The sequence below is a fragment of the Ralstonia sp. A12 genome (genome assembly GCF_000801955.1).
Taxonomy (GTDB): Bacteria; Pseudomonadota; Gammaproteobacteria; order Burkholderiales; family Burkholderiaceae; genus Ralstonia.
In genome coordinates this window covers 1-57,671 of record NZ_JSZO01000024.1, presented here as the reverse complement: position 1 = coordinate 57,671, position 57,671 = coordinate 1, and the positions used below count along the sequence as shown (strand labels likewise).

At 62.1% G+C, this 57,671-nt stretch carries 52 protein-coding genes; 36 read left to right on the top strand and 16 right to left on the bottom strand.

The annotated features are described in order from the left end of the window. Window positions 1–122 precede the first annotated feature (122 nt). From PI87_RS21740 to PI87_RS21715, 6 genes are all read left to right on the top strand, one after another. Window positions 123–1,247 (top strand): DUF1214 domain-containing protein, encoded by a 1,125-nt coding sequence (locus PI87_RS21740; protein ID WP_039599797.1) that lies wholly within the window; start codon window positions 123–125, stop codon window positions 1,245–1,247. Further along, the gene (locus tag PI87_RS21735; protein WP_039599796.1) at window positions 1,244–2,431 is read left to right on the top strand and encodes a sulfotransferase family protein; all 1,188 of its coding nucleotides are present in this window, start codon (window positions 1,244–1,246) and stop codon (window positions 2,429–2,431) included. Before PI87_RS21740 ends, PI87_RS21735 begins: the two co-directional genes overlap by 4 nt. 34 nt (window positions 2,432–2,465) lie before the next feature. Then, entirely contained in the window at window positions 2,466–3,257 is a 792-nt protein-coding gene (locus tag PI87_RS21730) for an SDR family oxidoreductase (RefSeq protein WP_039599795.1), read from the top strand. 22 nt (window positions 3,258–3,279) lie between these two features. Further along, window positions 3,280–4,242, top strand: coding sequence for a hypothetical protein (locus PI87_RS21725; RefSeq protein ID WP_039599794.1), 963 nt, complete (start codon window positions 3,280–3,282; stop codon window positions 4,240–4,242). A 235-nt stretch (window positions 4,243–4,477) separates the two neighbouring features. Beyond that, on the top strand, window positions 4,478–5,788 hold the full coding sequence (locus PI87_RS21720) for an alkaline phosphatase family protein (RefSeq protein WP_232314057.1): 1,311 nt from the start codon (window positions 4,478–4,480) through the stop codon (window positions 5,786–5,788). Between the two features lie 86 nt (window positions 5,789–5,874). Further along, window positions 5,875–7,002, top strand: a complete 1,128-nt coding sequence (locus tag PI87_RS21715) for a cytochrome-c peroxidase (protein ID WP_232314056.1) — start codon at window positions 5,875–5,877, stop codon at window positions 7,000–7,002. A gap of 6 nt (window positions 7,003–7,008) precedes the next feature. Here PI87_RS21715 and PI87_RS21710 read toward each other — a convergent pair whose 3' ends face one another. The 3 genes from PI87_RS21710 to PI87_RS21700 are packed head-to-tail and all read right to left on the bottom strand — an operon-like array spanning window position 7,009 to window position 9,115. After that, complete coding sequence (locus PI87_RS21710) at window positions 7,009–7,848, bottom strand: SDR family NAD(P)-dependent oxidoreductase (protein ID WP_039599793.1); 840 nt, start codon at window positions 7,846–7,848, stop codon at window positions 7,009–7,011. A 25-nt stretch (window positions 7,849–7,873) separates the two neighbouring features. Further along, window positions 7,874–8,599: an EthD domain-containing protein gene (locus tag PI87_RS21705; protein WP_039599792.1), complete on the bottom strand. Its 726-nt coding sequence runs from the start codon at window positions 8,597–8,599 to the stop codon at window positions 7,874–7,876. A 12-nt stretch (window positions 8,600–8,611) separates the two neighbouring features. Then, the gene (locus tag PI87_RS21700) at window positions 8,612–9,115 is read right to left on the bottom strand and encodes a nuclear transport factor 2 family protein (protein ID WP_039599791.1); all 504 of its coding nucleotides are present in this window, start codon (window positions 9,113–9,115) and stop codon (window positions 8,612–8,614) included. Window positions 9,116–9,340: 225 nt separating this feature from the next. Here PI87_RS21700 and PI87_RS21695 point away from each other — a divergent pair, with 225 nt between their 5' ends. Together PI87_RS21695 and PI87_RS21690 are read left to right on the top strand one after the other, a co-directional pair. After that, window positions 9,341–9,838, top strand: coding sequence for a nuclear transport factor 2 family protein (locus PI87_RS21695; protein ID WP_039599790.1), 498 nt, complete (start codon window positions 9,341–9,343; stop codon window positions 9,836–9,838). A gap of 5 nt (window positions 9,839–9,843) precedes the next feature. Further along, window positions 9,844–10,524, top strand: coding sequence for an AraC family transcriptional regulator (locus tag PI87_RS21690; RefSeq protein WP_198139601.1), 681 nt, complete (start codon window positions 9,844–9,846; stop codon window positions 10,522–10,524). Here the strand turns inward: PI87_RS21690 and PI87_RS21685 are convergent. From PI87_RS21685 to PI87_RS21665, 6 genes are all read right to left on the bottom strand, one after another. Next, window positions 10,521–10,988 (bottom strand): MarR family winged helix-turn-helix transcriptional regulator, encoded by a 468-nt coding sequence (locus PI87_RS21685; RefSeq protein WP_084210050.1) that lies wholly within the window; start codon window positions 10,986–10,988, stop codon window positions 10,521–10,523. The genes PI87_RS21690 and PI87_RS21685 overlap by 4 nt on opposite strands. A 55-nt stretch (window positions 10,989–11,043) precedes the next feature. Then, entirely contained in the window at window positions 11,044–11,229 is a 186-nt protein-coding gene (locus PI87_RS29180) for a hypothetical protein (RefSeq protein ID WP_157003197.1), read from the bottom strand. Window positions 11,230–11,242: 13 nt separating this feature from the next. Then, complete coding sequence (locus PI87_RS21680; RefSeq protein ID WP_039599789.1) at window positions 11,243–12,796, bottom strand: DHA2 family efflux MFS transporter permease subunit; 1,554 nt, start codon at window positions 12,794–12,796, stop codon at window positions 11,243–11,245. A 67-nt stretch (window positions 12,797–12,863) separates the two neighbouring features. Next, complete coding sequence (locus PI87_RS21675) at window positions 12,864–14,126, bottom strand: HlyD family secretion protein (RefSeq protein WP_052321676.1); 1,263 nt, start codon at window positions 14,124–14,126, stop codon at window positions 12,864–12,866. A gap of 44 nt (window positions 14,127–14,170) precedes the next feature. Next, a complete protein-coding gene (locus PI87_RS21670; protein ID WP_039599788.1) occupies window positions 14,171–15,634 on the bottom strand; it encodes an efflux transporter outer membrane subunit in 1,464 nt (487 codons plus the stop codon). A gap of 45 nt (window positions 15,635–15,679) precedes the next feature. Then, on the bottom strand, window positions 15,680–16,114 hold the full coding sequence (locus PI87_RS21665) for a MarR family winged helix-turn-helix transcriptional regulator (protein ID WP_039599787.1): 435 nt from the start codon (window positions 16,112–16,114) through the stop codon (window positions 15,680–15,682). A gap of 285 nt (window positions 16,115–16,399) precedes the next feature. Between PI87_RS21665 and PI87_RS21660 the strand changes: the two genes are divergently transcribed. From PI87_RS21660 to PI87_RS28200, 15 genes are all read left to right on the top strand, one after another. Continuing rightward, the gene (locus PI87_RS21660; protein WP_052321680.1) at window positions 16,400–16,813 is read left to right on the top strand and encodes a hypothetical protein; all 414 of its coding nucleotides are present in this window, start codon (window positions 16,400–16,402) and stop codon (window positions 16,811–16,813) included. A gap of 299 nt (window positions 16,814–17,112) precedes the next feature. Beyond that, window positions 17,113–19,125 (top strand): CBM96 family carbohydrate-binding protein, encoded by a 2,013-nt coding sequence (locus PI87_RS21655; RefSeq protein ID WP_157003196.1) that lies wholly within the window; start codon window positions 17,113–17,115, stop codon window positions 19,123–19,125. Window positions 19,126–19,707: 582 nt separating this feature from the next. Continuing rightward, window positions 19,708–20,838 carry a porin gene (locus PI87_RS21650; RefSeq protein WP_039599786.1) on the top strand — a complete coding sequence of 377 codons (1,131 nt, stop codon included), beginning with the start codon at window positions 19,708–19,710 and terminating at the stop codon, window positions 20,836–20,838. 198 nt (window positions 20,839–21,036) lie between these two features. Continuing rightward, complete coding sequence (locus PI87_RS21645; protein ID WP_052321675.1) at window positions 21,037–22,281, top strand: ABC transporter substrate-binding protein; 1,245 nt, start codon at window positions 21,037–21,039, stop codon at window positions 22,279–22,281. Window positions 22,282–22,343: 62 nt separating this feature from the next. Next, a complete protein-coding gene (locus PI87_RS21640; protein WP_039599785.1) occupies window positions 22,344–23,213 on the top strand; it encodes a carbohydrate ABC transporter permease in 870 nt (289 codons plus the stop codon). Beyond that, window positions 23,210–24,091, top strand: a complete 882-nt coding sequence (locus PI87_RS21635; RefSeq protein WP_039599784.1) for a carbohydrate ABC transporter permease — start codon at window positions 23,210–23,212, stop codon at window positions 24,089–24,091. The genes PI87_RS21640 and PI87_RS21635 overlap by 4 nt, the downstream gene beginning before the upstream one ends. Before the next feature lie 2 nt (window positions 24,092–24,093). Then, entirely contained in the window at window positions 24,094–24,879 is a 786-nt protein-coding gene (locus tag PI87_RS21630) for an SDR family NAD(P)-dependent oxidoreductase (protein ID WP_039599783.1), read from the top strand. Window positions 24,880–24,881: 2 nt separating this feature from the next. Beyond that, on the top strand, window positions 24,882–26,030 hold the full coding sequence (dgoD, locus tag PI87_RS21625) for a galactonate dehydratase (protein WP_039599782.1): 1,149 nt from the start codon (window positions 24,882–24,884) through the stop codon (window positions 26,028–26,030). Window positions 26,031–26,057: 27 nt separating this feature from the next. Further along, the gene (locus PI87_RS21620; RefSeq protein ID WP_039599781.1) at window positions 26,058–27,149 is read left to right on the top strand and encodes an ABC transporter ATP-binding protein; all 1,092 of its coding nucleotides are present in this window, start codon (window positions 26,058–26,060) and stop codon (window positions 27,147–27,149) included. Between the two features lie 55 nt (window positions 27,150–27,204). Further along, the gene (locus PI87_RS21615; protein WP_052321674.1) at window positions 27,205–28,110 is read left to right on the top strand and encodes an SMP-30/gluconolactonase/LRE family protein; all 906 of its coding nucleotides are present in this window, start codon (window positions 27,205–27,207) and stop codon (window positions 28,108–28,110) included. Then, window positions 28,107–29,102 (top strand): 2-dehydro-3-deoxygalactonokinase, encoded by a 996-nt coding sequence (locus tag PI87_RS21610; RefSeq protein ID WP_052321673.1) that lies wholly within the window; start codon window positions 28,107–28,109, stop codon window positions 29,100–29,102. The genes PI87_RS21615 and PI87_RS21610 overlap by 4 nt, the downstream gene beginning before the upstream one ends. Continuing rightward, a complete protein-coding gene (locus PI87_RS21605) occupies window positions 29,096–29,737 on the top strand; it encodes a 2-dehydro-3-deoxy-6-phosphogalactonate aldolase (RefSeq protein WP_052321672.1) in 642 nt (213 codons plus the stop codon). Before PI87_RS21610 ends, PI87_RS21605 begins: the two co-directional genes overlap by 7 nt. A gap of 85 nt (window positions 29,738–29,822) precedes the next feature. Then, entirely contained in the window at window positions 29,823–30,827 is a 1,005-nt protein-coding gene (locus tag PI87_RS21600) for a LacI family DNA-binding transcriptional regulator (protein WP_039599780.1), read from the top strand. 107 nt (window positions 30,828–30,934) lie between these two features. Then, window positions 30,935–31,624: a response regulator transcription factor gene (locus PI87_RS21595; RefSeq protein WP_039599779.1), complete on the top strand. Its 690-nt coding sequence runs from the start codon at window positions 30,935–30,937 to the stop codon at window positions 31,622–31,624. 596 nt (window positions 31,625–32,220) lie between these two features. After that, window positions 32,221–34,020 (top strand): hypothetical protein, encoded by a 1,800-nt coding sequence (locus tag PI87_RS28200; RefSeq protein ID WP_198139600.1) that lies wholly within the window; start codon window positions 32,221–32,223, stop codon window positions 34,018–34,020. Between the two features lie 76 nt (window positions 34,021–34,096). Here the strand turns inward: PI87_RS28200 and PI87_RS21585 are convergent, their stop codons facing one another. Together PI87_RS21585 and PI87_RS21580 are read right to left on the bottom strand one after the other, a co-directional pair. After that, a complete protein-coding gene (locus tag PI87_RS21585) occupies window positions 34,097–35,497 on the bottom strand; it encodes an MFS transporter (RefSeq protein ID WP_232314055.1) in 1,401 nt (466 codons plus the stop codon). Beyond that, the gene (locus tag PI87_RS21580; protein ID WP_039599777.1) at window positions 35,494–36,690 is read right to left on the bottom strand and encodes an alpha-hydroxy acid oxidase; all 1,197 of its coding nucleotides are present in this window, start codon (window positions 36,688–36,690) and stop codon (window positions 35,494–35,496) included. The genes PI87_RS21585 and PI87_RS21580 overlap by 4 nt, the downstream gene beginning before the upstream one ends. A gap of 111 nt (window positions 36,691–36,801) precedes the next feature. Between PI87_RS21580 and PI87_RS21575 the strand changes: the two genes are divergently transcribed. Next, a complete protein-coding gene (locus PI87_RS21575; RefSeq protein WP_039599776.1) occupies window positions 36,802–37,707 on the top strand; it encodes a LysR family transcriptional regulator in 906 nt (301 codons plus the stop codon). 32 nt (window positions 37,708–37,739) lie between these two features. Here PI87_RS21575 and PI87_RS21570 read toward each other — a convergent pair whose 3' ends face one another. Continuing rightward, window positions 37,740–38,378, bottom strand: a complete 639-nt coding sequence (locus tag PI87_RS21570) for a hydrolase (protein WP_039599818.1) — start codon at window positions 38,376–38,378, stop codon at window positions 37,740–37,742. 176 nt (window positions 38,379–38,554) lie between these two features. Between PI87_RS21570 and PI87_RS21565 the strand changes: the two genes are divergently transcribed. Beyond that, window positions 38,555–39,448, top strand: a complete 894-nt coding sequence (locus PI87_RS21565) for a LysR substrate-binding domain-containing protein (RefSeq protein WP_039599775.1) — start codon at window positions 38,555–38,557, stop codon at window positions 39,446–39,448. Between the two features lie 212 nt (window positions 39,449–39,660). Here PI87_RS21565 and PI87_RS21560 read toward each other — a convergent pair whose 3' ends face one another. Further along, window positions 39,661–40,338: a GntR family transcriptional regulator gene (locus tag PI87_RS21560; RefSeq protein WP_039599774.1), complete on the bottom strand. Its 678-nt coding sequence runs from the start codon at window positions 40,336–40,338 to the stop codon at window positions 39,661–39,663. Window positions 40,339–40,632: 294 nt separating this feature from the next. On the opposite strand from PI87_RS21560, the gene PI87_RS21555 reads away from it, so the two are divergent. The 8 genes from PI87_RS21555 (at window position 40,633) to PI87_RS21520 (ending at window position 50,478) form a co-directional block, all read left to right on the top strand. Beyond that, window positions 40,633–41,970, top strand: a complete 1,338-nt coding sequence (locus PI87_RS21555; protein ID WP_039599773.1) for an MFS transporter — start codon at window positions 40,633–40,635, stop codon at window positions 41,968–41,970. A gap of 26 nt (window positions 41,971–41,996) precedes the next feature. Beyond that, entirely contained in the window at window positions 41,997–42,740 is a 744-nt protein-coding gene (locus PI87_RS21550) for an enoyl-CoA hydratase/isomerase family protein (RefSeq protein WP_039599772.1), read from the top strand. After that, window positions 42,737–44,305: an acyl CoA:acetate/3-ketoacid CoA transferase gene (locus tag PI87_RS21545; RefSeq protein WP_039599771.1), complete on the top strand. Its 1,569-nt coding sequence runs from the start codon at window positions 42,737–42,739 to the stop codon at window positions 44,303–44,305. The genes PI87_RS21550 and PI87_RS21545 overlap by 4 nt, the downstream gene beginning before the upstream one ends. A gap of 86 nt (window positions 44,306–44,391) precedes the next feature. After that, window positions 44,392–45,735 carry an FAD-dependent oxidoreductase gene (locus tag PI87_RS21540; protein ID WP_052321670.1) on the top strand — a complete coding sequence of 448 codons (1,344 nt, stop codon included), beginning with the start codon at window positions 44,392–44,394 and terminating at the stop codon, window positions 45,733–45,735. A 213-nt stretch (window positions 45,736–45,948) separates the two neighbouring features. Continuing rightward, entirely contained in the window at window positions 45,949–46,662 is a 714-nt protein-coding gene (locus tag PI87_RS21535; protein ID WP_084210049.1) for a winged helix-turn-helix domain-containing protein, read from the top strand. 562 nt (window positions 46,663–47,224) lie between these two features. Next, window positions 47,225–48,148, top strand: coding sequence for a putative bifunctional diguanylate cyclase/phosphodiesterase (locus tag PI87_RS21530; RefSeq protein ID WP_052321668.1), 924 nt, complete (start codon window positions 47,225–47,227; stop codon window positions 48,146–48,148). 22 nt (window positions 48,149–48,170) lie between these two features. Beyond that, window positions 48,171–49,565, top strand: coding sequence for a glycosyltransferase family 9 protein (locus tag PI87_RS21525; RefSeq protein WP_039599770.1), 1,395 nt, complete (start codon window positions 48,171–48,173; stop codon window positions 49,563–49,565). A gap of 139 nt (window positions 49,566–49,704) precedes the next feature. Beyond that, window positions 49,705–50,478 (top strand): FkbM family methyltransferase, encoded by a 774-nt coding sequence (locus PI87_RS21520; protein ID WP_198139599.1) that lies wholly within the window; start codon window positions 49,705–49,707, stop codon window positions 50,476–50,478. Window positions 50,479–50,556: 78 nt separating this feature from the next. Here PI87_RS21520 and PI87_RS21515 read toward each other — a convergent pair whose 3' ends face one another. Beyond that, window positions 50,557–51,222 carry a GntR family transcriptional regulator gene (locus PI87_RS21515; RefSeq protein WP_232314054.1) on the bottom strand — a complete coding sequence of 222 codons (666 nt, stop codon included), beginning with the start codon at window positions 51,220–51,222 and terminating at the stop codon, window positions 50,557–50,559. A gap of 548 nt (window positions 51,223–51,770) precedes the next feature. On the opposite strand from PI87_RS21515, the gene PI87_RS28195 reads away from it, so the two are divergent. Further along, a complete protein-coding gene (locus PI87_RS28195) occupies window positions 51,771–52,697 on the top strand; it encodes a LysR family transcriptional regulator (RefSeq protein ID WP_198139598.1) in 927 nt (308 codons plus the stop codon). 553 nt (window positions 52,698–53,250) lie between these two features. Then, entirely contained in the window at window positions 53,251–53,976 is a 726-nt protein-coding gene (locus tag PI87_RS21505; protein WP_039599811.1) for a response regulator transcription factor, read from the top strand. Window positions 53,977–54,039: 63 nt separating this feature from the next. On the opposite strand, the gene PI87_RS21500 is transcribed toward PI87_RS21505, so the two are convergent. After that, window positions 54,040–54,291 (bottom strand): DUF7696 family protein, encoded by a 252-nt coding sequence (locus tag PI87_RS21500; RefSeq protein ID WP_039599769.1) that lies wholly within the window; start codon window positions 54,289–54,291, stop codon window positions 54,040–54,042. 39 nt (window positions 54,292–54,330) lie between these two features. Next, window positions 54,331–54,519, bottom strand: coding sequence for a hypothetical protein (locus PI87_RS29170; RefSeq protein ID WP_157003193.1), 189 nt, complete (start codon window positions 54,517–54,519; stop codon window positions 54,331–54,333). 735 nt (window positions 54,520–55,254) lie between these two features. Here PI87_RS29170 and PI87_RS29165 point away from each other — a divergent pair. Further along, window positions 55,255–57,671, top strand: a 2,417-nt coding sequence (locus PI87_RS29165; RefSeq protein ID WP_269746656.1) for an ESPR-type extended signal peptide-containing protein, incomplete at its 3' end; no start/stop codon positions are given.

The window sequence follows — 57,671 nt, the reverse complement described above, 5'->3', positions numbered from 1 at the left end:
TGCCGCGCGGTGCGTTTTCTAGTCCAGGTGGAGGAGGAAGCCGCACGGATGCGCTTGGTACCGTTGCTTCGACGCGCTGACAGGGCCTGCCTGTTGCGCATACGAACAACAGGAGCAAGCACATGGCGATTTCTGCCGAAGAGCAGTTGTTGAGCGGCCAGACCTGGGCCGAGTTCTGCGAGGTGCTCAAGCGCAGCGGGCAGCAGATCCTGCGCACGGAGGCACCGGCCGATGCACTGACGCGCGCCGAGGGCTACCGCTACCTGAGCCGGCTGCTGCGCATTGCGCTGGAGATGCACGTGGAGTTTGCCGACCCGGCGTTCCCCGGCTTCTTCTCACCGTCGCACGAGACCGCGAAGATCGGCGCGGACAACCCGGACAACCTCTATCGCTATGCGCGCCTGGACGGCAACGCGACCTACCGCATTCGCGGCCGGCGCGGCACCGTGGCCTATCTGAGCTTCGGCACGCAGAAGGGCGGCTATGAAACCGATGGCCGCATGATCCAGACCGGCTTTATCGACAGCAACAAGCTGACGGTGGCGCCGGACGGCAGCTTCGAACTCATCCTCAGCGTGCAGCCGCACGACGGCAACTGGGTGCGTATGGAAGCGGCTACCAATGCGCTGGTGGTGCGCCAGACCTTTCTCGATCGCAAGGCGGAAACGCCGGCCGAGTTGCACATCGAACGGATTGGCGCCGAGGACAAGCCGTCCCCCCTGAGTGCGGAACGCCTGCACGGCGGCCTGCTGCGCGCGGCCGGGTTTGTGGAGAACACTGCACGCATCTTTGCCGACTGGGCACAGGGCTATGGCACGCACGTCAATGACCTACCACCTGCAGACCAGGCGGTGTGCCAAGCCGCAGGCGGCGACCCGAATATCTTCTACTACCACTCGCAATGGGCATTGGAGGATGACGAAGCGCTGGTGGTGGAGGTGGACCGCGTGCCCGCGTGTGAATTCTGGAACTTCCAGATCAACAACTACTGGATGGAATCGCTCGACTACCGCTACCACGACATCTGCTTGAACAAGCACAGCGGGCAGCTGGATGCCAACGGCGGCATCACTGTCATCCTTAGCGCGCGCGACCCTGGCCTGCCGAACTGGCTGGAGACCGGCGGACACCGCAACGGCACCATGTGCTGGCGCTGGGTGGGGGCGGGGCCATTGGCGCAATCGGCGCATCCGCGCACGCGTGTGGTCAAGCTTGAGATGTTGAAGACGCTGAAGGAGGTCGTATGACCGCTGTCACGGATCACACCACGATGCTCGACGTGGACAGCCTGCTGGCGCAAGCCAGCGACCAGACAGGCGGGCTGACGGATTTCGGGCCCGGCAACTATCGCGAGGCGCTGGGCGTGCTGTTTGATTCCCTGGCGCGCGAGGCCAACCTGTCACTGCAGGGCGTGCATCTGCTGCACGGCAAGCTGCTGGCGCAACTGGTGAACAGGCTCGTCATCCAGGAATACTGCCGGTGCCACCCGGAGATCCTGCAGGAGCGCGTTGAAGACCCACTCGTGATCATCGGCTTGCCGCGCACCGGCACCACGCTGCTGCAACGCATGCTGGCCACGGACGCCCGTTTCCATTCCGCCGCATGGTGGGAAACGCGCTATCCGGCCCCGTTGCCGGGAGAAGGCGTGCGCGATGCCGGCCCGCGTATCGCCCGTGCGAAGGAAGACGTCGCGCAGATGATTCACTTCATTCCCGACATCCTGGCCATCCACCCGCTCGACGCCATGCAGGCCGACGAGGAATTCATGCTGATGGAGCACTCCTTCATGTGCGCGATGGATTCCTACGTGAATGTGCCGGCCTACACCGCCTGGCTGGAGCGCCAGGACCATACCCCGGTCTATACCTATCTCAAGACCATGCTGCAGTTCCTACAGTGGCAGAAGCGCCAGCGTGGTGAACCGGTGGCGCAGCGTTGGGTGCTGAAAACGCCGCAACACCTGCATTCGGTCGAGATCCTGTTCCGGGTCTTTCCTGGTGCACAGGTGGTGCTGACCCATCGCGACCCCACCCAGACCATTCCATCGATGGCAAGCATGGCGCATACCTTGTGGAAGCTGTACGCAGACGCACCGGACGCCGCGGCGGTCGGCCGGCAGTGGAGTGCCCAGTTGCAGCGTGCGACGGCGCATGCCATGGCCGTGCGCGACGGCATGCCTGCCGAGCGGTTCCTGGATGTCCGGTTTGAAGACACGGTGCGCGACCCGTTTGGCGTGGTGCAGGCGGTGTACCGCTTTGCCGGCATGCCGCTGACGGACGCCGCCCGCGCGGGCATGCAGGCATGGATGGACAGCAACCCTCGCAACCAGCGTGCGGCGCATGCCTATGCCCCGGCGCAGTTCGGGCTCAGCCAGGAACAGATTGAGCGCGACTTTGCAGCCTATCGCGCCCGGCATGTGAACGCAGCCTGAAACAGCGCACTGCGCTACCCAAGGAGACAACACTATGCTGTTGAAAGACAAGGTGGTCATCGTGTCGGGCATCGGCCCCGGCCTGGGCGTGAAGCTGGCGGTGGAGGCGGCTCGCGAGGGCGCGCGCGCCGTTGCCATTGCCGCCCGCACGCAGGCCAAGCTGGACGACGCGCAAGCCCGCATCGACGCATTGGGTGCGGACTGCGAAGTTCTGAAGGTGCCCACCGACATCACCGATCGCGATCAATGCCGGGCCCTGGCCACCGAGGTCATGCGCAAATGCGGCCGTATCGACGCCCTCGTCAACAGCGCCTACCAGCACGGCAATTTTCCTGAGCCTGTGGAAGCGGCCGATCTGGACGTCTGGCGCCAGGTGTTCGAGACCAACGTATTCGGCACCATGACGTTGACGCAGGAAGTGGCCGCCCTGATGAAACCGCAGGGCCACGGCGCCATCGTGATGATCAACACCCAGGCCACGCGCAAGCCGATGCCGGGCGAATCGGGCTATGCCGCATCCAAGGGCGCGCTGGCGGTGGCGGTCAAGTATCTGGCGCGCGAGCTGGGCCACCACGGTATTCGCGCCAACAGCATCTTCATGGGCTGGATGTGGGGCGCGCCGGTGCAGGGCTATGTGCAGCACGCCGCCGCAGAGCAGGGTGTGGGCGAAGACCAGATCGTCGCACCGATTGCCTCGCAGATCGCGCTGGGCCGCATGCCGACCGATGACGACTGCGCCCGTGCGGCGCTGTTCCTGGTGTCGGACTACGCACGCGCCATCACCGGGGCGTCGCTCGATGCCAACGGTGGCGATTTCATGCCCTGAGCAAACCATCGGGAGCCCAGCAATGACCCGCTACTTTGCGTTCAACGGCGATGCCGACGGCCTGTGCGCGCTGCAGCAGCTGCGCCTGGCGCAACCCTGCGACGCCACGCTCGTGACCGGCATCAAGCGCGACATCCATCTGCTGGAACGCATCAATGTGCAACCCGGTGATGTTGTGACCGCGCTGGACATTTCGCTCGACCAGAACCGCGAAGGGTTGCTGCGTCTGCTGCAGGCCGGCGCGGTTGTGGACTACTTCGACCACCACCATGCCGGCGAGCTGCCGGTTCATGCCGGGCTGCGCGCCCATATCGACGAATGCGCCACCGTCTGCACCAGCATCCTGGTTGACCGGTACCTGGGCGGCCGTTACCACCGCTGGGCGATCACGGCGGCATTTGGCGACAACCTGACCGGTGTGGCGCATGCCATGGCGGCGCAGGCGGGCTTGAGCGCGCAGGACACCGCCGCACTGGAACAACTCGGCACCTGCCTCAACTACAACGCCTACGGCGAGTGCCTGGCCGATCTGCATTTCGATCCCGCTGCGCTGGCGCAGTACATACTGCCCTTCGAGAACCCGTTGGCGTTTGCTGCGCAAAGCGTTGCGTATCGCGTCTTGCGTGCCGGCTATGAGGACGACATGACTCGCGCGCGGTCCATCGCACCCGTGCACGAGGTTCCCGGCGCAGCGCTGCTGGTGCTGCCGGATGCGCCGTGGGCGCGCCGCGCGATCGGCGTGCTGGGCAACGAACTGGCACGCACCCGCCCGGGCGATGCCATTGGCCTGCTATCGCCAAAGAGCACCGGCGGCTATGCCGTCAGTGTGCGAGTGCCGGCAGCATGCCCCACTGGGGCTGCAGATTTTTGCCGCGGCTTCGACACCGGTGGCGGGCGTCGCCTGGCCGCCGGCATCAACCACTTGCCGGATGCCGACATCGAACATTTCATCGGCAGCTTCTCTGCATGCTTCGGCAAGCCCTAGTCACGTCGACACTTCTGCCTCATGCAAACGTAGTCTGCTTGGACGATGCCGAGACATCGTCGCCCTCCTAACGTAAGAGCCGGCTTGGCAACGTGATCTCCAGCCATTGGAGCGCGGGGCGATGCGTGTCCCGCGTTCTTTTTTCGTCCGACGTTGCTGGAGGCGACAAGCCGAGGTACGGGCTGACATCCATTGCGCCCGACCGATATCTCACATCAAAAAAGGGGAGGGGTCTATGCAGGCTATGCGTCAAGGTTCACTGCGTGCGTTGCATGCGCTGTGCCGTGTTACTGGTGCGCTGGTTGCGGGTGCCGTGCTGAGCGGCATGCTGGGCGGTTGCAATATGGAGGACGATCCGCCCACCCAGCAGTCGATCAAGCACGTATTCGTGCTGACCATGGAGAACAAGAACTACAACGACACCTTTGGCACCAGCACGCAGGATCCCGATCTGCAAGCCATGGCAAAGCAGGGCGCGCTGCTGACCCAGTACTACGGCACAGGCCACGTGAGCCTGGATAACTACCTCGCGATGATGAGCGGTCAGCCGTCCACCAAGGAAACCCAGAGCGATTGCAACATGGGCTTCAACGACGTGGTGGCCGATGGCTGGGATGCCGCCAACCCCAAGGTCCTCAAGGCCAAGGGCGGCATGGGCTGCGTGTATCCGAACACGGTGAAGACCTTCGTCAACCAGCTCGATGATCTCAAGCTGACCTGGAAGGGCTACATGGGCGACATGGGCAACGACCCGACCCGTGAATCTGCCACCTGCGGGCATCCGAAGATCGGCGCGATGGACAACACGCAGTCGGCACAGGCGCCCACGGCCGATGTGCCCAAGGGCGACCAGTACGCGACCCGCCACAACCCGTTCATGTATTTCCACGCGATCATCGACGACCAGGCCTATTGCGACAGCCACGTCGTCAACCTGGATGCGAATCTGCAGAACGACCTGCAGAAGATCGAGACCACGCCCAACTTCGTGTTCATCACGCCCAACCTGTGCGATGACGGCCACGACGGCGACGGCACGGGCGCCAAGCCCTGCGTCAACGGCGACAAGGGCGGCCTGACCTCGATCAACGCCTTCCTCAAGAAGTGGATTCCGATCATCCAGGCGTCTCCGGCCTACCAGAAGGACGGTCTGATCATCATCAACTTCGATGAGTCGGCCGACATGGTGCCGGCAGGTAAAACCACCGTGAATGGCGTGACCACAGTCACCGTGAACCTGCCGGGCGATGCGTGTTGTGGCCAGCAGCCCGGCCCGAATGTGGTACGCCCGGACGATGTGATCCTGCCGGTCTCTGCAACGCTGCAATACAAGCTGCATTACGTGGGCGTGGGTGGTGACCGCACCGGTGCGGTGATGCTGTCGCGCTTCATCAAGCCCGGTACGGTCAGCAATACGGCGTACAACCACTACTCGATGCTCAAGAGCCTGGAGAACATCTTCCAGACCAACGGCTACCTGGGTTACGCCGACGACCAGAACCTGGTGCCGTTTGGCAACGACATCTTCACCAATCTGCAGTGGTGACCCAGGGGCGGCGCCAGGCACGAAGGGCTGCCGCTATCGCGGCGGTGCTTTTGTGCCTGGCAGGTTGTACGCGCCAGCCGGATGTGGTGGCCGTCAAGCCATCCAATCAGGCGCAGGCCGAGATCGGCCGGCTGGCGTTTTTCGACGCGTCATTGTCTGCGTCCGGCCGCGTGTCGTGTGCGACCTGCCATAGCCCGGACCACGCTTACGGCCCGCCGAATGGGCTGGCGGTGCAACTGGGAGGGCCCGAGCTCAAGGACTACGGCACACGCGCGGTACCGTCGCTGCGCTATCTGCGGCGTACCCCGATCTGGTTCAAGACCTTTACGTCGAATGCCCGCGAGCGCCTGACCGAGACCGACAACGTGCCGGTTGGCGGCTTCACCTGGGACGGCCGCTTCAACACCCTGGCCGATCAGGCTGCTGCGCCGCTGCTGGCCGCAAATGAAATGGCCAACCCCAGTGCCGCCGCCGTGGTGGAGCGGCTTTCCAAAAGCGCCTACGCCGCGCGCTTCCAAGACGTCTTCGGACAGGACGTCTTTGCGCACCCGGATGCGGCCTTTGCCGCCTTGGGGCAGGCATTGCAGCGCTTCCAGCTCGATGACCCGAGCTTTCAGCCCTACGACAGCAAGTTCGACCTCTACCTGGACGGCAAGGTGCAGTTGACCGCGCAGGAGCAGCGTGGCCTCAGGCTGTTCAAAGACCGGGACGGCGGCAACTGCGCGGCGTGCCATACCGTTGAGCCGGGTGCCAACGGCGCACACCCGCAGCTGACTGATTTCAGCTTCGCGGCCATCGGTGTGCCGCGCAACCCGAGCATTCCGGCCAACGCCGATCCGAACTATTACGACTTAGGCCTCTGTGGTCCGGCGCGGTCCGATCAGAAGGCCGAGCAAAGCTACTGCGGCCAGTTCAAGACACCCACGCTGCGCAACGTGGCCACGCGTGGCGCGTTCTTCCATAACGGGCGCTTCCACACGCTGGAAGAGGCGCTGCGCTTCTACGTGGAGCGCGATACCGCACCGCAGAAGTGGTATCCCCATCCCGGTGGCAAACAGCAGTTCGACGATTTGCCCGAAGCCCTGCAGGACAACGTCGACCACATCAACGCGCCGTTCACGCACCGCAAAGGCGACAAGCCCGTGTGGTCGCAAGCAGATCTCCGGGATGTGGTCGCGTTCCTCAGAACGCTGAACGACGGCTACACACCGTAGGCCGGTTCAGCGCGAGCTGATTAGCTGCGCGTTGTCGAGGCCAGAGCGGGCTGTCTCGCCGTGAAGGCGACGGGCAGCACCACCGGGTTCGGGGCGCTGGCGCAATGCACGGACACCATCGACGGCCAGGCTTTGCCCGGTCACCCGTGCCGATTCCGGGCCGGCCAGATAGCGCACCGCTGTGGCGATGTCTTCGGGGGTGTCGGGGCGGCCGAGCGGCATACGTATTGCGGACGCACCGAACGTGGGCACGGTGGTATTCGCCTGTGTCAGGTCTGCACGCACAGCATTGACGCGGATGCCTGCGGATGACAACTCTTCTGCGGCCGCACGCACCAGCCCATCGAGGCAGGCGCTGGCCGCGCAATGGGCCGAGAGCCGTTTGAAGTCTGCGCGCGCAGTATCGGATGCGATACAGACGATCGATCCGCCGCCTTGTCGGGCCATCCATGGCGCGGCAAGTCGAATGGCAGTGAACGCGCTGACGACATGCAGTTCAAGCGCGTTGCGCAAGCTTGCTTCATCGTGCGTCAGGAGCGGGCGGGTGCCGGCGCTGCTCAGGGTAGGTACAACGATGTCCAGGCGGCTTTGCAGCCACCAGGCCTGTTTGAGCGCTGCCTGCATGTCGCCGGCCCGGCCAGCATCGCCCGCGCAGATGTGTACGTTGGCGTCGGGAATCTGCGCGCGCAACTGCTGGCGACTGTGCTCCAGCGCATCGCGCCGGCGGCCCATCAGCAGGACGGTTGCGCCGTCGCGCAGCAGCGCAGCCGCACTTGCGGTGCCGATGCCGTCTGCGCCAGCGGTAACGAACGCTGTTTGTCCCTTGAGCGGAAGCTTGGCGGCCATGGCTTCGCCCGGATCATCCCTGTGTTCAGGCGCCCGGCGCCTTGATCACGTACTGGCTGGTGGGCACGACATCGAGTTTGTCGAAGTCGATGAAGCGGTTGCAGCTGTCCATCATGCGTGCCACGTTCTGCTGGAACTTCGCCTCATCGCCCACGGCGTCAAAGAAGGCGTACGGATCAGTCATGGCCGCGGCCGGGAAGCATTCTTCGACAATGGCGTCGACGAGCGGGGCGCCCAGCGTCAGCGGGCGGACCACCACGTTCTGCACGTAGAGGAAGTTGTCCTGCGTCTCAACAGCCACCTGGGTGTGATGGTGGTGCCAGATGTCGAGCCAGGCTTCCGGTGTGAGCCGGGGCGGGCGGCGGAGAAAGGCCAGTTGAGAGAACCCGGCCGTGCGTTCGCCCGGCTTGGCCGGAAAGCGCGTATTGCGAATCGGCTGTGACTCGGTCACCAAGTAGGCCGCCATGCGTTCGACTGCCGATTCGATCAGATCATCGAACGGCTGCCGGAATTGCTTGATGGCGCTGTCCATCCAGACGCTGATCACGCCGTCCATCTGCGGGCGCGTGTTGACCTGGCGCAGGCCATCGGCGGGCTGTACAGCGGCATCGGCCAGATTGACCTGAACACCGTGCGCGCCAAGCGCCAGCAGCTTGTCTGCAATCTCGCCGCGCAAGCGTTGGTCGAGCGCTTTGGCGTCGCCATTGTTGCCGGTCTTGCCGCGCCAGATGACGTACAGGACTTTTTCCATGGTGTGTGCGAATCAGGAGGTGAGAGAAGGCGTGTGCTGTCGGGCCGCGCTGAAGCGGTTGGCGGTGACGCGAAAATCCTCGGGGATCGGTGAGGTGACGGCCTCGAACACGCGGTCGTATCCGGTGGAGAGGATCTGCCACCGGCCATCGCGCTTGACGTACTCGTCCTGGTAGTAGGCCGTGCCGCGCAGCAGCCAGTTCTGCGCTTGCGAGATCACATAGTCCTCCAGGTACCAGAGGCCCTTGGCCCGGTCTGCGCTCAGCAGCTCGATCTCGGGGTGGTGGCCCTGGTGCAGGGTGAGCAGTGGCGGGTCGTCCAGGAGTTTGCGCAGCTCGCTGACAAATGCGTCGCGGCCGTTGAAGCGGTATTTGCCGCTGTCGAGCCAGGTGGTGCAGTCCTCTGCAAGGCAACTGGCCAGCAACGGCCAATCGTGGCAATCCACCGCGCGAAAGTACCGGTACTTCAACTGCCGGATCGCTTCGGTCTCAAGCAGCGCTTGTATGGCGTCGTTCATCGGGTCTCCTGGCAAATGTGGCCTGGAGAGGCATCTTGCTGGCAGCTGCGCGCCTGTTCATCGTCCACACAGACTACGCGCCGGCCAGAGAGAAGACCGGCTAGTGTGATGCGGGCATGCCGATAGTCTGATCAGACGATGGATGGGCAAGCCGCTTTGGCTAGCCTGCAAGGACTGTCCACGCGATCGGCGCGATCGTGCTGCAGCCCCTGGGAGACGAACAACATGCAAGACACCGATCTGGTGAAACGCCTGCGCAGGCTGGAAGACCTCGAAGCGATCCGGCAGCTCAAGGCCCGCTACTTCGCCTGTTGCGATCGGAAAGACACCGACGGCATGCGTGATTGCTTTGTCGCCGGCAAGGTCTTGATCGACTACGGCGCGATCGGTGTGTTCGACGATCGCAGCAAGCTGATCGACGTCTTCCAGCGGCTCGGCTGCCATGAGCACATCGTCGAGATGCACCACGGCATGAATCCAGAAATCGCCGTACTGGACAACGACCGGGCGCACGGCACCTGGGGCTTGTACTACCACCAGATCAACACGCTGGAGAAAACGCTCACGCAACTCGGTGCCACCTATGACGACGAGTACGTGCGCACCGAGAATGGCTGGAAGATCGTCAAGACGCGCTGCGTGATCACGTCAAGCCAGGTGATGCGATTTACCGACGCGGCGCCCGTGGTGATGTTTGCCGGACGTAACGTGCCCGCTGCGTAGATGCCATGCACGTGCACCTGCAATGCGACTTTCAAGTCCGGCTGCATCGCCTGCTGCCCGCTTTCCCGTGGGTGATCGTGCCGACCAGCGGCAGGTCCGTCATTCGGCGGCGCGGCTTCGACCGTGTGCTTGCGCCCGGTCAGCAACTGGTCGTTGCGCCGTTTGAGCCCATCGAACTGCTGCTCGACGGCAAGTACAAGCAGCCAGCGGCGTGCGCAGTCGAAGTGCAAAGTGACATGCCCCGTGACCTGGGGGAGAGTGCGCTCTATCGCGCCATTTCCCAGCGCGTGTTTCTTCAGCCGCAGCAGGCATGGGATGCCAGCTATCTCTCCAGGCTGCTTGACATGCCCGCGCTGGAAATCCGCCGCAAGCTGTTCACGCAGGGATACGCTCTCACAGATATTCGCCGTACCCAGCGGCTCATGCGCGCCTTGTTTGAGGTTGTGCAGCGAGGCAACCGCGCGAGCGACTTGAAGCGATGCATCGGTTGGCCCGTGCATGGCGATCTTGAATCTGCATTCCACGATCGGTTCGGTCTTTCCCTGCTGACCGCCGAGCGTTTGTCTGGAACGAAAGCGTTGGGCGAGATAGAAGCGCTACCCGCCTTGCACCGCCAGATGCCGCGTTGGCACGATGGGGTGCTTGGGAAGAGTGCGCGCGCGGTTGGCGCGCATGGAAGCCGCTAATCCGGTTGGATGCAGGGCAACCGATCTTCGATCAGTTGCCATAGGGTTCGTAACGATTGCTGATCCACGGCAACGCCCAGCGCCTCTGCTGGGCGCTCGCTCATACGACGATCCACCAGCCCACACAAGGCGATGCCGGCAGGCGTAATGGACAACTGGACGCTGCGCCGGTCCCGCGCTTCCCGGGCGACATCGATCAACTGCCGTGCATGCAGCAGATGTGCGGCGCGCGATAGACCACCGGTGTCTCGATTGAGCGCAGCCGCAACTTCGGTCAGCGTGCCGGCACTTGCGGTGCGTAGATGACAGAGCACCAACCATTGCGGCAGGGTGAGCTCTGCGCTGTCCAGCGCCTCCGCAACATAGCGCTGAAGCGCGCCATTCAAACGGTTCGCGGCCAGGAGCATGTCGAGGAGTGTGGCGCTGCCTCGTATCGAGGTGCGTGAAACGGTGAGTTCTGTCATGGCGGTGATTCTCGTGAGCAAAGCGACTGAGCGTGAGAGCGCGTAGCGCCTGACATCAACGCTGCGTCGCGTCGATGCGGTTCAGCGTGAGCGTGACGACGCGCATTGCGCACGCGACCCCCATCAGCAACATGGCGACGACCAACGACGCTGCCATCATCCGGATCGCCATATCCAGCAGGGCCGAAGACGCTTGCCAACTGGTGTCTGCTAGCTGGCGTGATGTGCGGCAGGCTTTCATGGTGCGTGCGCTCCTAGTGTGCGGCGACAGCGCCACCGGCGGCGCCCTTGGCTGGCTTCGTCAACCAGATCAGCGGCACAATCACCACGAAGATCACGCCCGAGATCCAGAAGATGTCGTTCAGGCCCAGCATGGAGGCTTGCGCATTGAGACCACGCTCAAAGTAGTCCAACGCTTGTGCCGGGCTGAAACCGAATGCGGCACGAATGCCATCCAGGGCGGCGGCGTACGTCGGGTTGTTCGCACCGGTTTGTTCTGCCAACTGGGCGTGATGCAGGATGGTGCGGTTGCTCCAGGCGGTGGCGGCCAGCGACGTGCCGACTGCGCCGCAGAACACACGTGCAAAGTTCGACAAGCCTGCCGCCGCGGGAATCTTGTCTTCGGGCAAACCGGACAGGATGATGGCCGTGAGCGGCACAAAGAACATCGCGGCGGGAATGCCCTGCAACAGCGTTGGCAGCACCAATGACCACGTATCCACGTTCGTCGTGTAACCCGAGCGCAGGAAGAACACCCCCGAAAAACCCGCAAAGGCGAGCGTGGCCAGCACGCGCATGTCGGACTTCGGCAGGATGCGGCCCAGCACCGGTGTCAGCAGCACGGCAAAGATGCCCAGCGGCGCGGTGGCCAGCCCCGCGTTGACGGCCGGGTAGCCAAGCCATTGCTGCATCCATTGCGGCAGGATCACCAGATTGGCGAAGAAGACTCCGTACGCAACTGAGATGGCCACGGTGCCCGCAAAGAAGTTGCGGCCGGCGAACAGGCGCAGGTCAACGATGGGGTGTTCTTCCGTCAGTTCCCAGATCAGAAAGAAGACGAAGCCCAGGAACGCCACCACCGCCAGTCCAACAATGAACGGCGAGTTGAACCAGTCCAGATCCTTGCCCTTGTCGAGCATGATCTGCAATGCCGCCACCCACGTGATGAGCGACGCCAGCCCGATCGTATCGATGGGCAGCTTGCGCGTGACGGTTTCACGATCGCGGTAGAGGAACCACGTCACGCCCGCCGCAAAAATGCCAACCGGGATGTTGATGTAGAAGATCCACGACCACGAGTAGCGGTCGGTAATCCAGCCGCCCAGCAGCGGGCCGGCAATCGGGCCCACGGTGGCGGTCATGGCCCACAACGCCAGTGCGGTGCCGCTCTTCTCCTTCGGGTACGAGCCCAGCAGAATCGCTTGCGACAACGGCGTCATCGGCCCTGCCACGGCGCCTTGCAGAATCCGGGCGCCGAGCAGCACAGGTAGGTTGGGCGCAATGCCGCACAGCCACGACGACAGCACGAACAGCAGGATGGCCGCTACGAACAGGCGTATCTGCCCGACGCGCTGCGTGAGCCATCCCGTGAGCGGAATCGATACCGCATTGGCCGCCGCAAACAGCGTGATGACCCACGTGCCTTCATCGCCCGACACGCCCAGGTTGCCCGCGATGGTGGGAATCGCCACGTTGGCAATCGAGGAATCCAGCACATTCATGAACGTCGCCAGGGCGACGGCGACGGTGGCGAGTGCCAGCTTGGCGCCCGTGAATGGCGCGGGCTGAGTCGTAGTTTGAGCATCCATGATGACCCCGCAGGGAAGAACGTCGGTTTGTCTGACTTGTCAGATATGTGGATAAAAAAGGGGCGACTTACATCTGCGGGGCGGCGTTGTGCGGGGTGTTCGCACGGGCGAGTTGCGTGGGGGTGCGTGTCTCCCCAGTGCTGTTCTGCGCGATGATCCGGGCGATCTCGGTGTTGGCCTCTTCACCGTAGCGGCGGAAAACATCGGTGCGCGTGGCAGTGTTGAGCGGCACGGCAGGTTGCGCGCGCGGGATGCTGGTGGCGCCGCGGGTATTCACGTCCACCTGCATCGACAAGCCGAGCTGCAGCGGGTGCTCGCGCAACTCCGCCGGGTCCAGTTGAATGCGCACCGGCAGACGCTGCACGACCTTGATCCAGTTGCCGGTTGCGTTCTGCGCGGGCAGCGTGGCAAAGGCGCTGCCCGTGCCGGCAGAGAAGCCCGCAACTTTGCCGTGATACGTGACGGCGTTGCCGTACATGTCCGCACGCAGTTCGACCGGCTGGCCGATGCGGATGTGCTTCATCTGCACCTCTTTGAAGTTGGCGTCGATCCACACACCATCCAGCGGCACGATGGCCAGCATCGGCGTCCCTGGGGAGACGCGCTGGCCGACCTGCACCGAGCGACGCGCCACGTAGCCGGTCACCGGTGCGGGCAAGGTGTTGCGCGCGTTGGCGAGGTAGGCGTCGCGCACTTTGGCGGCGGCGGCTTCCACGCTGGGGTGTGCGGCTACTGTGGTTTGCGCGGTCTGGGTGCGGTTGCTGGCCAGTTGCTGGCGCACGGTCTCAAGCGCAGTTTCCGCAGCGCGTACGGCATCGCGGGCGTGTGCAATGTCTTCGGCAGAGACGGCGCCTGCTTCAGCAACGGTGGTGCGGCGGCGCAGGTCGTCACGCGCGCGGGACAGATCCGCTTCACGCTGGGCGATGGTGGCCGTGTAGACGTTGTTGTTGACGTACAGCGCGCTGACCTGGCGCACCGTCTGCGCGAGTTGGGCGCGCGCATTGTCGAGCGCGACTTCCGCATCCGCCGGGTCCAGCGAGACAATCGGCTCGCCGGCCTTGACGATCTGCGTGTCGTCCGCATTGACGGCCACCACGGTGCCCGACACCTGCGGTGTGAGTTGTACGAGGTTGCCGTTGACGTAGGCGTCATCGGTGTCTTCATGGTACTGGGCAACGGTCAGGTAGTACGCGCCATAACTGGCGGCAGCCACGGCGGTGGCTAGGCCCATGGCAATCAGCAGGGTCTTGCGGCGGGTCTTGAGGTTGGTGGCGGGGGCTGCGCTGGCTTCTGCAACGGCCTGTGTTTCGTTCTGGATCGGGGCATTCATTTGGGCACCTGTTCGGTCTGGCGATGTGAAGATGAAAAGCGGATTCAGTGGGTTTGCGTGTTCTGCGGGGCTTCCTGGTAGCCGCCACCCAGCGCAGCGGCCAGGGCGATCTGCCGATCGCGGCGCGCCATGCGCAGGTTGGCGACCTGCTGGTCTGCGTTGAGCGCGTTGGCTTGCGCGCGCAGCACCGTGAGTTGCGTGGTCAGGCCGCCCTTGTATTGCGCAAGGGCCAGTTGCAAGGCACGGCGGGCGGCATCCTGTGCGCGCACGCTGGCAGCCAGTTCGTTGTCGGTCGAGCGGATGTCGGAGAGCTGCGTTGCCACGTCAGACAGCGCATTGACCAGCGTGTCGTTGTAGTGCGCGACGGCGTAGTCGAAATCGGCATAGCGGCCCTTGAGCTGGGCGCGCAGTGCGCCGCCATCGAAGATCGGCAGATGGATCGCCGGGCCCACGCCCACCGTGCGGCTGGCTGCCGAGAGGAAGCGGCCGAAGCCAAGGGCGTCCAGCCCGATCGAGGCCGCGAGGTTGATGTCCGGGTAGAAATCCGCCTTGGCCACAGCGATGTCGTGCGTGGTGGCATCCACGCTCCATCGCGCGGCAACCAGGTCGGGGCGGCGCGAGACGAGATCGGCGGGCAGGTTGTCGGGCAGGGCCACCACATCGCCCACGCCAAGCGTCGGGCGAGTAATGGCCAGGCCGCGGTCCGGGCCTTTGCCAAGCAGTGCTCCGAGTTGGTAACGCACGCGCTGCATGCTGCCGTCCAGCGAAGCAATGCTGGCTTCGGCGGTGGCTACGTCGGCTTCAGCGCCTTTCTTTTCGACATCGGTATCGAGCCCCATCGTGATGCGGCCTTGTGTGAGGCGCAGCACTTGCTGGCGTTGCGCGAGCTGATCCACAGCGATGTCGCGCAGGGCATATAGGCGGGCCAGTTCGTTGTAGGCACGGGCGATGGCGCTGGTGAGGGTCAGCTTGACCTGTTCGGCATCCGCTTCGCTTGCGCGCAACGCCGAGACCGACGATTTGAGCGCCTCGCGGTTCTTGCCCCACAGGTCCAGGTCGTACGAGGCGCTTACCACGGCCTTGTTCTCGGTCTGCCAGGAGCCACCGAACGGCGGGGGAACGAGGGCGTTTTCCGAGAAGCGCTGCCGGGTCCAGCTGTAGCTGCCCGAGACCTGCGGCAGCGTGCTGGCGTTGGCACCTTCGCTGGCAGCCGCTGCGGCGGCTACGCGGGCACGGGCGGCTTCCAGCGATGGGCTGCCTTGCAGCGCTTCGTCAATCAATGTCTTGAGCTGCGCGTCGCCAAACTGTTCGGCCCAGCCGGCGGCGGGCCAGTGGCCTTGCTCAGGCGGCAGGCTTTGCGTGGTGGCGAAGCTGGTGGGCACAGCCATCTGTTTGTCGCTGTGGATGCCGGCATAGTTGGCGCAGCCTGCCAGCACGGCAAGGCACACCGCCGAGAGCGCGAACGCCGAGCGGCGGAGCAGGGAAGCGGGATTCGTTTGATTTTTCATTTTCTGATTTGTCAGATAAATGGATAAAAAAAGTGAGCCACAGGCTCACTCCGCAAATTTTTTCAGCAGGCGAAGGAATTCCTGAAACTCGGCCGCACTGAATTTCTGGAGCCGGTTGTTCAGCACCGCCGATGCGATATCGGGGACCTGGCCAGCAATGTCAGCGCCCGCAACGGTCAGTTCGAGGTTGACCACGCGGCGGTCTTCAACGTTGCGGCTGCGCACCAGCAAGCCCTTCTGCTCCAGCTTGTCGAGTGTGCGCGTCATCAAGCCGGTATCCATGCCGAGCAGCTTGGAGAGTTCGTACGGCGTATTGGCAATGTCGCGCGCCACCGACAGCAGGATGCCCATCTGCTGGCTTGTGATGTCCAGCGGCTTGAGGGCGTCATCCAACTCCATCGCCGTGAAGTTGCGGGCGCGGTTGATGTAGAAGCCCACGCTCTGCATCACCTGGAAGTTGTCACGGTTGTAGTGGTTCATTGCCTGCTCGCTGCATTAGTGACGGAACATTATTTGACAAATCAGATTCTGTCAAAAGGAAATTGTAACGGGCACTGGGTGATGCAGCGGTCTTCCCTGGCTGGAAAGTCACATGTCTCCATGGTTTAATGCTGTATATATATACAGTGCCCGAGCCATCGCACGTCAGTCTGACCTGGCGAGCAGGGTGGTCGACTTTGGGGCAAGGCAACGACGTTTATCAAGGAGGCGGCTCCGCCAGGGCCCGCACTGACGACGATGATGCAAACAGGACAGGTGGGACACATGCCCTCGCGAATTGCAGTGGGGCCAATCAAGGCAGCAGCTACAACGGCACGCGCCGGCACTCGGGAGGAAGCGGTCCGGCTGTTGAAGTCGGGCGGCATCGTCGCCGTTGAACTGGACTACGAGTCCGGTTGGCAGGATGCGGTTGCACTCGGCCGGCTGGGGCGCGCGGTTGGCATTCGTGTTGCGTTTCGCGGGCAGGAGAACATCGCCGTCAGGTCACCGGCCGCGCTGGCTGCCGGCTTGGCGCGGCTGAAAACGACGTTCCGGCAGCGGAATCTCTACTGCCAGTTCGACCTGGATCGGCTGGCGGCGGACGAGCTGGAGCAACTCGAAGCCAAGGCCGCCAAACTCGGCGACTACGTGCTCGGCGGTCATTTGATGAAGGACGTCGACACCGTTTGGTTTGAGTAGTCGGTGCCGGCGTCTTCTTGATCGATACCGATGCTGCTCTGAACGCATGTTCGGAGCGCCGCCCCAGACGCGTCCCAGGATTCGCCATATCGACAGGGACGGGCGCCATCCCATTTACGGGTTCCCACTAGTACACAAAACGAGTGCCGCCTCCCAAGATGCGCTCACAAAGTTAAGCGCTTAACTTTGTGCTCCGCGACATCGCCTCCCTGTGCGCGCAAGAGGGCCGTTCCGTCGTCGCGTCCTGCGTTGCGGGATTCCACCCGCGCGCCCGTCCCATTCTTGATAGCGAGGTGGTCATGCGCAGTCTTCTTTCCGACAACAAGCCAGACAGGAAGCGCCCGCACCGATTTGCGGCGCTTGTCGCGTCGACGCTGTTCGCCGTTCTGTCCTCCGGCATCGCCAGCGCGGCGTCGACGTACTACGTCGATTGCTCAGCAAGCGCAGCCGGCACCGGCGCCAGCAACAGCCCGTGGAATTCGATCAGCCAGCTCAATGCGTGGACGTTCGCACCCGGCGACACGCTCCTCTTCAACAGCGGTACCACCTGCACCGGGGCCTTCCTTGGGAAGGGTTCGGGCACGGCCACTGCGCCCATCACCGTGGGTGCCTACGGCAGCGGGGCGCCACCGGTCATCAACGCCAACGGCGCACGGGCCGCGATCGAGCTGGACAACATCGACAACTGGTCGATCGGCGCGATCAAGCTGACCAACCCGGCGGCATCGGTGGGGCTGCGCAACGGGCTGCTGGTTCAGTCGACGGATGGCACGGCGCACACTGGCTTCGACATCAACGGGCTGATCGTGGATCGCGTTGCCGGCCAGACCAACAAGGCGACCAACTCGAACGACTACATCCACTCCGCGGGCATCGAGTTTGACGCCGACACCACCAATGGCTCGACGCTGAACAACGTGCACGTGTACAACACGCAGGTCAGCAACACTGGGGGTGGCGGCATCAAGGTGCGCACCGGGTCGATGACCAAGCGCGGCCAGAACATCCACGTCGACCACAACACGATCACGTCGGCGGGTGGTGATGGCATCGTGGTCTCGTACAGCGAGTCGCCGCTGATCGAGTACAACGTTGCGAATGACCTGGGCGGTGGCGTGTATCCGTTCACGGGCGGCAACTTTGCCGGCATGTGGGTGCTGGGCGATCACAACCCGACCATCCAGTTCAACGTTGTCACTGGCAACCATGCGTCGGTGGCGGACAGCCAGGCCTGGGATTGCGACTGGGGCAACACCGGCACGTGCCTGGTGCAATACAACTACAGTCGCGACAACTACGGTGGCTTCTACCTGAACTGCGATGGTTGCGGCACCTCCGGTGGTGCCACGCAGATCGTGCGCTACAACGTCGCCCAGAACGACTGCCGTACGAACAGCGTGGGCAATGCCGTCACGCTCTGGATGTACAACAACACGTTCTATTGCCCCAACACCAAACTCAACATCGTGTTGCCCACCACATCCAAGGTGTGGAACAACATCTGGGTGGCGACCACCACGTCCACGCTGCCCACCGGCAGCGGCATCGACTATCAAGGGAACGTCTACCAGGGCGTGCCTGCGCCCACGTCTGACGGCGTGATCGGTGCCCCTGGCTTCATCAAGCCGGGCGCGGGCGGCAACTCGCTGGCATCGACGGCGGGCTATTGGCTGGGGACCAGCTCTCCGGCGTTGAGCAACGGCGTGATCGTGCCGAACAACGGCGGACGGGACTACTGGGGCAACCCGGTCTCTGCAACAGCCAATCCGAACCGCGGCGCCTACAACGGCCCGGGCGTCACGCCAACGATCTTGAGCGACACGGCAGACGCCTACGTGCGTGACGGCACTTACGCCACCACGAACTTCGGCACGTCGGTCGACCTGGCTGTGAAGAATGATGCCACCAGCTACGCCCGTGATGCGTACCTGATGTTCGACCTGTCGAGCGTGAGCACGCCAATCAAGCAGGCCACGGTGTACCTGACCTCCACCAGCGTGGGGCAGGCAGGCATCATCAACAATGGCTATGCCGTAGCCGATCACACCTGGACGGAAAGCGGCATCACCTGGAACACCATGCCCACGATGGGAACATCACCGCTGGCGAGCTGGACGGCACCTGCCGTCGGCAACGCCGTGGCAGTCGACGTCACCTCGCAGGCGATTAGCGCGCAGGGCGGCGACAAGCGGCTGGCGCTGGCCGTGACCTCGCCTGTCAACGTGGGCAGCGGTGGCCTGGTGACCTACGCATCCAAGGAACACACGACGGCGGGCTACCGGCCCGTGCTGGTGGTCGTACCGGCAAACTGAAGGTTGGCGGGTGCAGTGCGCCCGCGTCAGAATCGTTCAGATTCGAAGGTGTGCACGGCGACTAACCTGCGCTTGCTGTAGGCAGCATCCATTGACGTTCTTTCCATTGGCCTGGCGCCCGCAAGGGTGGCCGGGCTTTTTTCTTGGGCGACGTCTGCCCAAAAAAATACCCGGCAACGTTGTCGTAGCCGGGCGTAAGGAAACGATGAAGCCATGGGCAAGCCAGCCCAGGGCAATGACAGCGTAGTGGCGATCGGCCTGTCGAAATCTGAACGAATCTGACGCCGTGACAAGGGCGCTACAGCGCTGGATTGCGTCGGCCGATCATTTTTCCGCTTCACGTCTTGGGTGGGGCAAGGCTTCTGCTGCCGCCAGAGCGCGCTCCCACGCCGTTTGCCGTTCGTAGCAGGCTGGCACGCAGCCGCGTTGAGCGGGCTGATCAGGGAAAGCACCAACTCTTCACTTGCGGCGGGTTTGTTACTCTAGTTAAACGCTTAACAACGCCGCATGGCGGAACGAAGCCAAGAACGCGCGTGAGAGCCGTCGGAACACCAATCAAGGTGTATTTGGAGGAAGAGACCAATGAAACGTAAATATTTCGCCGCCCTGTTGGCCATGGGCCTGGCTGGTGGCGCGTATGCGCAGTCCAGCGTGACCCTGTGGGGGCGTGTGGGCGGGGGCGTCGAGTACATGAGCAACATCAAGACGGGCGCCAACACCAGCGGCTCGAAGCTGGCGGAAGGCAGCCAGTGGGGCACCAGCATCTGGGGCATGAAGGGCACCGAAGATCTGGGCGGCGGCACGCAGGCGCAGTTCTGGCTGGAGGGTGCCTTTGCTTCGGATACCGGCAACCAAGGCGGTGGCAAGCTGTTTCAGCGCGGGGCCTGGGTGGCGTTGAAGAACGCCGACTACGGCATGTTGCGGCTGGGGCAGGGCAACACCATCAACAACTACATCTGGCGTTTCGATCCGTTCCTGCTCGAAGACTATTCGGCATCGACGTTCACCAACTACCGCAACGGCAACAAGCTGGCCAACGGTATCCGCTACGAGTCGCCCAGCTTTGGCGGCTTCGAGTTCGGCGCACAGCTGAACCTGGGCGAGAGCCCAGACGGCTTCCGCAGGGGCCCGGAAGATTCGGTGCTGTCCAATATCGGCATGTCTTACGGCGTCACCGTCGCCTATGTGCAGCCGACGTGGGAAGTGCGCGCCCTGTATGACGAGGTCAACAGCAACAATGGCCGGCTCGACAACCTGTTCATCGCATCGCGTGAACTCTTCCTGGGCGCCAAGGCGCAGATCACGCCAAGGTTGCTGGCGCAGGTGGGTTGGGCGCACTACACGGCACCGGACACGGCGCCAGGCCTGTCGCGCGTGGCCAACCATGTCTGGACCGGCCTGACGTATGACGTCACGCCCCGGTTCCATGCCATCGGCGCGGTCTACATGATGAAGGTGGGCAAGGGGCAGTGGACCAGCGACCACGATGGCGAAGGCCGCGGCACGATGTTCAGCCTGGGCGGCATGTATGACCTGTCCAAGCGCACGTTCCTCTATGCCACGGTGTCGTACGTGAAGAACAGCGCCAATGCCAACTTCTCGGTGCGCCCCACGGCCCCGGGCTACGGTGACCCTGTGACCGGCAATGGCAATTCGCCCGCAGCGGGCGGCTCCCAGCTCGGTGCTTACGCCGGCATCATGCACAACTTCTAAGCCAGCGCTTGCCGTTCAGGGCAATCTGCCTGGGGTAAATACCTAGCATCTCCCTATCGATTGACCTTGTTCCAAACGCCATCTTAGGTAAAATTAGTTAAACGCTTACCAAGATAAAAACAAAGTGTCTGCGCCACCGATCAAGCGATCAAACCGTCTTCGGTGGCGCAGACTCCAAATCCCATCGTGGAGGAAGACATGCAGCGTGGTTATGCGAAATTTCTCGCCAGCAGTTTGCTGGCTGCGACGGCAGTCGCAGCGCAAGCGGCCGTCGTTGAACTGAACGTGAGCGCCTGGAAAGGCGGCGCGGCGGAGCCGGCAGCCATGCCGGAGTTGATCGCCAAGTTCGAGAAAGAAAACCCGGATATCAAGATCAAGTTCGACTACATCGCCCGCAATGACACGACGACCATCATGTCGTCGCGCCTGCAGGGCGGTGCTGCGCCGGACGTGATGATGGTGGACCGCCCGCTGATGCGTCAGTGGGCAGCGGCGGGGCAGCTCATGGACCTGAGCGCCGACCCGACCATCCAGAAGCTGGCGCCTGACGTGAAGCCGCTCGCGCAGATTGGCGGCAAGTACTACATGGTGCCGATGGAGGTGGTTGGCATCGGCCTGTTTGCCAACGAGACCTTGCTGAAGAAAGCGGGCGTCGACCATGTGCCGACCAACGTCAGCGAGATGAAGGCCGCCTGCACGAAGCTGCGCGCCGCGAACATCACCCCGTTGCTCTTGCCGGCCAAGGACGGTTGGGCGCCCGCCATGCTGGCGCTGACCATGGGCCTTGCCCCCAGCGTGAAGGCGAACCCGTCGTTCGTCAGCGACGTGGTGGCCGGCAAGCAGAAGTTCTCGTCCAATCCGAACTTCAAGCAGGCCGTTGGTGCGCTGAAGGAACTGGCGGACGCCCATTGCTATGACCCGAAGCTGAACGTCGGCATCGACCCGTGGGGCCTCGGCCTGACAGAGTTCACCGCTGGCCGCGTGGCGATGATGCCGCAGGGGGCGTGGAGCATTCAGAAGTTCACGGTCAACGGCAAGCCGGCGGTGGACTTTGTGTTTGCGCCGCTGCCGTCGCTGGATGGCGGCAAGCCGGCAGGCCTGGACATGCTGGGCACGGCCTGGGCGATCAACGCGGCGGCCAAGCAACCTGCGGCTGCCAAGCGCTGGCTGCAGTTCTGGTCGAAGGAAGAGAACCTGGGCAAGTTCCTGCAGGCAGAGGCCGCGTTCAGCCCGTTCGCGGGCGGCCAGAGCGCAATCCCCGCGTCGGAGCGGCTGTATGCCGAGGCACGCAAGGCAGGCAACACGGTGGCGCACCCCAAGGGCGATTTTTCCGCCGCCTTTATCCAGGAAATGCAGAAGAGCATGGCGGCCTATCTCCTGAACATCAATCAGGACCAGGGTGCCGTGCTGGCGCGTTGGGACAACGCACCGCAGCAGCAGTAAGGGTCGTCTGACCTGTGCTGGGGTTGCGATGCCATCGCAGCCCCGGCCGATGGAAGAAGAACATGAGCAAGAGAAATCACCTCCTATGGTTCGCGCTGCCGGCGCTGATCCTCTACGCGATCTTCGGCATCTATCCGCTGTTCAGCGCGGTCCGGCTGAGCTTCACGAACTTCGGCGGCGTGGGCGCAGAGACCTGGATCGGCCTGAAGAACTACGCAGAGATCCTGGGCAATCCGGCGTACTTCAACGTGCTCAAGGTCACGCTGGCCTATTGCGTGATCGTGGTGGTGATCCAGAACGCGCTGGGCCTGCTGTTTGCGGCGCTGCTGTTCTCGCTGCCGAAGATCCGCAGCGGCGCGCGTGTTGCGCTGCTGGTGCCCAGCATGTATTCGGCAGTGATTGCCGCATTCGTCTGGCAGTACATCTACTCACCGCTGGGCGGTGGGCTGAATGAATCGCTGAAGGCGTTTGGCCTCGAGAACCTGCAGCAGATCTGGCTGGGCGACCCGGGCATTGCGTTGTTTGCCGTGGCGGCCGTGCAGATCTGGATGTACGTGGGCTATTCCACCGCGATCTTCCTGGCCGGTTACATGAGCATTCCGGCCGAGTTGTACGACGCGGCCCGCATTGATGGTGCCAACGCCTGGCATCGCTTCACCAAGATCGACATCCCGCTGCTGGCGCCGTCATTCACCGTGAGCATCACGCTGAGCACGATCGGCACGCTCAAGAGTTTCGAGTTGCCGCTGGTGCTCACGCAGGGCGGCCCGGACGGTGCGACCACCACGCTCGGCCTGCAGATCTTCAACAGCCTGTTCGGTGAATACCGCTTCGGTTTTTCCAGCGCCTTGTCGATCGTCATGCTGGTCATGATCGCGACGATTGCCTACGTGCAGAACTGGATGCTTCGCAAACGGGAGCAAGCCCTATGAAAGCCCTCTCCATGACAGCCTCGCCGGGCGCGTCCCAACGTAGTCCCATGTTCCAAATCCGCCGCGTGCCGGACATGCTGCGCGGCGCGCTGGCCATCGGCATTGCCGGTGTGATCCTGCTGCCGATCTTCTACATGCTGATGATGTCGGTGCGTTCGGGCATGGATATCGCCGCGAACCCGCTGGGCTTTCCGCGCAGCCTGCAGTGGGACAACTACGTGCGCACGTTTGCTGAGATGAACTACTGGCGCAGCGTGGCCAACACGATCGGCATCACGGTGGCGGTCACGGTGCTGGTGTCGGTGATCGCCTCCATGGCGGCGTATCCGCTGGCGCGGCTGCGCTCCCGGCTGTCGCACACGCTGTACGTGCTGCTCACGCTCGGGTTGACGATCCCGATGTTCGTCAGCCTTACACCCACCTATCTGCTGTTGCGCAACTTCGGTTTGCTCAACAGCTACGCCGGGATCATCCTCGCCTATACGGTGCTGAACCTGCCGCTTGGCGTGTTCTTCTACTGCAGCTTCCTGAAGAGCATTCCGATGGAACTGGAAGAGGCAGCCATCCTGGATGGATGCACGCCGTGGCAGGTGTATCGCCATGTGATCCTGCCGTTGCTGCGCCCGATTACCGGCACGCTGGCCATGTTCGTCACCCTGCATGTCTGGAACGACCTGGTCTATCCGCTGCTGTTCCTGCAGGACGAGCACAAGTTCCCGATCACGGTATCGGTGTTTCGCTTCATCGGCACGATGGACGTTGACCCGACCAAGCTGTTCCCGGCGGCGGTGCTGGGCACGTTGCCGCTGCTGGTGATGTTCCTGGCGCTGCAACGTCAGATCGTGGCCGGCATTACCGCAGGCGCGGTGAAGGGGTGAGCATGAGTGAACAACAGTTCGGAATCGACGGGCGCGTGGTCGTGGTCACGGGTGGTGGCGCAGGCATCGGCCTCGGCATCGTCAAGGTGCTGGCGCAGCAGGGTGCGCGCGTGGTCATGGCGGAGTGCAACCCAGAGGGCAGCCGTACCAGCGCCGCCCTGTGCGATCAGGGCCTGGATGTTCGATACATCCAGTGCGATGTGGGCGACCCGTCAAGCATCGATGCGCTGTTCGCCGAGGTGCGCGGCCACTACCCCAAGCTCGACGGCCTGGTGAACAACGCAGGGCTCACGATCCATGGCGATTTTCTGGAAGCATCGCTGGAATCGTGGGAGCGCATGATCAACGTGAATCTGCGCTCGGTGTTTCTGTGCGCGCAGCACGCGGCGCGGATGATGACCGCCTCCGGCGGTGGCGCCATCGTCAACATCTCGTCGAACCACGCGGGTGCCAGCACGGAGGGCTTTGAGGGCTATGCGGCCACCAAGGGCGGCATCACCGCCATGACCCGCGCGATGGCCTGGAGCCTGGGTAAGCACCACATCCGGGTGAACTCGCTCAGCCCCGGGCTGACCCTCACAAACCACATCGGCCAGCTCATGTCGGACAAGCCCGAGCTGGGCCGCTTCTATCACGCACTGCACGCCACGCAACGGATCAACCAACCCGAGGATGTCGGCCAGCTGGCCGCCTTCCTGTTGTCGGATGCTTCCCAAAGCCTGACGGGTGCGGACCTGATGGCGGACAACGGTTTGTCTGCCCATCTGTTCAATCGCAGCGGAATTTGAAGATGAAGATCACGAAGCTTGAAGTGTTTCCGGTGGCGCCTCGCTGGCAGTTCCTCAAGGTGGAAACGGATGAGGGAATCTCCGGCTGGGGCGAGCCCATCGTTGAAGGGCGTGCAGCCACCACGGCCGAGGCCGTGCATGAGCTGTCCGACTACCTGATTGGCAAGGACCCGCGCCGGATTGAAGACCTGTTCCAGGTCATGTACCGCGGCGGCTTCTATCGCGGCGGCCCGGTGCTCAGCAGTGCCATCTCCGGCATCGAGCAGGCGCTGTGGGACATCAAGGGCAAGGCGCTCGGCGTGCCGGTGTACGAGCTGCTGGGCGGTGCGGTGCGCGACAAGGTGCGGCTGTACGCCCATGTGCCCGGCACCACGCCGGAGGAGTGCGCCGCTGCCGCCAAGAAGCTGGTGGCATCGGGCTACACCGCCTTGAAGATGGGCGTGGTGTCGGAGACCGATTGGGTGGAGCGCCCCTCCAGCATCGACGCGGCGGTCAACCGGTTTGCCGCCGTGCGAGAAGCGGTAGGGCGCGATGTGGGTTTGGGTATCGACTTCCACGGGCGCGTGCGCCGTTCGGTTGCCAAGGTGCTGGCCAAGGCGATTGAGCCGTTTGACCCGATGTTCTACGAAGAACTGCTGCTGCCTGGCAACTCCGATGCGTTGCGCGAGGTGGCCCGCAACTGCGCCGTCCCACTGGCAACGGGCGAGCGCATGTTCACGCGGTGGGATTTCAAGGCCGTGTTGGAAGACGGCGTGGTCGACATCATCCAGCCCGATGTGAGCCACACCGGCGGCATCTGGGAGCTGCGCAAGATTGCCGCGATGGCAGAGGCCTACGACGTGGCCGTCGCCCCGCATTGCCCGCTGGGCCCGATCACGCTCGCGTCGTCGCTGCAGATCGATCTGTGTACGCCCAATGCGTTCATCCAGGAGCAATCCACCAACGTGGCGTATCACACCGATGACAACGCCATGTTCCGGTACCTCAAGGGCGATCCGTTCAATTTCAACGCGGGCTTTGTCAGCCGGCTGGAAGCGCCGGGCCTGGGCATCGAGGTCAATGAAGACGCGGTCCGTGAAGCCGCCATCACGGGGCACCGCTGGCGCAACCCGGTTTTCCGTCTTGAAGACGGCTCCGTCGCCGAGTGGTAAGCGCGTCAACACGCAGGAAAAACGATCATGGCAAAAGTGGCACTGCATCACATCGGCAAGCGGTATGACGACGGCACCGAAGTCATTCGCGATGTCAGCCTCGAAATCGAGGATGGGGAATTCATGGTGTTCGTCGGGCCGTCCGGTTGCGGCAAGTCGACGATGCTGCGGATGCTGGCGGGCCTGGAAGACATCACGCGCGGCGATCTGCTGATCGGCGAGCAGCGCGTGAACGAGATCGCGCCGTCCAAGCGCGGCATCTCCATGGTGTTCCAGAGCTATGCGCTGTATCCGCACATGTCGGTGTACGACAACATGGCATTCGGCCTGAAGCTCTCTGGCGTCAAGGGCGAGGAGCTTGACCGTGCGGTGCGCAATGCCGCCGAGATCCTGAAGCTGACGCCCTTGCTGGAGCGGCGCCCGAAGGCGCTGTCTGGTGGCCAGCGGCAGCGCGTGGCGATTGGTCGCGCCATCGTCCGCAAGCCCAAGGTGTTCCTGTTTGACGAGCCGCTGTCGAACCTGGATGCCGCACTGCGCGTGCAGATGCGCATTGAGCTGGCCCGCCTGCACAGCCAGCTTGCCTCCACCATGGTCTACGTGACGCACGACCAGGTAGAAGCCATGACGCTGGGCGATCGCATTGCGGTGTTCAACGCCGGGCGCATTGAACAGGTCGGGCGCCCGCTGGAGCTGTACAACCGGCCCGCCAACAAGTTTGTGGCGACGTTCCTGGGCTCGCCCAGCATGAACATTCTGCCGTGCAGCTTCATGGTCGATAGCGCTGGCGGTGCGCGCCGCGCGCTGGTTGGCAATCGCACGGTCATCGGGCTGGGTGAACACCGTCAGGCCGCTGCCTCCAACGAGGGCTCCATCGGCATTCGCGCCGAGCATATCGATATCGGCTCGGCCGGTGTGCTCGACATCCCGGCGCGCGTGACCCTGATCGAGCACCTCGGGGAGATGGCCATCGCCTATGTCGAGATTTCGGGCCATGCCGAATCCGTGGCCGTGAAGCTGCGCTCGGAGAAGGTCGAATACGAGATCGGGCAAGAGGTGAGCATTGGTTTCCCGCCGCAGCACATCTACGTGTTTGATGCCGAGGGCACAGCAATCTACTGAGCAGTGACGCAGACCAGTCGTCCATAACAAAAAAGTCAGTCACGGAACGCAAACGATGCAAGTTCAATTGGTGCAGGCCGCCAACGCAATTCTGGGCGAGGGCCCACTGTGGTGCCCCAACGAGCAGGTGCTCTACTGGATCGACATCATTCGTCCCGCGGTGTATCGCCATACGCCGGGTGTGGGGCAGACCGGCGTATGGGCGCTGCCGGAGAGCGTGGGGTCCATCGCCCGCCTGGAAGTCGGGCGGCTTCTGGTTGCCATGCGCAGCGGCCTGTTTGTGCTGTCGACGGTTGATGGCTCGCTGACCCGCCTGGCCGCCATCGAGCACGCCAGCGTGCAGCAGCGGCTCAACGACAGCGCGGTCGACCCCGCAGGGCGCCTGTGGGTGGGCTCCATGCGCGAGGGTGGGCCGAGTTTCGGCAAGCTGTATCGCTTTGGCGGCGGGTCTGCACCGCTCGAACTCGATGACCAATGGGCGTGCCCGAACGGCATCGGCTGGAGCCCCGACGGCACAGTGATGTACGTCACGGATTCCGCCAAGCAGACCATCTGGCGCTATGCCTATTCTGTGGCGGACGGCACGGTCACCGATAAGCAGGTGTTTGCCACCTTCGAGACCGGCACGCCCGATGGCCTGACGGTGGACGCCGAGGGCTGCGTGTGGTCTGCCCTGTGGGATGGCTGGAGCGTCGTCCGGCTGAGTCCCGAAGGCGAGCGCGTGACCACGCTGCAGATGCCGGTGCAACGGCCCACCAGTGTGGCCTTTGGTGGCAAGGCGCTCCAGACGCTGTATGTCACGTCGGCAACCATCAACGTGGACACGGCCGGGTTGAACGCTGGGCCACTGGCTGGTGGCTTGTTTGCGATCGAGATGCCGGTGCGTGGCCTGCTGAACCCGCCTGCGCGTCTCGGGGAAGGCGCATTCCCGCAAGCGATGGGCACGGAGGTGTCAGCATGACAGCGCAGACAACCTCAATCTCCCAAGAGAGCACGGTGGGCACGGTGGGCACGGTGGATGCGGCTGCCTCCGCCCCCGCCCCCGCACTGGTCGCGGTCGATTGGGGAACCTCATCGTTTCGCGCGGCCATCGTGCGGGCAGACGGCGGCATTCTCCGCTCGATCGCTGCCGGCAAGGGCATCACCAAGATCCCGGGGCGGGATTTCAGCCAGGCGTTCAGGCAGTTGCTGTCCAGTTGGGAGAGCGAACTCGCCTCGTTGCCGATCTACCTGTGCGGCATGGTCGGCAGCCGTCAAGGCTGGGTGGAAACCACCTACCAGGAGTGCCCCGCCGGTTTTGAGGCAATCGCACGCGGTACGACGCGCCGCAGGATCGACGGCATGGATCTGCGCTTCATCCCCGGCCTGCATCGGTATGACGAGGTCACAGGACACGATGTCATGCGTGGTGAAGAGACACAGGTAATCGGGGCGATGGCTCAAGGCCATGAGCGCGTCGTGGTGACGCCGGGCACGCATTCCAAATGGATTCTGACCCACGGCCAATCCGTTCGGCACTTCCGTACCTTCATGACGGGCGACATCTTTGCGGCCATGCGCGGCCACACCATCCTCGCGCATTCGATGGACGAAGGCAGTGCGCTCGCCTCGCCGGGGGAGGTCAGTTTTGAGCAGGGCGTCCGGCAAGGTTTTCGTACCAACGCGCTGATGGGCGAGCTGTTTGCGGTTCGCACGCGCAGCCTGTTTTCGGAGCCCGGTTTCCACGCTGCGAGCTATCTGTCGGGCTTGTTGATCGGCAGCGAGTTTGCTGCGGGCGTGGCCGCGTATCCGGCCGCCGCGCAGGCCGGAATCACAGTGATTGGGTCTGCGGCGTTGATGCCGTTCTATGTGCGTGCGGCGCAGTGCCTAGGGATCGATGCCCAGGTCGTGGATGGCGAGGCCAGCGTGCAGGGCTGCTACCAGCTCGCACGATTCAACGGAGAAGCATGGTGAAGCAGTCGAAGAATGTAGAGCGGTTCGCGCAGTTGATGGCGCGGTGCCCGATTGTCGCGATCCTGCGCGGGGTCCGCCCGGACGAGGTATTGGCGATTGGTGAGGCGCTCATCTCCAACGGGATCGAGATCATTGAGGTACCGCTCAACTCGCCCGAGCCCTTGGAGAGCATCCGGCGCCTGCAGGCGCGCTTTGGCGAGACCGCGCTCATTGGTGCTGGCACCGTGGTGTCTGCCGACCAGGTGGATCAGGTGCGGGATGCCGGCGGTGCGCTGATCGTGTCGCCCAATATCAATCCGGCGGTGGTGCGGCGTACGGTGGAGACCGGGCTGGTGTCGCTGCCCGGCGTTGCAACGCCAAGCGAAGCCTATATTGCCCTGGAAGCCGGCGCGCATGCAGTGAAGGCGTTTCCGGCGGATCAGATCGGGTGCGCGGCCTTGCAGGCGTGGAACACCATCCTGCCGCAGGGCGCAAGACTGCTGGCGGTTGGCGGGGTGGACGAGGCGACGTTGCCGCGCTTCCGCGCAGCCGGGATCACGGGTTTTGGGGTGGGCGGGTCGCTGTACAAGCCGGGCATGCTGCCGGAACAGGTCGGCCAGATCGCAAAAAGGCTGCACAATGCCTGCCTGAACTGAGCGCAAGCGAGTCGATGTCAGGCGTATCTGCTGTGAATCGAGTCCTATCGCCGTTCATGAACACGTCAGCTTTGCATTGAATGTCATGACTGAAAAGAAGAGTGCCCCGACCCTGAGCGACGTCGCCACCGCGGCCAATGTTTCCACGGCGACTGTCTCGAAGTACATCAACCGCATCCAGCGTTTCTCGCCGGAGGTGGAGGCGCGGGTTGCTGCCGCCATCAAGGAACTGGGTTACCACTCCAACCCGATGGCGCGGTCAATGGTGACTGGGCGTTCCAAGACGCTGGGGCTGTCCATCACGGACATGCACAACCAGTACTTCGCGGGTCTGGTGCAGGGTGCGAACCGCGTGGCAATGAAGCACGGCTACAGCCTGCTGCTGGTCGACAGCGAAGAAAGCGCAAGCCGCGAGCGCCAGCTGTTGGAAGACCTGTGCATGCGCGTCGATGGCCTGATGATCAACTCCAAGCTGCGCCAGGAAGAGATGGAGTGGATTCACGAGCTGCCCAAGCCCTTCGTCTTCTTTGACCGGCGTGAGGACAACGGCAAACAGGAGATCGATTCGCACAACCGCGATGCCGCATACATGGTGGCCAACTATCTGGTCAAGAGCGGTCACCAGCGGATCGCCTATATCGGCTTCGACAAATCACGCGCTGACCAGGAGCGCTACGCAGGCGCCTTGGCTTGCCTGGAGGCCCACCGGCTTGAGTTGCCTCGCTATGAGACGGACGCGTCGTCTCCGCAAGAGGGCGCCCGGATCTGCTCCAAGATCATGCTGGGCTCGGAACGCGTGGATGCCGTGATCTGCTTCAACGACATGATCGCGATCGGCTTCCTGAAGCAGGCGTCGGAGTTGGGCTTCTCGGTGCCGGAGGACTGCTCGGTGGTCGGCTTCGACAACATCCCGTTCTGCGATTACGTCACGCCCACCCTGACCTCGGTCGACATGGGCGGCGAGCGCATGGGTGCGCTGGCAACGCAGCACCTGATCGACATTCTCAATGGCAGGGAGTCGAAGGCGTCGCTGCCAGAACCCAAGCTGATCCTGCGCAAGTCCACGCGGGGGCGGAAGCTGGAAATTTAGTCACGCGGGATTGGCGCTTGCCCTATGGATTCCACAACGCACGATGACGGCGGGATCGAGGGAGTTCAGGGCGATTTCCGCCGGACAGCGGATTGTGGAGGCCGGAAATGCTGGTCTATTTGATCGAGGACGATCGCCTTCAATCGGCGCATCTCGGTGCGGTGCTATCCCGCGCTGGTTACATCGTGGAGCGTTATGCCGACGGGGCGGATGCACTGCGCGCCATGCGACGCGTCGCTCCGGACCTCGTCGTACTGGATCGGAAGTTGCCCGATATTGATGGGATCGAGGTGCTCGCCTGGATCCGCCGCAACTATGCAGATACCCCGGTGATCATGCTCACGAGCGCGATGCTCGAGTGCGACATCGTCGCGGCGTTGGAGGCCGGCGCCGACGACCATCTGATCAAGCCGGTGAAGGATGCCGAACTGGTGGCGAGGATCAACGCGCTGGTACGCCGCACCCGTCGCCAGGCAGCCAGGAAGGAAGCGCAATCGCTGGGGGCCTACACCTTCAACTACGAGGAACGGCGCGTCCTGATGAACGGCCAGGCTGTCTCGCTCACCCCCAAGGAGTACGAGATTCTGGAACTGCTGGTGCGCAACGTTGGGCGCCTCATGCCGCGTGAAGCGGTGCTGAATCAGATCTGGGGCAAGGTTCACGATCTTGCGCACTCTCGGTCGCTGGACACCCACATCTACCGGTTGCGGCAGAAGTTGCATCTGGGGCCGCAGAGCGGGGTGTCGCTCAGGGTGGTGTATTCCCACGGCTATCGGCTGGAGTGCCACGAGGGTTAGGCTGGCGGTGCCTGTTTCTTTGCGGTTGGCCAACTGCTCGGCCCCGCTGCGGCGCACCGTCGAGAGCCGCAGTCTCCGAGAACTTGATTGCCTGAGCGCGTCACATGCCGCTCAGGGTAGGACGGCTCATTGACCACCTGTTTCGTACCCTTGGCGATCACCCGCCATGGGCGTGTTGGGCTTTCGCAGCTGTTCGCCTGGCAGGCATCCTGTCATACACTCACGCGCGCCTTCTGTCGTAGAGCACCCTAACAATATACAAACAGATGACTGTTCTCCTTGATGTATCCGCCCGCCCTGGCAGCACAGCTGGCGTGTTGCCTGGCATGCGGGGCAACGGCGCCATCCAACGCAAGCGATGCTCGCCACGCAATCTACTGACTTCGGTTGCGCTGGCGCTGGGGTTGTTGCAGGCGGCCGGACTGGCCACTGCCTCGACAGGCCAGGGCGCCACCTGCGAGACCTGGGTGGGCGATTTCGCCACCAAGCAAGGTACCCCCGCCTTCTTCCGGATCGAGCACAACAGCAACGGCTTCGTTGTGCGCACCAAACAGGCCGATGGCCGTTGGAGTGCGGAGACCGTCGAGCTGGTAGAGGTGACCAACAAGCCGGAGTTGGAGATCTCCTTCGCTCACGGTTGCGTGCTGGCTGGCGCTGGAGCGCTGCTGATCGAAGCCCCGAAGGGCACGGCCTACCAGGCCACGTCGATCACCGGGCGCAACTTCAGCACGTATCACATGGGTACGGATGCGCTGATGCTGGTCATGCAGGGTTTTCAGGTTGACGGGCGCGATCTTTACCGCGTGGCGGCCGAAGGCGCATCGCCGGCACCGCTGCCGCCGCTGCCCAAGGCGATTGCCGGCAAAGAGGCGTCGAGTTTTGCTTGTCCTGGCCTGCGGTCGCCGGCCATCACCCAGGCTGCCTTCGATGCCTTGCCTGCCGACTATCGCAAACGCTTCGACGGGCTGAAGCCCGATCGGCAGGCGGAGGTGATCTGCGGTCAGCGTCTCAATGATCTGCTCAGCCTTGACACGTTCACCAGCGTTAGCTTGCGCGCGGATCGCGCAGCGACGCTTGCCGAGGCGAGGATCCTACTCAAGGCGGAGGAAGTGCCCCGCGACGAAGCGGGCAAAGACACGTGGTGGCCGGCCGCACGCCACTGGTTGATGCGCAACACCCCGCTGTTCGATACCGACCCGCCAGTCCCGCTTCAGGCCGAGTATTTCGCCGCATTCAACGAAGATATCCTGCCGCGTCTGCCAAAGGCTCCGGCTGACGATACTCAGAGCGTGAAGGACGTGGTCCGGTACACACTCGCCATGCCGCAGGCGCAGGCGACCCATGCGCTCGCCGGGTTGCAAGCGCTGGGCGCGTTGGATGCCCAGGGATCCAGTAGCACGGTTGCCCATGCCGTGTTGCCGTGGGCACTCGAGCCGCAGGTTGCCGATGCCGTATTCGAGACGATCTTCAAGGCCGCCAAGGTGCAGCCGCGCGATGCCAGCGCGCTGTTCATTCCGGTCATCGACACGAAAAACACGGTGGGTGTGGATCGTCTGCTCAAGCACGGTCTTGACCCACGCGATGCGAGGGTGCTGTTGCGCGCGCGTGCGCAGCCGGCGCTCTATGCGACCTTGCTGGACGCCGCATTTCAGCGTGCCAAATCTGCCGGCGGCAAACTGCCGCCCGACGTGGTTGATCCGCTGGTTCAAGCCGAACTGCGCAATGGCAAGACGATCGACTGGAGCGCCGTCGAGCTGCTGCTCAGTCATGGCGGGGACGTGTCTCGCAGCTTTATCACCGGTGTGGAGCGTGACAATGCGTCGCTTGCCTTCTTCGCCCGCAGTGCGCCAGATAAATTCCTGGACATGCTCAACCACGGCTTGCGCGTTGACTTGCCGTATCCGGTTGGCGGCAATGCGCTGCTGACCCGGTATCTGCGTCTGAACATCTCCTGGATCCCAGATGGGCCGAGACCCGATCTGGTCGAGGCGATGCTCAAGCACTACAACAATGCAGCAACCGGCAAGCCATGTACCGACTGTGCCTACGATCCCCTTGGCATTGCACTCGGTAATCAAGGGCCCAACAGCGTTGCTGTGCTCAAGGTGCTGCTGCGCTATGGCGTCGACCCCAATGCGCCCGATACCAAAGGGTTTCCTGCTTTCACCTACGCGATCATGGATGACCGTGTCGACATGCTCGATGCCATGATGCAGGGCCCCAAGGCACTCAATCTGAAACTGACCGATCCCAATGGGTTCAGCTTGTTGGCGCTGGCGCGCTGCTACGACGCCAACAAGGCAGCGGACTGGCTAAGCCGGCATGGTGCGGGCCAGCCGGATCAGGGCTACGCCGCCTGTCGCGAAGGCCTTGCCGCACAACGCAAGAAGGGTTGAGCGCCGGCGTGCAACCCACTTGCGCCGGCAGAGGTCGATTCACGCTCGGAACGCACCTCTGCCGGCGCATCTGCGATCAGTTCTTGTGACTGCCGAATCGACGCCCCTGATCGAACAACGTCGCGATGGCGACCATCAACCCGGAGCAGACCAGGATCACGACAACGCCACCTGTGGCATGGGTTGCCGATTGCGCAACCATCGACAACGCCCACAGCGGTGCCAATCCTCCCGCCAGGGCGGTGCCGATTTCGCGGCCCGAACCGACGCCTGTGGAACGGCTCTGCACGGGAAACTGGCGACTGAGAAACGACCCCTGTGGCGCGAACATCATCGGGGCCAGAACGCCGGTGCCGATGACCATTGCCCAGTAGATCAGTTGGCTGTTACCCGTTCCCAGCAGCGACAGGAATGGATAGGCAAAGAGCGCAGACAGGATGCCGCCTACCATCAGTACCTTCTTGCTGCTGAACTTGTCGCACATCCAGCCGAAGAGCGGCACCGTCACAATCGCGACCAGGCTTGCCAAGGTCACCGAGAGCGATGTGACGTTGGCAGAGACGCCCTTGAACTGGGTGAGGTAAGCCAGAGAGAACGTCTTGAAGATGTAGCTGATGGCGTTGTACCCAACCGCGATAAAGAAGACCACACCAAGGCCTTTGAGATGCGAGGCGAGCAGATCTCGAATGGGCTTTTCCTGACGGTGGCTCTCTTCAAAAGAGGCGTATTCGGGGGTTTCGGGCAGGCTCTTGCGTACCCACATCCCGACCAACACCAGGACGAAGCTCAGGAGGAAGGGAATGCGCCATCCACCGGCGAGCAGGAATCGATCCCCCGCCATCGTGAGCAGATAGACGGTCAGCGACGACAGCAGCAGCCCCAGATTCAAGCCCAGCGCTGGCCACGATCCTTGGCGGCCCTTGCGGTTTTCTGCGGCGTGTTCGTATGAAGTCACGGCGGCGCCGGCCAGCTCGGCACCGGCCCCCAAGCCCTGAACAATGCGAATCAGCACAAGCAGCAGCGGCGCCCAGAAGCCGATGGACGCATAGGTTGGAATCAGGCCGATTGCCGTTGTGCACAGTCCCATCAGGCAGAACGTGACGAACAGCATCTTCTTGCGACCGTACTTGTCACCGAAGTAGCCAAAGAAAATGCCACCAACCGGCCGGGCGACAAAGCCGATCGCAAACGTGGCAAACGCCTGCAGCGTGGCGTTGGTCGGATTGGAGGTATCAAAGAAGATCTTGCTGAAGACGATCGAGGCCATGGTGGCGTACAGATAAAAGTCATACCACTCCAGCATTGAGCCAACGATCGTGGCGGCCGCAACTTTCCTCAGTCGTTTCTTGCTGTCATCCGGTGTTTCAAGGTGAAGGTCTTTCATGGTGTCTCTTTTGTAATGTGTCTTTTTTATCGATCCGGACGGCGTGCATCCGTCGTTATCGTGTCTGCTGGCAACCTTGGGGCAACCGCTCAAGGGCGGCGGCGCACGATGTGTTGTGGCCCAAGCTCGGTGCAGCCTGTCACGCCCAACATGGCCAGGTTGCGGTCGACCTCGTCGCGCAACAGGCTGATGGCGTGGGCCACACCTGCCTCGCCCGCTACGGCGGCGGCGTAGTTGAAGGGGCGGCCCACCAGCACCATGCGCGCCCCCAGCGCCAGGGCTTTGAGCACGTCGGAGCCACGCCGGAAGCCGCTGTCGATGAGCACGGGGTAATGGGGCCCCAAGGTGGCGACCACGGCTTCGAGCACGCGCATGGGCGAGGCTGCACCGTCAAGCTGGCGACCACCGTGGTTGGACAGCACGATGCCATCGGCACCCACACGTCGGGCCTCCAGTGCGTCCTCCACGCTGAGCAGCCCTTTGACCACCAGCGGCCCCTTCCAGCGGCGGCGAATGGCTTCGATGTGGCGCCAGGTCAGATGGTCGCGCGCCGAAAAATCGCGCAGCACGGAGGACGACATGATCGGGGCCCCGCGCGTGGCGAACGAGTTCTCGAAGTGCGGCATGCCGTGGCGCAGCAACGTCCGCAGGAAGGTGCCCATCACCCAGTCGGGCCGGACCATGCCGTCCCAGGCCAGGCGCAGGCTGGGGCGAAGTGGGGTGGAGAAGCCGGTGCGGATGTTGTTCTCACGGTTGGCCGAGATGGGGATGTCCACGGTCACCATCAGCGTGCCGAAGCCGGCACGCTCCACGCGGTCGATCAGCGCATCGATGCGCGCCTGGTCGCCTGGAATGTAGGCCTGGAACCAGGTAGCCGGGCTTGCACGCGCCACCTCTTCCATGGGGATCAGCGACGTCCCGCTCATGATCGACACGATGCCCGCCTGCTGCGCCGCGCGCGCCAGGACCAGATCGCCGCGATAGGTGGTCAGCGCGTTGATGCCCATCGGCGCAATGCCGAACGGGCTGCTGTAGCGCTGGCCGAACAGCTCCACCGCCTGTGAACGCTTCGAGACATCGCGCAGCACCCGGGTGGAGAACGCGTATTCGTCAAACACCGTTCGGTTATCGCGCAGCGAAGCGTTGTCCTCCGCGGCGCCCGCGATGTAGCCAAAGATGGGCCGGGGCAGGCGCCGGCGTGCGGCGGCCTCGAAGTCGTGCAGCGACAGCATGTTGCGCAGCGCGGCAGGCAGGGTCACGGATGAGGGTTCAGCGTAGGAAGCCATGGCGGTGGTGCGGATTGCTCCAAAAAGCTGCGACACTGTAGAGCCTGGGTTTTGCGAATTAAAGCGAAATATTTAGAATGGATATGTTCGCTTTTATGAAACAAGATCACCATGCCCCAGCCATCGATCAAGCAACTCGAAGCCTTTTGGTGGGCCGCGACTTGCGCCAATTTCGCCACCGCGGCCGAGCGTGTGCACCTGTCGGTGTCATCGCTGTCCAAGCGGATTGCTGAACTGGAAGCCGCGCTGGGCCAGTCGCTGTTCGACCGCAGTGGGCACCGTGCTGCGCTCACCGAGGCGGGCGAGCGCCTGCTGCCTGCTGCACTCGGCGTGCTCAACGCCATGGCGGCGCTGGGCCAGACGCTGGACGCGCGGGCCGAGCTCACGGGGCACTGTCGCTTTGGGGTGGGCGATCTTTCCGCGTTGACCTGGTTGCCCGCCTTCGTGGCGGCGGCACGGCAGGCACACCCGCAACTGGGGCTGGAGCCCTACGTGGATGTGGGCGGCGTGCTGGAGCGCCGTCTGGCCGATGGCGAGCTGGACTTTGCCGTGATTGCGGGCCGATCCTCGCGCAGTGAACTGCTGTCGCAGCCCGTGGGGGCCGCGCACTTTGCCTGGGCCGCAGCCCCCAATCTGCCGGGCGTGGGCCGCCAGAGCGCGGCAACGCTTCTGCAACGCCACCCGCTTGTCACGCTGCCTGCCGGGGCGGGGACCACGCGGTTGCTGGACGATTGGCTGCTGGCCAACCGTGCCATGGTGCAAGAGCGCATCGTATGCAATAGCTGGGGTGCAGTGGCGGGCATGCTGCGGCAGGGTGTGGGCGTGGGTTTTCTGCCCGCGTATTGGGTGGGAGCGCTGAACCTGCGCAACGTGGGTGCTCGGACGCCGCTGGCGCCGCTGCACTACGCTTTCCAGTGGCGGCGTGGTGATGCGCGGGCGCTGATCGCGGCCATGCAGCCGTTGGCGCAGGCGCAGGTGGATTTTTCCGTGTCTCCCGCATTTGCGGGGGGCGCGTAGCAGTGCGGGCCGGCTACCGGCCCGCCTGTAGATTAGCTGCGATCGTACGAGAACTGGATGCCTGCGGTGCCGCCGGTCTGGATAAAGAGGTCGATGAAAGCCGGGACGGTTTCACTGCGGGACCAGTCACGCTGCAACTCGCAGAACAACTGCGCCACGCTGATCATCTTGCCGCCCGCCTGCTCGATACGGCGCAGCGCAGCCTCGTGCGCTGCCACCGAAGTGCCGCCTACGGCGTCAACCACAACGTAGACTTCATAGCCTTCCTTGAGGGCGTCCAGTGCCGGGAACGTCAGACAGGCTTCCGTCCACAGGGCCGTCATGATCAGTTTCCTGCGCCCCGTTGCCTTGACTGCCTCGCGGAACTCCACGTCTTCCCACGAGTTGATCGAGGTGCGGTCGTAGGTGGGGAAATCGCCCAACACTTTCCGTAGTTGCGGAATTGGCGGTTTGTTCAAACCGGTCTTCACATTGACCGTGGAGTGCACGATCGGGAGCTTGTAGGCAACCGCGGCACGCGACGTGCCTACGATGTTATTGATCAGCAACTGACGATCCATGGAGGCGATAGAGTTCACCTGGACCGGTTGGTAGTCGATGATCACGAAGGCCGCGTTCTGCGGAGTCAACAAGTGGTCGTTTGCGGGATCGCGAATGGGTTCGCTAGCCATGATCATCTCCGGAGCAAGGGGGGATGCTACTGCTCAGCGTTTCAGGACTGACGGCCCACCGTCATGCCGAGGAAGGATTTCACGCTCGCCGCAGAAGCTTGAAGGCATCATAGGTCTGAAAAAACGACCCCAGTAGTGCCGTAACATGCCGTCTGTGTTCTATGAAAGGAACAATCGTGGACGACCTGAATGACCTCTATTACTTCGTCAAAGTGGTGGAGCACGGCGGGTTTACGCGAGCAGGCCTCGCGCTTGGCATGCCGAAGTCCAAGCTCAGCCGGCGCATTGCGGCACTGGAAGCGCAGTACGGGGTGCGGCTGCTGCAGCGCTCAACGAGGCACTTCTCGGTCACCGAAACCGGGCGCGAGTTCTATGAGCGCTGCCTGGGGGTTCTGGTGGAAGCGGATGCGGCGCGCGAGATCATGGAACGCGAGCGCTCCGAGCCGCAAGGCATCGTGCGCATGAGTTGCCCGACGGCATTGCTGGAGTACCGCATCGCCGGATTGGTGGCGCAGTTCATGGTTGAGTACCCGAGGGTGCAGGTGCATCTTGAGGCGACCAATCGTCGTGTCGACGTCCTGGGAGAACGCCTGGACCTCGCGCTACGCGTGCGTTTCCCTCCTCTGGACGACAGCGATTTGGTGATGCGGGTGCTGTCTGACAGCCTGCAGAGGCTGGTTGCTTGCCCCGCGTTTCTGGAGGGGCGCGAGTTGCCGAAGCATCCAGAGGATCTCGCTGGTATGCCGACCTTGGATTGGGGGCCGCCTCGCGACCACGTTTGGCACTTGGTCGGGCCGCAGGGGATGGAAGCGCAGGTGCGGCATCAACCGCGGTACGTCACGGATGACATGACCGCGTTGCGGCGTGCCGCGCAGCAGGGGGTGGGTATCGTTCAATTGCCATGCATGGTCGTCGAAGCGGATCTGCGCAACGGAACGCTCGTTGACGTCCTGCCCGGCTGGGCCCCGAAAGGGGGCATCATTCACGCGGTCTTTCCGTCTCGCAGAGGCTTGGTGCCGAAGGTGCGTCTGCTGATCGACTATCTCGCCGCGCATATTCAGAGGGAGTAGTCCGCGTGTCATGTGGGGAAGCCATCCATCGGTCGCGCATCTCGGGGAGCCGCTGAAGGCTTCGCCCAATGGTTCATGAGTCACGTCATCTCGCCCGATGAGCGTTCGATGCCTCAATTGATCGATGGCGTGCGCTTCACCGGCGCCGCATGAGTGATCGGCTGCCTGGGCGGCTTGTCGGTGAGTGCTGTTGCAAGGTGGCTGAAGCCTACTTATGCATGATTGGGTTCAAAATCCCGCGTGAGGGATTCACGCGTGAACTGGTCGATGTAATCCATCATCGCATCGGCGGCCGCACCCGCTTCCACTTCATTGCCATCCGCGATTGCATTGGCAACGCGCGCGTGAAGTTGGCTGACCATCTGCAGGTCATTCAGGCGCTCGTGTTGGAGGTAGTAGAAGCGCCGCGATAGCGCATGCAGGGGCGCAATGGCTTCAGCCGCAAATGTATTGCGCGCCAGCTTTGCCATGAGCTGGTTTGCCAAATACAAGCTCCTGAGATAGGCGAGCACGTCCTTCGATTTGCCGGCGGCGGTGAGCTTGGTCGCAGCTTCACGCATCTGCTTGCGCTCTGCAGGTAGCGCGCGCCTGGCGGCACGCTGCACGATCAATCGCTCCAGCTCCCGGCGCGTTTCCAGAACCATGAGCTGCTCATGGATATCAGGCTTCGCGATCATGATGCCGTGCCGCGGCACGATCTCCACCAGATGTGCAGCTTCAAGCCGTTGCGCGGCCTCTCGCACGGGCGTCCGGCCGGTGTTCAACATTTCTGCCAGCGAGACTTCCGACCAGACACTGCCTGGAGCAAGCTCCAGTGTCACGATCAGTTCTTCCAGTTGTTGGTGCGCTTGCTCAGCAAGCGTCCCGGGCGTGCGACCGGTCTTGGGCATAAGAAAGCTCAAAAGTACATTAGTGACATGTTAGCTGTGCCGCGTTGGCTCTGTCCATCGATGTTGCTCCACAAGGCGCTGATGCTTGCCTGGCGGGCGATTTCGCATGCGCCACCATCTTTGGCCTCCTTCATATGCGGTCCCTTCTAACGCGCATCAGGCTGCTCGCCTGCCTCGGGTAAACCCACCGTGGCATCGTCGGATGCGCGTTGCTATAGTGCTGACATGTCACAGATATTCTAAAAAAATCCCAAAAGGGATCGCCAACGCGCACGCAGGAGACATGCAGTGAACATGAAAGTCAGTTACCGCTGGATCGTTGCGACGACTTTGTTCGTCGCCTACAGCATCCAATTTCTGGATCGGGTCAAAACCAACCTGCTGAACCCCTTCATTGCCGCAGACATTGGATTGAGCGCGGCCGATATCGGTACCGGCACGTTCTTGATGCTCATCTTCTATGGGCCGGCGCAGTACATCTCTGGGGTGCTGACGGACCGGTTCGGCGCGAAGAAGATCCTGATCTTTTCGGTCATCTCGTGGTCGGTGATGACGGCATGGATGGGGCTGATCCATGACCGGAATGAGTACTTCTTGCGGATGGCGATCTTCGGCGTGCTGGTCGGCACGGAGTATGTGCCGTCTGCCCGCATTCTGATGCGTTGGTTCAACAAGGATGGCCGGGCCAGGGCGCAGGCACTGCTGTCGTGGGCGTGGATCCTGACGCCAGCCTGGGCTGCCATTTTTGCCACGCAGTTGGCCGTGCACACCGGTAGTTGGCGTCTGGTGTTCTTCATTACCGGCGCGCTGGGCGTGGTGCCTCTGCTCCTGATTGCCGCTTTGGTCTTTGATCGCCCTGAACAGTATTCGCGCATCACCCCCGAAGAGCTGCAGTACAGCTACAAGGATGAGATCGAAGCCGGCATCCTGAAGGGCGACAATTTTCACGACGTGCAGCGCCAGATTCTGAAGGTCAGAAACTTCTCGTTCCTGGATCTCTTCAAGAGCCGCGCCTATATCGCCGTCGTTGTCGTCGACGTGGTGATGCAGGTGACGTACTGGGGGGCATCGATCTGGATTCCCCTATACCTGGCAGACAAGTTCGGTTTCAAGCTGCTATCGATGGGCTACTGGAGCGCGCTGTACTTTGCTGCGGGCGCCATTGGCAGCTTCGTGTCGTCCTATCTGTCCGACAAGGTGTTTCGTGGCAATCGCCGCATCATGATCGGCGCGTGCTTTGCCGGCTTGGCGCCCTTCGTGCTGGCCATGGCAACACTGCAGACCGACAACCCGACCGCGCTCGCCATCGTGCTGTGCGGCATGGGTTTCTTCGCCAACATGGCTTGGGGGCCGTTCCTCACCGTACCGGCAGAGATCTTCACGCCCGAGGTCTACGGCAAGGCGATGGGCTTTGTGAACGGCGTGGGCTACGTCGTGGCCGCGTTCAGCGCAAAGATCTTCGCGGGGCTCATTGTCGTCACCAGCGCCGGCAAGGACTACTCGCAAGGTTGGATCTTCCTGACGGCATGCATTCTGGTCGGCATTGCGGCGTCGTGGTTCATTCGTGTCGAGCCATCTCGGGGAGCGCCCGCCGATGCCGCCAACTCTGGCGATCCGGTCGCAATCCAGTAATTCAGTCATTCGTGCAGGAGAGATACATGCTGCTGACGCAACGGGATGGGAATGTCGCCATCCTCACCATCGATCGCCCGCAACGCCGGAACGCTCTGGGTTCCGAACTGATTGCGCAGATGGGACAAGCTTTTTATGAACTGGACAACGATCCCGGCGTGCACGCCATCGTGCTGACCGGCACGGACCCGGGATTCTGTGCGGGAAGCGATCTGAAGGAGCTGGGGAACATGTCGCTCGCAGAGATGCGGGGGCATGAGTCGATGACGGCAGCGCTCGCCCGTGCCATCTCCATGTTGAGCACGCCGGTGGTGTGCGCGGTCTCCGGTTTCAGCTTAGGGGGCGGGTTCGCCCTGGCGGCGGCATGCGATCTGGTGGTCACGACGACGACGTGCCGCTGGCACATGCCGGAAGTGAAGATCGGCTGGATTCCCCCCTGGGGTCTGCAGTTCCTGCTGGGTCGGTGCACACCGGCAACCGCGCGACGTCTTGCCTGGGGCGCAGAGGAGATCAACGGCATCGAAGCCATGCGCCTTGGGCTCGCAGATTACGTGGTGGCCGATGGCGAGGCGCTGGCCAAGGCGGTGAACGTCGCGCACACCTTGGCGCAGTATCCGGTGCCTGCTGTTGCCGCAACCAAGCGCTACTTCCGAGACAGCTTTGCCGTGGACGGAGAGCTGCGCGATGCCGAGGCCAATCTGCTGTTTGCAGAGAACTGCAGTCACCCGGTGGCCAAGGCAACCCTCGCAAAATTTGGAGTCAAAGCATGAGCAAGATCTGTTCGGCTGAAGAGGCCGTCTCGCTGATCCGTGATGGCAGCAGCGTCGCAAGTGTGGGTGTCATTGGCTGGATCACCCCGGACAGCGTACTGAAGGCGCTGCGCAATCGCTTTGACACGAGCGGCTCGCCTTCCAATCTGTCGTTCTATTTCCCGTGCGGCACGGGGGATGCGATGGGGATCCGCGGGATGGATTGGGTGGCGGCGCCGGGGTTGATGAAACGCATCGTTTCTGGCTCCTACGTCAACCCGGTCGACCCCAAGACCGGCCGCCGGCCGGAGTTGATGCGGCTGATCCAGGAAAACGCGATCGAAGCCTATAGCTGGCCGATCGGCGCCAGCATGCACTGGCTGCGGGAAGTGGCCCGCAAAGGGCCTGGCTACCTGACACGCATTGGTCTGGGTACGTATGCCGATCCGCGTCAGCATGGCGGCAAGCTGACCAATCGCTGCTCGGAAGACCTTATCAAGCTGGTCGAGTTCGAGGGCGAGGAATATCTGTTCTATCCGACGCGCAAGCTCGACGTGGGCATCATCCGCGCCACCAGTGCGGATGAGTTCGGCAACCTCTCGTTCGAAGGCGAGGCGCTGATGTCTTCCTCGCTGGCGATCGCGTTGGCGGTCAAGGCATGCGGCGGAAGGGTGATTGCACAGGTGCAGCGCACGACAGAGCGTCGGACGCGCGCCGTGCAGGAGGTCAAGATTCCGGGGGTCCTGGTTGACCACGTGGTGGTCGACCCCCAGCAGATGATGGTGACGGATACGTCGTTTGACGTCGCCTATCTCGGCGGCCAGGTGCCCGATTACGGCCGGCTCCAACCGCTGCCGATGGCACCTGACAAGGTCGTGGCACGGCGCGCGGCGCGCGAGGTGCCGCGAAAAACCGTCAGCATCTTCGGCTTTGGCGCGTCATCGGATGCTCCGCTCACCATGTGGGAGGACGGCTTGTTTGACGATGGCCGGATTGACGACTACTGGATGACGACCGAGCACGGGACCTTCGGTGGCCTGGTCATGAGCGGCTGGCAGTTCTCGGCCAACCTGCATCCGGAAGCGCTGCTGGACGGCTTGGCCCAGTTCGACTTCATTAACGGGGGCAACTGCAAATTTGCCGCGCTCGCGTTCGCGCAGTTCGACGCGCAGGGCAATGTGAACGTCAGCCGGTTCGGCAGCTTCAACCCCGGAGCTGGCGGCTTCATCGACATTGCCTACAACGCACAGGATCTGATCTTTACCGGTACGTTCACCACGGGTGGGCTGGTGACCGATATCTCGTCCGAGGGACTGCGTATCGTGAAGGAAGGGCGTGTGCGCAAGTTCGTGCCCCAGGCCGAGCAGATCACGTATCCCGTGATGAAGAACGTGCGGGAGCGCGGGCAGACCGCGAAGATCATCACCGAACGCGCCGTGTTCGAAGTCCACGCGCATGGGCTGGTTCTGACGGAAGTCGCAAAGGGCATCGATGTGCGCAAAGACGTGCTCGAGCAAATGGAGTTCCAGCCCAAGCGGATCGCCGACGTGTTGAAAACCATGGATGCGGACCTGTTTGCCGCGTAACAGCATGGATGGGAGCCACCGGGCTTGGGCGGGCTAGCCCTTGCGGCGGCCGGTGGCCCAGTCCGTGCATTTCAAGGGATCTGCTCATGGCAAGCACACATGTTCTGGCCGCCCTGGATCGGCGGCCGGCCCACGTCCTGGATACAGATGTTCTCGTCGCAGGTGGCGGTGCCTCGGGTTTGGCGGCGGCAGTCACGGCCGCGCGACAGGGCTGCCGCGTCGTGTTGATCGAACGTTACGGCTTTTGCGGGGGCGGCGCGGTGGCAGGGCTGTCCGGCACCATCTGCGGCTTGTACGAAGCCAGCGAAGGCAACGCGGCGCCACGCCAGCTCGTGCACGGATTCGTCGATGAATTCATCGCGCAGATGGAACAGCGCGACGGGTTGAGTGAACCGCTCAAATACGGAAAAACCTACACGCGTGTGCATGAGCCGCTCGCATGGCGGGAGACTGCCGACGCGCTGCTGTCCGGTGCCGGCGTGACCACCATCTACCACGCGGTGGCGACGGAAGTGCTGCTCGATGGTGACCGCGTGGCGGGCGCTCAGGTATACACGAAGGAGGGCAAGCTGCAAATCCGGGCCGCTGTCACGATTGATGCCACGGGCGATGCCGATCTGGTTTCCATGGCCGGGTTGCCAACATTCATGGGAGACGGCGGGCGCGTGCAGAACCCAACCATGATCTTCCGGCTGATGGGCGTCGATATGGAGCGATTCATTGCCGCTTACGGTCGAGACACCATCATGCCGCTAGAAGTCTCGGCAAAGATTGCGCAGGCCAACATCCGGGGCTACCGGCTTCCGCGCGCCAAGATCTGGTTGTTTCCCACCACGCGGCCTGGTGAACTGCTTTGCAACTGCACGCGTGTGACAGGGGCGGACGGGCGGGAACTCAACGCAGTGCTGTACCGGGACTTTTCAGAAGCGGAATTCGAAGGGCGCTTGCAGGCACGCGAGTACGCGCGATTCTTCCGCGAGTATCTGGCGGGCTGCGAGGCAAGCTGGGTGAATGACACGGCGGTGCAGGTTGGGGTGCGGCAGACGCGACAGGCGCGCGGTGCAAAGACCCTGCGCAACGCCGACATTCTGGCGGGCGCAAAGTTTGCCGACGGCATTGCGCGATCGCCTTGGCCCATTGAACTGCATACGGGCGATCGTCCGCGCGTTGAATGGCTGCTCAACGATTACTACGAGGTGCCCTTTGGCTGCTTCGTGCCGAGTCAGGGCGAGTCGTTGCTGGTGGCGGGGCGGTGCCTGTCGGCGGAGCATGAAGCGGTTGCCTCTGCGCGCGTGACAGCGCAGTGCTTTTCCTACGGACACGCAATCGGGCACGCCGCCGCACTTGCCGCGAACGAGCGCATCAGTGTCCGTGCGATTGCGGGGCAGGATGTGCGGCAACTCCTGAATCGCGACGGCGCGAGACTTTGACCCCTCACCAACAGACGGTACTACTGAGAAGTAGAGAATCCGGCGCGGTTTTCACGAGGTGAGCCTGCGTCGCTCCGTGCCGACAGCAGGTGCTCGACCATCACGCCCATAGCAAGGGCGGCCTGCAGTTCACAGTTATTTTTTTGAAAGCGCGCTGCTCGCGTAGCCTGAATCATTGGCTACGCGAGCAGCATCCTTGGACAGGGCTTTCAAGTGAACTTGCAAATACTGATGATCGGCAAAGACCGCGTCGAGGGGGAATGGTGTCTGCGGTTGCTGCGGGAGGCAGGGCACACCGTCCATTGGGTCACGAACCTGGCTCAGGTACAGGCGATCATGAGTGTGCTCTCGCCGGACTTGCTGCTGATGGAGTGGACGTTACCGAACAGTGCGGCGACCGAGATGGTGTTGGCCCTGCGCGCCAGCAGGAACATGCATGGTCTGCCGATCATCGCGTTGTCGCTTGATGACGATGCGTACGCCAAGATCGCAGCGCTTGACGCCGGTGCTGACGATTGCATGGTGATACCGTGCCACGCTGGTGAACTGCACGCGCGCATTCGCGCCGTGCTGCGTCGCCGCTCACCGCCGCAGGACGGCGAGGTGGTGCGGCTCAATGGCCTGCTTCTCGATCCCCTCGTGCTGGGTGTGACGGCGCAAACCGATAGCGGACCGCGTGCGGTCCCCCTCAGTCCGCTGGAATTCCGCCTGCTGCATTTCTTTGTAGTGCACCCCCAGCAGACCCATTCACGCATGCAACTGCTTGACCACGTGTGGGGTAACAGGCACGCCTACGTTGGCGTGCGGACGGTGGACGTGTGTGTACACAAATTACGCTTGGCGCTAACCGGTACGCCGTGCGACGGAAAACTCCAGACCGTGCGCGGTCGCGGCTACTGCTTGGTGGTTGGCGCAGGCGGCATGTAGAAGGTGTGGCGCGCGCAGATTCGTTTGCGAGATCAATAGATACAGTTAGAAACAGTGTTCCCTGCAGATTGCCTTATCTTTCTGCCGTCGAGGTTCCACACGCTCCGCTCTTCCCCGGAACCTTGACACCCCCTGTTGCGCCAGGCGGTCACCCGTCCGTCTGGCGCTTTTTTTTGCAGCAGTCCGATTGACGATGTTGGCGAAGACCCGCTCCAGCGGCGCCGGCCTGAAGGGTTGCTTTGACGTCCGAGGCTGGAGTCTGGCGATCTTCGAGCCGGATCATTCGCCCTTGCCTTTGCTCTCGTTGATGCATCGAAGCGCTTGCTTGGCTCGCTTCTGCGCGGACTTGGTTCATGTCGCACATCGCACGGCCGCGTCATGGCGATACAGGCTGCGTGTCGTCCTCATCACGATGCCGGCACTGTCTCGCGTAACGATTGTTTTTTGAAACACCAATCTACTGTCCGATAACCTGCCATGGGTCGCTATCCACCAGATGATCTGGGGCAGGGGCATCCTGTTGTTTCCGATGAATACAAAAAAAGCGAACTAGGGGTGGAGCATGCGGATCGTTTCTCACATTGCTGCCGGGGGCGATATCAGCCCGATCAGTCGGGAGAATCTTGTGGTGGATCAAGTCGGTGTCGCAAAGGCGGGGGCAGGCATGGTGTTGACACCTGAAATGATGCTGATCAAGCAGGATCTTGAGCAGGCGATTCACGAGGACCAACTATCGCTGATGTTCCAGCCCAAGCTGAGGCTCGTCGACGGAACGGTCGAGGGCTTTGAGGTGCTGACGCGATGGAATCATCCGGAGCGTGGAGACATCTCGCCAACAGTCTTTGTTCAGGTTGCGGAGGCAACGGAGCTGATCCACCCATTCACGATGTGGGTCATCAAGGCGGCGCTCTCCCAACTGCGGGTATGGCATGAAAATGGGTTCTGCACGTCGTTGTCCATCAATGTCAGCGTCCGCAATTTCGCCGCGCCGAATTTCGTAAATGACGTCAAGGCGCTTCTGGATGCGTTCGAAATCCCTCCAGATTCCATTGAGTTGGAGATCACGGAGAGCGCGCTCATACAAGACTCGGCAGTCGTGCTCAAGCGATTGCTTCTGCTTCGGGAGATTGGGGTCAAGCTGTCTATCGATGACTTTGGGGCGGGCTATGCCTCGCTCGCCTATCTGAAGATGCTGCCGGTCGACGTGCTCAAGATCGACCGATCATTCATCGCGGCATTGGATAGCAGCAAGGCGGATCAACGCATCGTGGCGTGGACCATCCGGCTTGCACACGACTTCGGCATGCAGGTGGTGGCGGAAGGTGTGGAAACCAAAGCGGTGGTGGACGTGTTGCAGAAAATGGGATGCGACATGGCACAGGGCTACTTCATTGGTCGCCCCATGCGCGCTGATGACGTTTGCGCATGGTGGGCGGCAAATGCATTGCATCAAGTGAGGGCCGTGCCTTCAGCCTTGTCGCGTTGACTGACGAAAATGGGAGGCACGCATGCATGTCGACGGCTATGACAAGCTGCAGCCAGCGCTGCTCGGCGGTCACATCGATGCCTGCAGCGCATTCCTTGCGTCGCGCCACGATGCGGACAAAGGTAGTGCGGAGTATTGGTACTGGCTGGCACAGATGTACTACCGGTCAAACCGGCTTCTGAAAGCGCTGGATATCTGCTTCATGCTGACACGCGAAGCAGGCACCTTTGGCATGCACTTTCATTGCCTCGCGGATATCTGTGCGCACCTCGGTGCAAAAGAAGTTGGCCTTGCGGCAATCGACGCGCTGGCATCCAAGACGGAGCTTCCCGGCGAATCGTCCCACTACGTGCGATTGTGCGGCTACCACTATCTTGGCGAGGATGATCGTGGGCTGAGCGTGCAGCGTGACGCCACCGTTTCGGCATCGTGCATGAGCGAACAGATTCGCGCGCGCAGCATCATGCGTAGCCACGGTATTGCCGCTGGCATCCACGCCTTCCACAAGAGCTATTGCAGCCCGCAAGCCGTTGCCGAGCTATGGCCAACGCAGGATGTGGAGCACTACTGGTCCGGGCAGCGAGCGCTGCCAAAGCGCTTGACCATCAAGGCGTTCTCCTGCGGATTTGGTGATTTCATCCAGTGGATTCGGTATGCGCGCGCCTTGCAAGCACTTGGCGTGGAGATCGACTGGGACGTTCAATTCGATGGACTGTTGGGCGGCTACTGGATCAATGAACACGACCACCAGCTAGCACAGCAGCTGAGGTCCGCCGACTTTGTGGGCGGGCGCAATGATGCGCATATGTGGACGACGCCATTCGCGCTGTTTGCGTCGCTTTTTCCCGTGCTTGGCTACGGATCTACCGACCGCTACATCGAGCCGTATGGCGACCCGCAAGTTGCGCAGGTACTGAGTGAAATACGCAAGCGAGCACAAGGAAGAAGGTGCGTTGGTATTTTCTGGTCGTCCTGCGAATCCAACGATCTGTATGCGCGCAAGAGCCTGGTCCATGAACATCTTGACCCGCTATGGACCGCTTCAGACGACATCCATTGGGTTGTCATGCAGCGCGGCTACGAGCGGGTGCGCTGGGCCGAAGGCCTGTACTCGAATGACCCTCGGCACTGCACAGTCCTGCCGCTGCAAACCAGCCTTGCGCAAGTCATTGGGGTCATCGATCAGTTGGATGGCTTCGTCGGCAACGATGGGGTACTCACCCATGCAGCCGGTGCGCTGAACAAGCCTGGCTGCTTGCTGCTCAATGCACGATGCGCTGATTGGCGCTACGAACAAGGTGCGGATACGACGCCTTGGTATCCATCGCTGAACGTACTCAGGCCCGACGCCATGGGCGACTGGGACACGCTGATACCCAAGTTGGTCGCGGGCATCAGCAGCCTGAGTGCCCCATAAGCGGACGCTGTTCGATGTATGCGGCATGAAGATGCGCTTACGTTGGTAGGCGATCGCAATTGGATTTGAAGAAGGGTGTCTTATGTTTTCAGAACAGCGCGCAATCTCGTTCATTCTTGCGGCAACCAATCACGGCACGTTGATCGTCAATCGCAATGACTATGCGATGGTTGATGGGCGGCCCGCTTATGGTGTGGGCTTGAACCTACTGGAAACGGCCTCGTTTGATGGCTCGGAGGTCGAGTTCCTGCTGTCGCTCTTGCGTGTGCAACGACAACGGCTGGGGGACGGCGTCGTGTTTCTGGACTGCGGTGCCAATATCGGCGTGTTCTCGGTGGAGGCCGGCCGCCTGATGACGCAATGGGGCACCGTGCACGCGTTCGAGCCGCAGGACTTCATTTTCTATGCGCTGGCCGGCAACGTTGCCCTCAACAATCTGTTCAATGTGCACGCGCATCATGTTGCGCTAGGTGCGGTCAACGAGATCATCACCATACCGCACGTGAACTACGGCAAGCCTGGCTCTTACGGCAGCCTTGAGATCAGGAAGCCCGACACCCCGGTGCTATCGGTTGGACAACGGCTCGACTACACGCCGGAAAATGGGCGTCAAGTCCGTCAGATCGCACTTGATGCGCTGCACCTGCAACGCGTCGATCTGCTGAAGATCGATGTGGAGTCGATGGAACTCGATGTGCTGATGGGCGCGCGTTCGATCATCGAGGCCTGCGAGCCGCTGATCTGGGTGGAAATTCTCAAGACCGACAAACAGCGCATCAAGAATTTCTTGGGACAGTGGGATTACCGCTTTTTCGAAGTGGGGCAGAACATGCTTGCGGTTCCGGGCAGCGACCCTGAACTGCTCAAGCGCTTCTGGGTGGATGAGCGGAACGTTCTCTTCGTCAAGGCATGACGGAAGATCGATCTGTTCTGCTCGAAGACAACGCAGAAGAATCAAGACCTGATCGACGGTGAAGTGATCAGGTTCTCACTAGGCCGCTACATAGTTCGGCTCAAAGTCCCGTGTCAGGGATTCGCGCGTGAACTTGTCGATGTAATCCATCATTGCGTCGGCCGCCTGACCCGCCTCCATTTCATCGCCACCAGCAATTGCACTGATGATGCGTGCATGGAGTTGGCTCGCCGTCTGCAAGTCATTCAAGCGCTCATGCTGCGTGTAATAGAAACGTCGGGATAGCGCGTGCAGCGGCGCAATGGCTTCAGCGGCAAATGTGTTGCGCGCCAATCGCGCCATCAACTGGTTTGCCGTGTACACGGTACGCAGATAGGCGAGCACATTTTTGGACTTGCCCGCGGCGATCAACTTCTTGGCGGCTTCCCGCATCTGCTCGCGTTCGCTGGGCAGTGCGCGCCGGGCAGCGCGTTGCGCTATCAGCCGCTCCAACTCGCGGCGTGTTTCCAGAACAAGCAATTGTTCCTGGATATCCGGCTTGGTGATCATGATCCCGTGCCGCGGGACGATGGTCACCAAATGGGCGGCTTCCAATCTCTGAGCCGCCTCCCGCACAGGGGTCCGGCCCGTGTTCAATTTTTCCGCCAGTGACACTTCGGACCAGACGCTGCCAGGTGCGAGCTCCAGCGTGACGATCAGTTCTTCCAACTGCTGGTGTGCTTGCTCGGCAAGCGTGTCTGGCATGTGGCCAAGTTTTGACATACGCAAAATTAGAGAAATATTGCTGCCATATTAGTGTTGGGCCACTGATCTGTCCAATCCGCGCCGTTTCTATCTGACACGGTCGACAAGGTCGTGCCTGGCCGTCAAAGCGATCTGACGATCCAGAAGGCCTATCTGAGCGCTTCATGGCGCACTAAATGCCGCGCCATTCGGCGTCGCAAGCTTCTCACGAGCTGTCGGGAGCACCTGTCAATGCAATCTGTGCCAAGGGCTAAACAAAACTTGGCGGCATTGGAATTTTTCTGATAGTGTACTGACATGTTACAACTGTTCCAGAAAGATACTTGTAAGAGTGAAAAGATGTGAGGGGTGTGCCATGCATAGGAAGTACAGCTACCGCCGTATCCCCGCGACAGCGCAGTTCGTCGCCGGCAGCATCCAGTATTGGGATCGGGTGACGGTTGCGCGTGGTCGGCGGCGACAAAGATTTGCGCAGGAAAGCTCTCGTGGCACGACTCAGTGTCGCGACTAGTATGGAAACGGCAAATGCGATTCACTCGGGGCGCGCCATGACCTTGCAACAACTGCATGTTTTCTTGAACGTGGTGACACAAGGAAGTATTCATGGCGCAGCGCGCGCGCTTGGTGTGACACAGCCCGCGATCACCGCAAGCATGCGCGAGCTGGAAAAGACAGTAGGCGTGCCGCTACTGCTGCGATCGGTCAAAGGCGTGAAGCTGACGTCTTATGGGGCGGTGTTCTACCGTCGCGCAAAATCCATCGCGGCTGACATGAAGCGAGCCGAGGACGAGCTGCTGGAAATGCGCGGTGAGCAGGCGGGAAGTGTCGTAGTGGGCCTGTCCGAACTGGCAGAGTGTTGCTTGTTGCCGAAGGTGTTCAGTGAGTTTCGGAGAGAAGGGCGCGATACGTTGCTGTCCTTCTATCAAAGTAGCTTTTCCTCTGCGTTGGGCCGACTGTTCGAAAACGCGATTGACTTCGCGATTGTCAATGGGCTCCGGGATATGAAGTTCCCGGATTTCGTGGTGCCAAGGCGGTTGTTCTCGATGCCGGTGGTTGCGGTTGCCAGGCCATCACACCCCAAGATTCACGCGCAGCGTATCGATGCGGTGACCGACCAAGAATGGTTGCTGCCATGCGAGGTGGGCGACGACGTCGACCGAGCGTTCACGCAATACTTCGAGTCCACTGGATTGCAGGTACCTAAGGTCTCTCGTTGCCAGACGATCTCAGCGGCGATTCTCTTGCTGCAGGAGGCGGACTTGATTGCTCCTGTTCAGTACCCGACCTTCAAAATGAAGATGGAGAGCCACGGTCTTGAGGCGATGCCGATGCAGATAGAAGGCATCACCATGTCTGCCTATCTGCTAACGCGGCGTGATCACCATTTGTCGGATGACGCCGAGGCGCTTCTGGAAATGTTCGAAGAGGCTGCCAGAGAAGTTCCATTCGTTGAGCGCGACGCTCTGACTTCCTGACCTCGTCTCAAGCGCTAGACGGAGGCGGGATAGTGGACCCGGGCACGGTTGACCAACAAGTATTTTGAGATGCGCTAGCGCCGGAGCTTTCACGCACATGGGCACGGTTTTGCCACCGAGTGGGTACGGAGGCACGTGTTAGTGCGAGCGGCTCTGCAAGATAAACCGCTGGCAAAGCGTTGGTTAGCCGAGGTGATTATGTCAATAATAATATTTATCTATATGGATAAAAATATCTTATCTTGTGGCGGCGGGGCTGTATTGGTAGATTTTTTCCATCAGGATCCCTTGCAATTGTAGCCAATGATTCGAGTTTCAAAATTAAATGATCGTGTCTACATCGATAGTTGTAGTTTCCGCTGATTGATTGGGGGTGGCTAATCGAAAGTGGAAGTTATCGATGACAATGTCATTCTTTTTTGAAATGTGAATAGCATTTCAAAGATACGGTAAGAAATGCGGTTGGTGCCTGGTTTGGCGTTGAAGAGCGCCCGTGATGAGGCGCAAAGATGGTTCTGAGGGTGTGCAGTTTTTAATTGATGCGGGGGTTGAAGTGGGTATGAAGATCGCTTTGGTGGAGGATGACGGGGACCAAGCCGAGTTGGTGCGCCAGATTATCCAATCCACTTCAAATGAGTGCGAGTGTTTCCCCAACGGCGTGTCGCTCATTCGCGCGCTGAGGGATCGGTCCTTCGATATGTTCATCCTGGACAAGAACTTGCCGGATCTGAGCGGCGATGAGCTCGTGGTGTGGATCCGGCGGACCGTCGGGCTGAATACGCCGGTGATGTTTCTCACCTCGTGCCAGTTCGAGGAAAGCCTGGTGGGTGCACTGAATGCGGGTGCGGACGACTACGTCTCGAAGCCGATTCGACCTGCCGAGCTGGCAGCCAGGGTTGGGGCGCTGCTCCGGCGTTCCTACCCGTCCGGCCACGTGGGTGATACCGCGATTCAGCTGGGGCTGTACAGCCTGGATTCCGTGACCAAGACGGCGAGGTTGCGCGGTGTTGACGTCGGCCTGGCGCCGAAGGAATTCGATGTCGCGTTGTACCTCTTCGGAAACGTTGGGCGGCTGGTGCCGAGGGACGTTATCGAGAAGGCGGTCTGGGGGCGCGTCATTGGCCCCGACTCAAGGACGCTGGACACGCATGTCTCGCGCGTGCGGACCAAGATGGCCATCAAGCCGGAACACGGGTTCAGGTTGATGAACGTGTATTCGCACGGGTTCCGTCTTACGCAGGTGAGTGCGGAGGATGAGGTGAGTGCGGAGGATGAGTAGGTGAGCGGCGGTCTTTAAGTGAGGGGGGGCGCTTGGACATGCCGTGAGGGCGGGTGGTCATGCTCATTCGTCGGCCAGTTGGCGCGTGACCTGGGCAATCAGCTGTTCCGCCCCGAGCCGGAGGTCCAACGCAATGTCGGCGCCGCGCTGATTGACGACACGCACCAGGTACCTCGCGCGATCGCCATCCTGCAGGCCTGCGACATGCGCGGCTTCGCACAGGCGCAGCCAACTACCGCGGTGCACGGAGCAGGCAGCTTTGCGCTCAACCAGGAGACGGTTGAGAGCGAGCTGAATGTCCACACGCGAAACCATGACAGAAACCTCTCGATTGAAGATCTTTAAACAGGAACGTCATTCGCCAAGCCAGATGCCGATTCGTGCACCAAGGCCGGCCAGCGAGATGGCGGCTCCAAAGATCAGCATGAACCGTAGAACCTCTTTGGAAACGACGCCCGGGTAATGCCGGTTGATCAGCACAGAAGCGGTAATGGCTAAAAGGCCGCCGAGCATCAGTACGAGAGAGAGCGGGATTTTTCCCAAGGCGCTGGTCCGTGTTTCACGAAGTCGTGGCGGATAGTAGGTTGGCAAACAGGCCCGGAAAAAAATGACTGTGACGGCGCGACCCACCTGATTGGGTGATCAAGCAGGTGGAAATGGTGTGCGCCTTCGCGGGGGGGGGGGAGGGTGTTGCTCCTAAAGAACTGGATCCGTTCGGAGTACAGGTCTTTTGGAGGGCAGTGAAGGCCGGCACCGGTTGTTTTGTCAAAACGATGCCGTGCAGTAGTGGCGGTTGGTTGGACTGCAGAGCAAGTTTTGGTTGAGCTGTTGCCCTCTGCGCACGCTGAGCGTTGCCTTACAAAAAAAGGCAGACACAGTTGTTTTGCGTAGTTCCGCGGTGGGCAGCCGTTGGATCAATCAATGTTTTATGGCGTGCCTGCGCCAGATATGGGAGGACGCAACCAGCCTGACATACCTCCAGTTGCAACCGGGCTCCTGCTCTTGCTCAGAGGCAGTGAGATTCCGACACACGAGTTTTTATTCCCCCGGCCACGCCGGGGCACGATGGTCGACAGATAGGGCTCGACAACTCTCCTTAGACATCGTGTCCGACGTGCAAAACGCGGGCGGGTGGCGTTCTCGCCCCCGCAACCATCGCATGCCTTTGATTGCAGTACTCGCCCTGGTGAACCTCATCACCTGGACACGTGTGCTGCACGCATTGCATGCCTTGCTTTTCTGATCAACCTGCTCGCGCCAAGAAAAAGAGGGATCAACATGAACAAGATTTACAAGAGCATCTGGAATGAGGCGCTGGGCGCTTGGGTGGCTGTTTCGGAAGTGCAGTCTGCCCGGGGGAAGCGCAGCAAGGGCGGGCTAGCCAAAGGCGCTGCGGCGGTGCTGATTGGCTTGGCGTCAGGCGCAGCGCATGCGAACCTATTTGGCGGTAGTGGTTCTGGAGGTTCTGGATGCAGCGGTACCGGTGCAGGACCGGACGGCAACACCTACAGCTTCGTCAACTATACCGATGGCAGTAACGGGTACTCCACGGTTCTCGGCTGCGGGGCAAACGGCGGCGGCTATAACGGTGTCACCGTCTATGGTTTCAATGCGACGGCGACTGGGGCCGGGGCCACTGCATCTGGGTATGTGGCAAAGGCTGGAACTGGGGCTTCTGCTTTTGGCATGAACGCAGTGGCAACTGGTAACAACAGTGTTGCGGTTGGTATCAACGCGTCGGCATCGGGCATAGGAGGCGTTGCAATTGGCTCTGGTGCGAACGCGAACAGCACTCAAAATTCCACTGCAGTTGGGGTGGGTGCGACGGCAACCGGCATCAACGGCACGGCGCTGGGATGGACCTCCAAGGCGTTAGGCTCGGATAGCGTTGCACTCGGGGAAGCTGCATCGGTATCGGCGGCGGGTTCGAGTAGCATTGCAATTGGGTTGAGTGCCTCGGCAACGGTCGCGAACAGCGTTGCACTGGGAAGCAACGCAGTAACGGCGGCGGCAGTGGCCACAGCCAGTGCGACGGTGGGAGGGCAAACGTATAGCGGATTTGCCGGTGCTACCCCAACCGGTGTGGTCAGCGTTGGGGCTGTAAACAGCGAGCGCCAGATCAGCAATGTTGCCGCGGGTCGAGTTTCCGCGACCAGTACGGACGCCATCAACGGCAGTCAGCTCTACATTGGTCTGAGCACGACGAACAGCTCGATCACTTCGTTGTCGACGTCGGCGTCGACTGGGATCAGCACGGCGCAAAGTGGTGTGACCTCGCTGTCCACTGCGCTGAGCACAACGAATAGCAACGTCGCGTCGTTGAGCACGGGCCTGAGCACGACCAACAGCACGGTGACATCGCTGTCGACGTCAGCATCGACGGGGATCAGCACCGCGCAAAGCGGCGTGAATTCGCTGTCCACGGGCCTGAGTACGACGAATAGCAACGTCGCGTCACTTTCCACCGGCCTGAGCACCACCAATAGCACGGTGACGTCGCTGTCGACCTCGGCGTCGACGGGGATCAGTACGGCGCAGAGTGGGGTGACCTCGCTGTCCACCGCGCTGAGCACGACGAACAGCAACGTCGCGTCGTTGTCGACTGGTTTGAGCACGACTAACAGCACGGTGACGTCACTGTCCACGTCGGCCTCGACGGGGATCAGTACGGCGCAAAGCGGTGTGAACTCGCTGTCCACTGGTCTGAGCACGACGAACAGCAACGTTGCGTCGTTGTCGACCGGCCTCAGCACCACCAATAGCACGGTGACGTCGCTGTCGACGTCGGCGTCGACGGGGATCAGTACGGCGCAGAGCGGTGTGAACTCGCTGTCCACTGGTCTGAGCACGACGAACAGCAATGTCGCGTCGTTGTCGACTGGCCTGAGCACCACCAATAGCACGGTGACGTCGCTGTCGACTTCGGCATCGACCGGGATCAGCACGGCACAGAGCGGTGTGAGCTCATTGTCTACGGGCTTGAGCACAACCAACAGCACGGTGGCCTCGCTGTCGACCTCGGCTTCGACGGGGATCAGTACAGCACAGAGCGGGGTGAATTCGCTGAGCACTGGTCTGAGTACGACCAATAGCAATGTTGCCTCGCTGTCCACGGACCTGAGCACGACCAACAGCGCGCTGACGTCACTGTCGACGTCGGCGTCGACGGGGATCAGCACCGCGCAAAGTGGGGTGAACTCGCTGTCTACCGGCCTGAGCACGACCAATAGCAACGTTGCGTCGCTGTCGACGGGTCTGAGTACGACGAGCAGCAATGTCGCGTCGCTGAGCACGGGCCTGAGCACCACCAACAGCACGTTGACGTCGTTGTCGACCTCCGCATCGACCGGGATCAGCACGGCGCAAAGCGGCGTGAACTCGCTGTCGACGGGCCTGAGCACGACGAACAGCAACGTCGCGTCGTTGAGCACGGGCCTGAGCACGACCAACAGCACGGTGACATCGCTGTCGACGTCAGCATCGACGGGGATCAGCACCGCGCAAAGTGGGGTGAACTCGCTGTCGACCGGACTGAGCACCACCAATAGTACGGTGACGTCGCTGTCGACCTCGGCGTCGACCGGGATCAGCACGGCACAGAGTGGGGTGAACTCGTTGTCCACTGGTCTGAGCACGACGAACAGCAATGTCGCGTCGCTGTCGACCGGCCTGAGCACGACCAACAGTACGGTGAC

Coding starts and splice junctions, on each gene's coding strand:
- PI87_RS21600 (WP_039599780.1), top strand. CDS start 29,823: ATGACTGAAAAGAAGAGTGCCCCGACCCTGAGCGACGTCGCCACCGCG.
- PI87_RS21685 (WP_084210050.1), bottom strand. CDS start 10,988: ATGACAGAACTCACCGTTTCACGCACCTCGATACGAGGCAGCGCCACA.
- PI87_RS21575 (WP_039599776.1), top strand. CDS start 36,802: ATGCCCCAGCCATCGATCAAGCAACTCGAAGCCTTTTGGTGGGCCGCG.
- PI87_RS21725 (WP_039599794.1), top strand. CDS start 3,280: ATGACCCGCTACTTTGCGTTCAACGGCGATGCCGACGGCCTGTGCGCG.
- PI87_RS21525 (WP_039599770.1), top strand. CDS start 48,171: ATGCATGTCGACGGCTATGACAAGCTGCAGCCAGCGCTGCTCGGCGGT.
- PI87_RS21730 (WP_039599795.1), top strand. CDS start 2,466: ATGCTGTTGAAAGACAAGGTGGTCATCGTGTCGGGCATCGGCCCCGGC.
- PI87_RS21605 (WP_052321672.1), top strand. CDS start 29,096: ATGGTGAAGCAGTCGAAGAATGTAGAGCGGTTCGCGCAGTTGATGGCG.
- PI87_RS21615 (WP_052321674.1), top strand. CDS start 27,205: ATGCAAGTTCAATTGGTGCAGGCCGCCAACGCAATTCTGGGCGAGGGC.
- PI87_RS21680 (WP_039599789.1), bottom strand. CDS start 12,796: ATGGATGCTCAAACTACGACTCAGCCCGCGCCATTCACGGGCGCCAAG.
- PI87_RS21555 (WP_039599773.1), top strand. CDS start 40,633: ATGAAAGTCAGTTACCGCTGGATCGTTGCGACGACTTTGTTCGTCGCC.
- PI87_RS21620 (WP_039599781.1), top strand. CDS start 26,058: ATGGCAAAAGTGGCACTGCATCACATCGGCAAGCGGTATGACGACGGC.
- PI87_RS21580 (WP_039599777.1), bottom strand. CDS start 36,690: ATGGCTTCCTACGCTGAACCCTCATCCGTGACCCTGCCTGCCGCGCTG.
- PI87_RS21570 (WP_039599818.1), bottom strand. CDS start 38,378: ATGGCTAGCGAACCCATTCGCGATCCCGCAAACGACCACTTGTTGACT.
- PI87_RS21610 (WP_052321673.1), top strand. CDS start 28,107: ATGACAGCGCAGACAACCTCAATCTCCCAAGAGAGCACGGTGGGCACG.
- PI87_RS21635 (WP_039599784.1), top strand. CDS start 23,210: ATGAAAGCCCTCTCCATGACAGCCTCGCCGGGCGCGTCCCAACGTAGT.
- PI87_RS28195 (WP_198139598.1), top strand. CDS start 51,771: ATGACCTTGCAACAACTGCATGTTTTCTTGAACGTGGTGACACAAGGA.
- PI87_RS21695 (WP_039599790.1), top strand. CDS start 9,341: ATGCAAGACACCGATCTGGTGAAACGCCTGCGCAGGCTGGAAGACCTC.
- PI87_RS21690 (WP_198139601.1), top strand. CDS start 9,844: ATGCACGTGCACCTGCAATGCGACTTTCAAGTCCGGCTGCATCGCCTG.
- PI87_RS21500 (WP_039599769.1), bottom strand. CDS start 54,291: ATGGTTTCGCGTGTGGACATTCAGCTCGCTCTCAACCGTCTCCTGGTT.
- PI87_RS21545 (WP_039599771.1), top strand. CDS start 42,737: ATGAGCAAGATCTGTTCGGCTGAAGAGGCCGTCTCGCTGATCCGTGAT.
- PI87_RS21655 (WP_157003196.1), top strand. CDS start 17,113: ATGCGCAGTCTTCTTTCCGACAACAAGCCAGACAGGAAGCGCCCGCAC.
- PI87_RS21660 (WP_052321680.1), top strand. CDS start 16,400: ATGCCCTCGCGAATTGCAGTGGGGCCAATCAAGGCAGCAGCTACAACG.
- PI87_RS21740 (WP_039599797.1), top strand. CDS start 123: ATGGCGATTTCTGCCGAAGAGCAGTTGTTGAGCGGCCAGACCTGGGCC.
- PI87_RS21735 (WP_039599796.1), top strand. CDS start 1,244: ATGACCGCTGTCACGGATCACACCACGATGCTCGACGTGGACAGCCTG.
- PI87_RS21710 (WP_039599793.1), bottom strand. CDS start 7,848: ATGGCCGCCAAGCTTCCGCTCAAGGGACAAACAGCGTTCGTTACCGCT.
- PI87_RS21645 (WP_052321675.1), top strand. CDS start 21,037: ATGCAGCGTGGTTATGCGAAATTTCTCGCCAGCAGTTTGCTGGCTGCG.
- PI87_RS21720 (WP_232314057.1), top strand. CDS start 4,478: ATGCAGGCTATGCGTCAAGGTTCACTGCGTGCGTTGCATGCGCTGTGC.
- PI87_RS21515 (WP_232314054.1), bottom strand. CDS start 51,222: ATGCCAGACACGCTTGCCGAGCAAGCACACCAGCAGTTGGAAGAACTG.
- PI87_RS21640 (WP_039599785.1), top strand. CDS start 22,344: ATGAGCAAGAGAAATCACCTCCTATGGTTCGCGCTGCCGGCGCTGATC.
- PI87_RS29180 (WP_157003197.1), bottom strand. CDS start 11,229: ATGAAAGCCTGCCGCACATCACGCCAGCTAGCAGACACCAGTTGGCAA.
- dgoD (WP_039599782.1), top strand. CDS start 24,882: ATGAAGATCACGAAGCTTGAAGTGTTTCCGGTGGCGCCTCGCTGGCAG.
- PI87_RS21650 (WP_039599786.1), top strand. CDS start 19,708: ATGAAACGTAAATATTTCGCCGCCCTGTTGGCCATGGGCCTGGCTGGT.
- PI87_RS21700 (WP_039599791.1), bottom strand. CDS start 9,115: ATGAACGACGCCATACAAGCGCTGCTTGAGACCGAAGCGATCCGGCAG.
- PI87_RS21550 (WP_039599772.1), top strand. CDS start 41,997: ATGCTGCTGACGCAACGGGATGGGAATGTCGCCATCCTCACCATCGAT.
- PI87_RS21630 (WP_039599783.1), top strand. CDS start 24,094: ATGAGTGAACAACAGTTCGGAATCGACGGGCGCGTGGTCGTGGTCACG.
- PI87_RS21560 (WP_039599774.1), bottom strand. CDS start 40,338: ATGCCCAAGACCGGTCGCACGCCCGGGACGCTTGCTGAGCAAGCGCAC.
- PI87_RS21670 (WP_039599788.1), bottom strand. CDS start 15,634: ATGAAAAATCAAACGAATCCCGCTTCCCTGCTCCGCCGCTCGGCGTTC.
- PI87_RS21540 (WP_052321670.1), top strand. CDS start 44,392: ATGGCAAGCACACATGTTCTGGCCGCCCTGGATCGGCGGCCGGCCCAC.
- PI87_RS21665 (WP_039599787.1), bottom strand. CDS start 16,114: ATGAACCACTACAACCGTGACAACTTCCAGGTGATGCAGAGCGTGGGC.
- PI87_RS21705 (WP_039599792.1), bottom strand. CDS start 8,599: ATGGAAAAAGTCCTGTACGTCATCTGGCGCGGCAAGACCGGCAACAAT.
- PI87_RS21675 (WP_052321676.1), bottom strand. CDS start 14,126: ATGAATGCCCCGATCCAGAACGAAACACAGGCCGTTGCAGAAGCCAGC.
- PI87_RS21530 (WP_052321668.1), top strand. CDS start 47,225: ATGCGGATCGTTTCTCACATTGCTGCCGGGGGCGATATCAGCCCGATC.
- PI87_RS21595 (WP_039599779.1), top strand. CDS start 30,935: ATGCTGGTCTATTTGATCGAGGACGATCGCCTTCAATCGGCGCATCTC.